The organism is Treponema parvum (assembly GCF_017893945.1).
In the GTDB taxonomy this organism is placed as follows: domain Bacteria; phylum Spirochaetota; class Spirochaetia; order Treponematales; family Treponemataceae; genus Treponema_D; species Treponema_D parvum_A.
The window spans coordinates 1,730,148-1,787,818 of sequence record NZ_CP054257.1; the positions used below are offsets into that span (position 1 = coordinate 1,730,148).

Annotated in this window: 43 protein-coding genes (2 of these 43 cut by a window edge); 14 read left to right on the top strand and 29 right to left on the bottom strand. The window is 45.3% G+C overall.

The window, feature by feature from the left end; all coding sequences use genetic code 11:
• The 7 genes from HRI96_RS07695 to HRI96_RS07725 form a co-directional block, all read right to left on the bottom strand.
• Nucleotides 1-580: the 5' portion of a DegT/DnrJ/EryC1/StrS family aminotransferase gene (locus tag HRI96_RS07695; RefSeq protein WP_210116805.1), read on the bottom strand. Its footprint begins 515 nt before the window's first position; only the first 580 of its 1,095 coding nucleotides appear in the window; it begins with the start codon at nucleotides 578-580; the stop codon falls past the left edge of the window.
• A 120-nt stretch (nucleotides 581-700) separates the two neighbouring features.
• Nucleotides 701-1,186 (bottom strand): chemotaxis protein CheW, encoded by a 486-nt coding sequence (locus tag HRI96_RS07700; protein WP_210116806.1) that lies wholly within the window; start codon nucleotides 1,184-1,186, stop codon nucleotides 701-703.
• A gap of 128 nt (nucleotides 1,187-1,314) precedes the next feature.
• Nucleotides 1,315-2,136: a ComF family protein gene (locus HRI96_RS07705; RefSeq protein ID WP_210116807.1), complete on the bottom strand. Its 822-nt coding sequence runs from the start codon at nucleotides 2,134-2,136 to the stop codon at nucleotides 1,315-1,317.
• A gap of 54 nt (nucleotides 2,137-2,190) precedes the next feature.
• On the bottom strand, nucleotides 2,191-4,809 hold the full coding sequence (gene mutS / locus HRI96_RS07710; RefSeq protein WP_210116808.1) for a DNA mismatch repair protein MutS: 2,619 nt from the start codon (nucleotides 4,807-4,809) through the stop codon (nucleotides 2,191-2,193).
• A gap of 25 nt (nucleotides 4,810-4,834) precedes the next feature.
• Nucleotides 4,835-5,356, bottom strand: coding sequence for an OmpH/Skp family outer membrane protein (locus HRI96_RS07715; RefSeq protein ID WP_210116809.1), 522 nt, complete (start codon nucleotides 5,354-5,356; stop codon nucleotides 4,835-4,837).
• Nucleotides 5,357-5,420: 64 nt separating this feature from the next.
• Nucleotides 5,421-7,853 carry an outer membrane protein assembly factor BamA gene (gene bamA / locus HRI96_RS07720; RefSeq protein ID WP_256729183.1) on the bottom strand — a complete coding sequence of 811 codons (2,433 nt, stop codon included), beginning with the start codon at nucleotides 7,851-7,853 and terminating at the stop codon, nucleotides 5,421-5,423.
• 13 nt (nucleotides 7,854-7,866) lie between these two features.
• Nucleotides 7,867-12,621, bottom strand: coding sequence for a translocation/assembly module TamB domain-containing protein (locus HRI96_RS07725; RefSeq protein WP_210116810.1), 4,755 nt, complete (start codon nucleotides 12,619-12,621; stop codon nucleotides 7,867-7,869).
• Between the two features lie 57 nt (nucleotides 12,622-12,678).
• Between HRI96_RS07725 and tmk the strand changes: the two genes are divergently transcribed.
• Genes tmk through HRI96_RS07745 form a run of 4 tightly spaced genes read left to right on the top strand, consistent with a single transcriptional unit; the run spans nucleotide 12,679 to nucleotide 16,341 of the window.
• Nucleotides 12,679-13,314 carry a dTMP kinase gene (tmk, locus tag HRI96_RS07730; protein WP_210116811.1) on the top strand — a complete coding sequence of 212 codons (636 nt, stop codon included), beginning with the start codon at nucleotides 12,679-12,681 and terminating at the stop codon, nucleotides 13,312-13,314.
• A gap of 29 nt (nucleotides 13,315-13,343) precedes the next feature.
• Complete coding sequence (locus HRI96_RS07735; protein ID WP_210118661.1) at nucleotides 13,344-13,961, top strand: hypothetical protein; 618 nt, start codon at nucleotides 13,344-13,346, stop codon at nucleotides 13,959-13,961.
• Between the two features lie 10 nt (nucleotides 13,962-13,971).
• Nucleotides 13,972-15,132, top strand: coding sequence for a 3-dehydroquinate synthase (locus HRI96_RS07740; RefSeq protein WP_210116812.1), 1,161 nt, complete (start codon nucleotides 13,972-13,974; stop codon nucleotides 15,130-15,132).
• A gap of 27 nt (nucleotides 15,133-15,159) precedes the next feature.
• Nucleotides 15,160-16,341, top strand: coding sequence for a cysteine desulfurase family protein (locus HRI96_RS07745; RefSeq protein WP_210116813.1), 1,182 nt, complete (start codon nucleotides 15,160-15,162; stop codon nucleotides 16,339-16,341).
• 123 nt (nucleotides 16,342-16,464) lie between these two features.
• On the opposite strand, the gene HRI96_RS07750 is transcribed toward HRI96_RS07745, so the two are convergent.
• The 4 genes from HRI96_RS07750 to HRI96_RS07765 all read right to left on the bottom strand — a co-directional run bounded on the left by HRI96_RS07750 (nucleotide 16,465) and on the right by HRI96_RS07765 (nucleotide 24,590).
• Nucleotides 16,465-17,445 (bottom strand): AEC family transporter, encoded by a 981-nt coding sequence (locus tag HRI96_RS07750; RefSeq protein ID WP_210116814.1) that lies wholly within the window; start codon nucleotides 17,443-17,445, stop codon nucleotides 16,465-16,467.
• A gap of 45 nt (nucleotides 17,446-17,490) precedes the next feature.
• Nucleotides 17,491-19,659 (bottom strand): methyl-accepting chemotaxis protein, encoded by a 2,169-nt coding sequence (locus tag HRI96_RS07755; RefSeq protein ID WP_256729184.1) that lies wholly within the window; start codon nucleotides 19,657-19,659, stop codon nucleotides 17,491-17,493.
• A 108-nt stretch (nucleotides 19,660-19,767) separates the two neighbouring features.
• A complete protein-coding gene (locus HRI96_RS07760; protein WP_210116815.1) occupies nucleotides 19,768-23,169 on the bottom strand; it encodes a hypothetical protein in 3,402 nt (1,133 codons plus the stop codon).
• 116 nt (nucleotides 23,170-23,285) lie between these two features.
• Nucleotides 23,286-24,590, bottom strand: a complete 1,305-nt coding sequence (locus HRI96_RS07765; protein WP_210116816.1) for a hexokinase family protein — start codon at nucleotides 24,588-24,590, stop codon at nucleotides 23,286-23,288.
• Between the two features lie 136 nt (nucleotides 24,591-24,726).
• On the opposite strand from HRI96_RS07765, the gene HRI96_RS07770 reads away from it, so the two are divergent.
• Complete coding sequence (locus HRI96_RS07770) at nucleotides 24,727-26,715, top strand: ATP-dependent helicase (RefSeq protein WP_430741170.1); 1,989 nt, start codon at nucleotides 24,727-24,729, stop codon at nucleotides 26,713-26,715.
• A 70-nt stretch (nucleotides 26,716-26,785) separates the two neighbouring features.
• On the opposite strand, the gene HRI96_RS07775 is transcribed toward HRI96_RS07770, so the two are convergent.
• Together HRI96_RS07775 and HRI96_RS07780 are read right to left on the bottom strand one after the other, a co-directional pair.
• Nucleotides 26,786-28,429: an ABC-F family ATP-binding cassette domain-containing protein gene (locus HRI96_RS07775; RefSeq protein WP_210116818.1), complete on the bottom strand. Its 1,644-nt coding sequence runs from the start codon at nucleotides 28,427-28,429 to the stop codon at nucleotides 26,786-26,788.
• A complete protein-coding gene (locus HRI96_RS07780; RefSeq protein WP_210116819.1) occupies nucleotides 28,426-30,057 on the bottom strand; it encodes a DEAD/DEAH box helicase in 1,632 nt (543 codons plus the stop codon). Before HRI96_RS07780 ends, HRI96_RS07775 begins: the two co-directional genes overlap by 4 nt.
• A 49-nt stretch (nucleotides 30,058-30,106) precedes the next feature.
• Here HRI96_RS07780 and HRI96_RS07785 point away from each other — a divergent pair, with 49 nt between their 5' ends.
• Complete coding sequence (locus HRI96_RS07785; RefSeq protein ID WP_256729185.1) at nucleotides 30,107-31,534, top strand: class I SAM-dependent methyltransferase; 1,428 nt, start codon at nucleotides 30,107-30,109, stop codon at nucleotides 31,532-31,534.
• Between the two features lie 360 nt (nucleotides 31,535-31,894).
• Nucleotides 31,895-32,581: a hypothetical protein gene (locus tag HRI96_RS07790; RefSeq protein WP_210116820.1), complete on the top strand. Its 687-nt coding sequence runs from the start codon at nucleotides 31,895-31,897 to the stop codon at nucleotides 32,579-32,581.
• Between the two features lie 69 nt (nucleotides 32,582-32,650).
• Here HRI96_RS07790 and rpmE read toward each other — a convergent pair whose 3' ends face one another.
• The 6 genes from rpmE to rpsT form a co-directional block, all read right to left on the bottom strand.
• Nucleotides 32,651-32,863 (bottom strand): 50S ribosomal protein L31, encoded by a 213-nt coding sequence (rpmE, locus tag HRI96_RS07795; RefSeq protein ID WP_210116821.1) that lies wholly within the window; start codon nucleotides 32,861-32,863, stop codon nucleotides 32,651-32,653.
• Between the two features lie 126 nt (nucleotides 32,864-32,989).
• Nucleotides 32,990-34,783 (bottom strand): transcription termination factor Rho, encoded by a 1,794-nt coding sequence (gene rho, locus HRI96_RS07800; RefSeq protein ID WP_210116822.1) that lies wholly within the window; start codon nucleotides 34,781-34,783, stop codon nucleotides 32,990-32,992.
• A 262-nt stretch (nucleotides 34,784-35,045) separates the two neighbouring features.
• Nucleotides 35,046-35,459 carry a bactofilin family protein gene (locus HRI96_RS07805; RefSeq protein ID WP_256729186.1) on the bottom strand — a complete coding sequence of 138 codons (414 nt, stop codon included), beginning with the start codon at nucleotides 35,457-35,459 and terminating at the stop codon, nucleotides 35,046-35,048.
• Between the two features lie 521 nt (nucleotides 35,460-35,980).
• Complete coding sequence (gene lnt / locus HRI96_RS07810) at nucleotides 35,981-37,720, bottom strand: apolipoprotein N-acyltransferase (RefSeq protein ID WP_210116824.1); 1,740 nt, start codon at nucleotides 37,718-37,720, stop codon at nucleotides 35,981-35,983.
• A gap of 39 nt (nucleotides 37,721-37,759) precedes the next feature.
• Nucleotides 37,760-38,080 carry an HU family DNA-binding protein gene (locus HRI96_RS07815; RefSeq protein ID WP_210116825.1) on the bottom strand — a complete coding sequence of 107 codons (321 nt, stop codon included), beginning with the start codon at nucleotides 38,078-38,080 and terminating at the stop codon, nucleotides 37,760-37,762.
• Between the two features lie 82 nt (nucleotides 38,081-38,162).
• Nucleotides 38,163-38,441 (bottom strand): 30S ribosomal protein S20, encoded by a 279-nt coding sequence (gene rpsT, locus HRI96_RS07820; RefSeq protein ID WP_210116826.1) that lies wholly within the window; start codon nucleotides 38,439-38,441, stop codon nucleotides 38,163-38,165.
• Nucleotides 38,442-38,552: 111 nt separating this feature from the next.
• On the opposite strand from rpsT, the gene HRI96_RS07825 reads away from it, so the two are divergent.
• A complete protein-coding gene (locus tag HRI96_RS07825; protein ID WP_210116827.1) occupies nucleotides 38,553-39,308 on the top strand; it encodes a lysophospholipid acyltransferase family protein in 756 nt (251 codons plus the stop codon).
• Between the two features lie 141 nt (nucleotides 39,309-39,449).
• Here the strand turns inward: HRI96_RS07825 and HRI96_RS07830 are convergent, their stop codons facing one another.
• The 3 genes from HRI96_RS07830 to eda all read right to left on the bottom strand — a co-directional run bounded on the left by HRI96_RS07830 (nucleotide 39,450) and on the right by eda (nucleotide 43,165).
• Nucleotides 39,450-39,626, bottom strand: a complete 177-nt coding sequence (locus tag HRI96_RS07830) for a hypothetical protein (RefSeq protein WP_210116828.1) — start codon at nucleotides 39,624-39,626, stop codon at nucleotides 39,450-39,452.
• A 441-nt stretch (nucleotides 39,627-40,067) separates the two neighbouring features.
• The gene (locus tag HRI96_RS07835) at nucleotides 40,068-42,479 is read right to left on the bottom strand and encodes an ATP-dependent DNA helicase (RefSeq protein WP_256729187.1); all 2,412 of its coding nucleotides are present in this window, start codon (nucleotides 42,477-42,479) and stop codon (nucleotides 40,068-40,070) included.
• 59 nt (nucleotides 42,480-42,538) lie between these two features.
• A complete protein-coding gene (eda, locus tag HRI96_RS07840) occupies nucleotides 42,539-43,165 on the bottom strand; it encodes a bifunctional 4-hydroxy-2-oxoglutarate aldolase/2-dehydro-3-deoxy-phosphogluconate aldolase (RefSeq protein WP_210116830.1) in 627 nt (208 codons plus the stop codon).
• Nucleotides 43,166-43,454: 289 nt separating this feature from the next.
• Here eda and HRI96_RS07845 point away from each other — a divergent pair, with 289 nt between their 5' ends.
• A complete protein-coding gene (locus tag HRI96_RS07845) occupies nucleotides 43,455-45,128 on the top strand; it encodes a DUF3943 domain-containing protein (RefSeq protein ID WP_210116831.1) in 1,674 nt (557 codons plus the stop codon).
• 166 nt (nucleotides 45,129-45,294) lie between these two features.
• Complete coding sequence (locus tag HRI96_RS07850) at nucleotides 45,295-46,290, top strand: alpha/beta hydrolase (protein ID WP_210116832.1); 996 nt, start codon at nucleotides 45,295-45,297, stop codon at nucleotides 46,288-46,290.
• 36 nt (nucleotides 46,291-46,326) lie between these two features.
• Here the strand turns inward: HRI96_RS07850 and mtaB are convergent, their stop codons facing one another.
• From mtaB to HRI96_RS07865, 3 genes are all read right to left on the bottom strand, one after another.
• Entirely contained in the window at nucleotides 46,327-47,949 is a 1,623-nt protein-coding gene (mtaB, locus tag HRI96_RS07855) for a tRNA (N(6)-L-threonylcarbamoyladenosine(37)-C(2))-methylthiotransferase MtaB (protein ID WP_210116833.1), read from the bottom strand.
• Nucleotides 47,949-48,587 carry a tetratricopeptide repeat protein gene (locus tag HRI96_RS07860; protein ID WP_210116834.1) on the bottom strand — a complete coding sequence of 213 codons (639 nt, stop codon included), beginning with the start codon at nucleotides 48,585-48,587 and terminating at the stop codon, nucleotides 47,949-47,951. Before HRI96_RS07860 ends, mtaB begins: the two co-directional genes overlap by 1 nt.
• A gap of 106 nt (nucleotides 48,588-48,693) precedes the next feature.
• Nucleotides 48,694-49,053 (bottom strand): bactofilin family protein, encoded by a 360-nt coding sequence (locus HRI96_RS07865; protein ID WP_210116835.1) that lies wholly within the window; start codon nucleotides 49,051-49,053, stop codon nucleotides 48,694-48,696.
• Nucleotides 49,054-49,333: 280 nt separating this feature from the next.
• Between HRI96_RS07865 and HRI96_RS07870 the strand changes: the two genes are divergently transcribed.
• From HRI96_RS07870 to pta, 3 genes are all read left to right on the top strand, one after another.
• Nucleotides 49,334-49,645, top strand: coding sequence for a type II toxin-antitoxin system RelE/ParE family toxin (locus HRI96_RS07870; RefSeq protein WP_210116836.1), 312 nt, complete (start codon nucleotides 49,334-49,336; stop codon nucleotides 49,643-49,645).
• Nucleotides 49,646-49,728: 83 nt separating this feature from the next.
• Nucleotides 49,729-50,034, top strand: a complete 306-nt coding sequence (gene nadS, locus HRI96_RS07875; RefSeq protein WP_256729188.1) for a NadS family protein — start codon at nucleotides 49,729-49,731, stop codon at nucleotides 50,032-50,034.
• Nucleotides 50,035-50,355: 321 nt separating this feature from the next.
• Nucleotides 50,356-51,381: a phosphate acetyltransferase gene (gene pta, locus HRI96_RS07880; protein WP_210116837.1), complete on the top strand. Its 1,026-nt coding sequence runs from the start codon at nucleotides 50,356-50,358 to the stop codon at nucleotides 51,379-51,381.
• 55 nt (nucleotides 51,382-51,436) lie between these two features.
• Here the strand turns inward: pta and HRI96_RS07885 are convergent, their stop codons facing one another.
• Nucleotides 51,437-51,610: a hypothetical protein gene (locus HRI96_RS07885; RefSeq protein WP_210116838.1), complete on the bottom strand. Its 174-nt coding sequence runs from the start codon at nucleotides 51,608-51,610 to the stop codon at nucleotides 51,437-51,439.
• A 55-nt stretch (nucleotides 51,611-51,665) separates the two neighbouring features.
• On the opposite strand from HRI96_RS07885, the gene HRI96_RS07890 reads away from it, so the two are divergent.
• Nucleotides 51,666-54,284 carry a helicase-related protein gene (locus HRI96_RS07890; protein WP_210116839.1) on the top strand — a complete coding sequence of 873 codons (2,619 nt, stop codon included), beginning with the start codon at nucleotides 51,666-51,668 and terminating at the stop codon, nucleotides 54,282-54,284.
• 45 nt (nucleotides 54,285-54,329) lie between these two features.
• On the opposite strand, the gene HRI96_RS07895 is transcribed toward HRI96_RS07890, so the two are convergent.
• The 3 genes in view from HRI96_RS07895 to HRI96_RS07905 are tightly spaced (at most 56 nt apart) and all read right to left on the bottom strand, a layout consistent with a single transcriptional unit that may run on beyond the window.
• The gene (locus tag HRI96_RS07895) at nucleotides 54,330-56,030 is read right to left on the bottom strand and encodes a HEAT repeat domain-containing protein (RefSeq protein ID WP_210116840.1); all 1,701 of its coding nucleotides are present in this window, start codon (nucleotides 56,028-56,030) and stop codon (nucleotides 54,330-54,332) included.
• A gap of 26 nt (nucleotides 56,031-56,056) precedes the next feature.
• A complete protein-coding gene (tgt, locus tag HRI96_RS07900) occupies nucleotides 56,057-57,199 on the bottom strand; it encodes a tRNA guanosine(34) transglycosylase Tgt (protein WP_210116841.1) in 1,143 nt (380 codons plus the stop codon).
• Between the two features lie 56 nt (nucleotides 57,200-57,255).
• Nucleotides 57,256-57,671: the end of an LptF/LptG family permease gene (locus HRI96_RS07905; protein WP_210116842.1), read on the bottom strand. It continues 661 nt past the right edge of the window; 416 of the gene's 1,077 nt are visible here — the last part of the coding sequence; its start codon lies beyond the right edge, outside the window; its stop codon occupies nucleotides 57,256-57,258.

Below are 57,671 nucleotides of genomic sequence, written 5' to 3' on the forward strand. Positions count from 1 at the left end.
CCATTATCGTAAAAAGACCGAAAGAACCGGCTTTTGACGCGACGGATTCGGGGCCGACTTTATTTTCGCCGCCGAATTCCTGGGGATCCTCCTCAGGAGACGTATCAGGCTTATATACTGCGCCTGCGCTCTGCGAAATATCTTCGATCACAGGGATCCCGAGATCCATAATACCCTGCATGTCGGGCATTATACCCATGGTTTCATGGAGTAAAAGAACTCTTCCGCCCTTTTTTATGCCTTCAAAAACTATATCGGGAGTAACCAGTCCCGTTTTCTCGTCAACGTCAAGCACAAGCAGCTTATATCCAAAGTTCTCAAGGCAAAGAAGCTGCCATGACGGCGCAAGAGCTGAAATCATTACGACGGAATCGGAAGCGAGCTCCATGGCCTTTAGAGCATAGTACAGGGCGATGGAAGGACTGCGGAGAGCTACGGCTCCGGCGCATGAAAAATTATCTTTGACCGATTGGATAAGGCGTGCGTTCAGTTCTCCGGGGCCGATCTTTTCGTCTACCATGCACGTTAACACTGCGTCCATTTCGCGCCGGCGGATTGTAGAGCTGAAAGTCTGTATCATTTTAAATTTCCATCAAATCTATAATTGCAGCTTAAAACGGACAAGTAGCATCCGTTGACTTACGGGAACCGCTAAATATGCGCGGCGCTTTTAACTTCGAGTTTTCTTTCGGAAACTCGTTTATTTAAATTCGATTATCTTTTGCAATTCTTTAGGATCAAACAAGCGGTTTATGTCAAGCACGATAACGTAACCGCTGTCTTCGTTTCTTATGACGCCGCGGATATATTCCGAACCTATGCCTGAAAGCAATTGGGGCGGCGGCTTTATTTCGGCAAGATCCACCATAATCACGCGCGCTATGCGGTCGATAATTATGCCGATATTATTCCCCTCAATGCTGAGAATAATAAAACCGCCTTCGAAATCCGTACCGCTGCCGTCTTTAGCGCCGGACGGCTGCAAGCGAAAACGCTTATGCAGATTGATTATCGGGATAATCTGTTTACGCAGATTTAAGATTCCTTCAACATAATACGGAGCGTTAGGAATGGGACGAATTTCCTGTATCTTTACGATCTCTTTAACGCCCATAATATCTACGCCGTACAGTTCTTCGCCCAGTTGAAAAGTAACCAATTGAATATTTGTATCGCTGTCAGCCATAACGCCTCCGTAAATTCAAATTTATGATACATCGTAAACAAATATTGTGCAAGCGCCGCGCATTCCTTTCGCCGCAAGCGCCGCGCATTCCTTTCGCCGCAAGCGCCGCGTACTTCTCTCGTACCGCGCTATCCGTCTACCGTGAACAACGTAAGAACATGCACTTTGTCTATGCCGATTTCCTGCAAAAGTGCGGCGCATTTTTCAACGGTTGCGCCGGTTGTCATGACGTCGTCCAAAAGAATCACCTCTTCGGGAATTCCTTCGCTCAATAACTTATCAAGAGTTTTTTTAGGCGCACAAGAATACGCGCTTTTTATACTCTCAAAACGCTGAAGCCGTCCCAGCTTTTTCTGCTGCAGCACGGAATTTCTGACTAAAAGCGGCATGATTTTATGAGAATAAAACCCATTTAAAAAACGGCACAATTCGTCAATCTGATCCCATCCCTTCGTCTTTATTTTATTGGGACGCGGCGGAACCGGCACTATCGGGATCGGACTTCCCACTCTTCCCGTTTCAATTTCACATACCGCTTTATGGACGACGGAAGCCAGAAACGGCGAAAGCGCGCGCGCATTCATAGTTTTCCATTCAAATAAAACCGCTTTATTCCATAGGCGGTAAGAAAATAACGGATAAATGCGAAATATATGCGACGCAGTGTTCTTTTCACGGCATGAAAGGCAGGTTTCTTTTTCGGAAACGAGTTCTTTACCGCAGATCCGGCAGCGCAGGCCGCTCGTAAGCGGAACATAGTCGAAAAACCGCGTACGGCACTCACGGCATAAGGGCAGGAGCGCACAGATATTCCCGCAGCAGATACATTGCGTTCCGCCTGCGATATAAGAAAACGCATATCTTAAAGCGGTAATGACAAGGTATTCAATAAAAAAGCAGAGCCGGCTAACAAATGGAATGCAGTAATGCCCTTTTGAAAAATATTTCACACATAATTAATTGTTTTAAAGTGAATAAAACCGCAAATTTTCCAGCCTGAACGCTTAACGGCCGGATAAGGATTTTTTCCAACGGGCGATATTTTGAAGAGCGGACAGAGGCGTCATTTCGTCCGTATTGCAGGAAAGGATTTCATCCAATATCATCTCTTCGTCGCTGAAAAGGCCGGGAGAAAAAGACTTGATTTTTTCTTCTTTTTTTTCAAGTACCGGTATTTCATGAGACGAAGATAGCAACGGGCGGGAAGACGCAACGGACTGAATGTGAGCGAGTATCTCGTTAGCCCTGTCTATCACATCCTGAGGAACACCGGCAAGGCGGGCGACGTGGATTCCGTAAGAATTTTCGGAAGCGCCTTGTTTTATTTTTCTCATAAACACGACGGATCCGCTCCTTTCGGAAACTTCCATACATAAAAGGCTCAGCGCCGGATGCTCCATGCGCGTAAGTTCATGATAATGGGTTGCAAAAAGAGTTTTGCATTTAAGAACATCAAGCAGATATTCCGCGACGGCCCACGCGATGGAAAGCCCGTCTTCGGTGGACGTTCCTCGGCCTACTTCATCCATAATCACAAAGGACTTTAAAGTTGTGGATCTCAATATGTGGGCGGTCTCGGTCATTTCAACGAGAAACGTAGATTCTCCGCGTGCAAGATTGTCGCTGGCGCCTACGCGGCAAAATATGCGGTCGACTACGCCCATATGCGCTTTTTGTGCCGGAACAAACGAACCGATTTGAGCCAAAAGCGCAATGAGTGCGTTTTGACGCAGATATGTGCTCTTTCCCGCCATGTTGGGCCCTGTTATAAGTGCAAAAGAAGTTTCTTTTTCCGTCTGCGCTTCGGTAAAAAGAGCCAAATCGTTGGGAACGAATTCGCCCGTAGGCAGATGCCGCTCTACTACAGGATGCCGCCCGCCCTGCACAAAAAAGGCTACGCTGTCGTCAATTTCAGGCCTAACCCAGTTCTGCAATATCGCCGCGTGAGCCAGCGATGAAGTAACGTCGGTATATGCGATTTCATGCGATGTTTTTAAAAGATACGGAACAAAGTTTTTTAATTTATTTCGGATTTCTATAAACAGATCTCGTTCAAGCTCGTTTATCCTTGTTTCCGCCTGAGTAAGTTCTTTTTCAAGCTCTTGAAGTCTTGTCGTCGTATAACGATCGGCATTTAAAAGCGAGCGCCTCATTATAAAATGCTCTGGAACGGCGCCCAATTTTCCTCTGGTAACTTCAAGACAATATCCGATACTGTTGTTGTATTTTATTTTAAGAGTGGAAATTCCCGTCTGTTCTTTTTCTTCCTCAAGATATTTTTCAAGTATTTCGTTAAAATTTCCGTTTATTCGGCGCCATCGGTCAAGTTCTTCAGACCACCCGTCTTTTATTATTCCGCCTTCGGTTAAAGACGTCGCAGGATCGTCGGCTATGGCATTTTGAACCATATCTATGATCTCCTGCGCCTGTTCGGAAGGGATTTGCGCGAAGTCCTGCTGCAACAAGGATTCCCGCACTAAAAGCCACGACGCAAGGCTCGCCTTCAGCGCCTGCAGATCCTTTGCGTGCGCTCTGTCCATCGCTATTCGTCCGGCAAGGCGCTCTATGTCCAGAACCGAAGAAAGATTTTCTCTTATCTTAGCAAGCAAACCTCTGTTTTTTACAAAAAAATCAATGTGCGTTTGACGGGCGGATATTTTTTTGCAGTCGGTAAGAGGCGACAAAAGCCAAGCTCTCATCATTCTGCCGCCCATAGCAGTTACGGTATAATTTACACATTCCAAAAGCGTATACCGGCTGCTCCCGTCGCGCAAATTCGATACTATTTCAAGATTGCGCCTCGAAGAATCGTCTATAATTACATAATCGCTGTCGTGATAAATTCTTATGGAACTTATGTGAGGTATGCTCGTGTTGGTAGTCTTTCCAAGGTAATCGAGCAAAAAACCCGCAGGCGGAATTTCAGGCGAATTTTCATTCAATGCGAAAGGCTGCAGGTTTGCGGTTTTAAATTGCGAAACAAGCTTTTTATATGAAAGCTCAAAAGAAAAATGCCAGTCCGGATAGTAGGTTACGGATATTCCGGGCATAGCAGCAATGGGCGCTTGAATTTCCTGATTGTTTTTCAGCGACAGCGGAAGAAGAATTTCTCTGGGGTTGCAGCGTCCCAATTCCTTGGAAAAATTGTCGACCGTTACGGAAGAAGGCCAAGAAGTTGCGCAAAAATCCGACGTTGTAACGTCTATGTAGGCGAATCCCACTTTGCCGCGGCTGACGGACAGAGCAGCGAGGTAATTATTGGTGTATCCGTTAAGGTATTCGGATTCTACGGCGGTGCCGGGAGTAATTATCTCCACAACCTTGCGTTCGGTAAGTCCTTTTCCGTGAGAAATTTCACCCACCTGCTCGCATATCACAATTTTTTTTCCGAGCCGCAAAAGCCTTGCTATGTAGATCTTTGCGGCGTGATAAGGAATGCCGCACATAGGAGTGCCTTGCCGGTGCGTAAGCGTGAGATTTAAAAGTCGCGAAATTTCCATCGCGTCTTCAAAAAACATCTCGTAAAAATCGCCCAGCCTGAAAAAGAGAACGTCTTCTTTGTGTTTTTCTTTTATCGAAACATACTGTGCCATTAACGGCGTCATTTGAGAATCCGTTGCCATTTTTCGCCTGCCGCCCGATAAAAAACTAAAGTCCCAGTTCTCTTATCACCTGATCGGTAATGTCTACCGAAGGGCTGTACCAAAGGATGGCGTTAGCCTGCTGAAGACTTAAGATCATGCTGTAGCCTTCCGATTCCGCGATGTGCGAAAGCGTCGCATACAGTTTTTGGTAAAAAGAATCGGATCTTTGAAGGGAATTTTTTATGGTTTCAAGTTCAATATTCTTGGCGTTCGTGTACTCGTTTAAAAAATCGGTTTTTTTTACGATTTCGCTTTCAATGCGGAGCGCCGCCGACTGATTGTCGTTTTTTTCATATTCCAGCTTTTGCGCCTGAAGATTCTGCAGCTCCAGAGTTCTTTTATTGATCTCTTCCTGAAACTGAGCCTTTTTCGATTCGTAATTTCGCACTGCCGTAGAATTCCTAAAATACGATTGATATACGCGAGACGTATCTACGACGCCGAAACGGGTTATCTGCTGCTGGGCAAAGGCATGCGGAAGGATAAAAAACAAACATATAAAAAAATAGCGAATTGTCTTATTCATACGGTAACTCCCAATACCAAATCCGATTAAAAACACGGCCGCCGCGGACAGGCGGCCGTAACTATCACTTATTTATGATGTTAAACGACAGAACAAAGCGCCAGATGTCGTCCCAATAAAAACCTCTTTCATCGTTATGCCTGAATTTGCTAGCAAACAACAGGCGCAGCGGAAATTGCTGAATTGAAAAGCGAAGTCCCGGCCCGGTGCTGAAATAAAAATCGTTTATGTTAAGATCGTTAAACAGCTCATAGGGGCTTTCTTTTACGACGGCCGCATCGAGAAAGCCGTCGACAGCCAAAACTCCGCGAACTACGGGCATGCGCAATTCAAGGTAGCTTGTCCACAAAGCGCGTCCCCGAAGGGAATTATAAATATTCGTCCATCCGCGTCCCGTAAACATACCGTCTATGTAAAGCTGGCTCGTGCGGCTTACAAAAGAATTATACGCGGGCACCTGCATTGTGAGTCCGGAATATCCCGCCAAAACCATTTTCCAGCTCCATGTTTCGGTAACCGGCAGATTCCACAGGGTAAAATAAAATTCGCCTTTAGTAGCGCTCTGTAAGTAAAATTCCGTTTCAAACGGAGTCAATCCGTACCATGAAAATCTTTGGCTAAAAAACCATCCCTTGGAAGGATCCCAGTTTATGTCGCGGTCGTCCAATGAAAAAGCCGCCCAGACTGCGTTTTTCAGTCCCCATTCGTTGGCGTAATTGCTTATCGCGCTGTCAAGCGGTCTGTATAAGTCTTCGTCATAGACATTGTTTATCAATCGGTTGGTAAGTCCTCCCGACAAAGCTATGATAGCCCAGTCCGGCGTCCACCTGCGGCCAAACCCAGTGTTCAAAGAGATATTCCATTGCTCATAGCTTAAATAGTAATCGTTGGTGTTTACCGTTCCGTCGGCCATGACGACGCTTCTGAGCGCATTGAGACTCGCGTGTGAAAACGTCAGAGCTTCGGAAAATGAAATCGGTTTTCCAAAAAGCCAGTTTTCGTCAAAACCTACGGTAACGGACTGCTCGTCGGTAGCGAGCGTAGTGCTGGCGGAAATAGACTTACCGGTTCCGCGTATATTGGAATCCTGCCATTTTAAAAACAGAGCGAACGGAAGATCGTCGGGATCGGTGACGCCTGAAAACGTAAGGCCGAATTCAATGCTTGTGGTGGACTGCTCTTCTACCGAGACGACCAAATTGACAAGATTTTCTTCGGATCCGGGGGTAACGTCGGGCACTACTCCCGAAAAATACTGAAGATTATACAGATTGCGCAATCCCGTCGTCACTTTTGCTTTTGAAAAAACGTCCCCGGACTCTATGGGAATTTCACGCAGGATTATCTCTTCTTTGGTTTTAGTATTTCCGCGCACGATGATGTTTTCAACATGACTCCTAGCATTTTCTTCGATATTAAGCACTACCGAAACTACGCGGGCGTCCGCATCTTGGGTGATTGCCGGATCAAATTTATTAGACGTGTAGCCGTTTTCGTAATACAGATCGGCAACGGCCATAACGCTTTCCTGAAATTTTGTCTGATTGAAAATATCTCCTTTTTTAAGTTTTACAAGACTTTCAATCTGTTCTAAGGGAAAAATAGTATTGCCGACAAACGATATTCCGCCGAACGTGTACTGAGCGCCTTCCTGAATGACAAAGGTCAACGTGAGTTCATCGCATTTTTTTTCTTCGTTTTTCGTTATTTCGCGTATTACGTCGATTACGCTTGCGTTTATGTAGCCCGAATCCTTGTAATATTTAACTATTTCCTGCTTGTCGGTTTCAAGCTGAGATTCTTCAAAAGCGCCCTTTCTGAACAAGCCTTTTTTTTTCATTTTAAGACGGCTAGTAAGCGTTTTTGACGAAATTATCCTGTTGCCGGAAAATTTTATATCAGTAACTACGGTGTTGTACCCTTCTTCGATATAAAAAGTTACGACAATTCCGCCGTCGGTTTCCGTCGTCTTGGAAGTCACTTTTATATCGAGGTAACCTTTTTCCAAATACTTATTGCGTATGGCGCGTTCGTCCACAAGAACCTTGCTCAAGACGAAAATATCGTCGGTTTTAAGAGCGATAGCATCCCGCAATTCTCCGTTCCGGATCTTATTGTTGCCTGAAAAAACTATACGCGAAACCACAGGCTTTTCTTCTACGGTAAAAACAAGCCTTACGCCGTCTTCTTTTTTTGGATCGCGATGCGCGGTAGGAGAAATATCGTCGAAAAAATCGACAGCATATAATCTGTCCAACAGGTTTCCGAAAAGTTCGTCGTTAAAAGGTTTATTTATAAAACTTGAAATGATTCCGTCAAGTTCTACCTTTCTTACATTTTTAAGTCCTTCGAAAGTGATCGAAGTTATGTTTTTACCCAAATACCAATTGTCGGGATCCGGCTGTTCGCCTGAATTTTCCTGCGCCCAAACGCTTAAACACGAACACAAAACGGCGGCAAAAAATATATAGAGCAGCGGACGGCGCATCGAACGCATAAAAATCCCCTTTTTAGAAATTAAATTTCCATGACAATGAAACTGATGTAGTAGGAATCCATCGATTTTCTTTGATCGCGTCTATATCCGGTGCGATTCCCCACCGTATGTTCACGAAAGGACTTGACATTTCCAAACCGAATTCCGGCTGGAACACAAGACCTCCGACCGTATTATTGTCGTCTATGCGGTCTTCGTCGTAAGTCCAGTGAAGCAAAGCGTCCGCATACAATTCACGGCCGAAGTACTTACCCATATAAACAGTCGAATTATCAAAAAAGTTACCGGCCGTTACCCTTCCGTTGTCAATATTAAGGTTCAGTCCCTGCTTCATCGCATTTTGAAGGATCATTGTCCGTATCGAAAATATATCAAAATTAAGCAAATCACGCAATGCGCTCTCTATTTTACGCATTACGGTAACCTGTAACGCGTAATCGCCGGTTGCCACTAAGAGGCTCGCCGCGTCGCTCGAATCGGCCGTAATTATTTGCCCCAACAATTCCATAATTTCTTTTTCGGACTTGGCGGGCGTCGCGGAAAATCTGGGCGAAAACATGCTTAAAAGCTGATTGTTCGCGGAAAGCGTAATCGTAACCTGGTTTCCGTCGTCGTCGCGTTCGCGGGTTTCGGCGCGTATGGTTATCACAGGATCCATAAACAGTTCCTGCCTGTCGGTAAAAACTATGCGTCCTTCACGCATGTAAAAATTGCGGTTAAGGTAAATGAGTTCTCCTCCGCGAAAACTTATGTCGCTGTCAAGGGCTATCCTGTTTTCGGAACTGTCGAAAGTAAAATGCAGCGGAGTGCCGGGGGCTGCTACGCCGCGGACAAGGGGATCTATGAGAACTTGAACGCTTTGCCCCATCATGATGTCAAGAGAAACGGTGAGCGTATAATTAAGCATTAATTCCTGAGAAAAAGCTATGTTTCCTCCAGTGGCGATCGACTGAGCTGCGGAGGCAAGGGCTTTTGCGGCAATGTTGACGCTCGTCTCCTTTGCATATATGGAACCAGTAACGTCCGTCTGTGTCTTTGAAACTGAAATATGCAGATCGGGACTTCCCTTTCCCGTTATGCGTATGTCTCCCAAATTCAAATCCGCAGGAACGAATACGTCGGGCGCCGTTCTTACGTCGATCGAAAGGCCGTCAAAATTCCAACGGTCGAAGCTCAAATCAAGGCTCGTAGTGACGGTGTTTCCGCGTATCTTAAACAGCGTATCGGGCATTGTCATTTCGCTGTTCTCTATCGTAAGGAACATTTTTTCACCGTAAAGGTGCTCAGGTATTATGATCGGAAGATTTATTTCGGGATCGGTGATGGTGAGACTGCCGCTGAAAGCGGGATCCGACGCAAGTCCTTCCATCCGGCAATATCCCTCGACTATTCCGTTGTGAACCGCAATAAAAGGATAAGTTAAAAGCGGCGCGAAGTCCTTTAAATCCGCATAAATTTTATCTATCGCGATGGACATTCCGTCCGAATGCACGTAGCCGCTTATAAATGACCTTATAGGAAAGCCTTCTCCAGTTTCAAAATTAACGCTGCCGTCGTCCAAAACATAGCCTGAAATCTTAATGTCGCCTGAAGAATAAACGTCGTATCTTCCGGGCGTTCTCAAAACGGAAAGTCCTGCGGCAAACGGCGACGTAAAAATAGTCCCTTCTACTTTTTCAGCTGAAACAGTGAGTATATAAGACTTGGGAACGGCCGAATTGCCGCGCTCTGAGGAAGCGCTGCCTGGTCCGGTCGAAGAAACACCGGCTGCTGAAGAAGACCCGGCAGCAGAAGAAGCGACGTCGGCCGCGGGAATACCGCCTGCCGGAGAAACGCTGCCCGGAGAATCGGAACCCGTAAAACTTAAGCTTTTTCCCGCCGGCGAAATATTATCGATTTTCATTTCAAGGGCGGTTGTTATGGATTTTTCAACGACTTTCGCTTCAAAATCGGTATTTATCGAACCCGAGCCGCTTTCAAGCGAATACTGCATGTTCATATTGCCGAAATGAAGCATAATCCAGTTTATGTCGGCGCCGGACAATGTAAAATTTTTATCTTCCAGCACCGCTTTCCCGTTAAAAAGCACCGGAGAGCCCAGCAAAGAAACTGACGACGTGCCTATGTCAAGCTGCAGGTATGGATTTTCCAACGTGCCGCTGCCTGAAAGTAAAAAAGAAACCGTGTCCGTTTGCCCTTGATTTTCGAACAATCTGTAGGCGGGAAAATTCTTTACGTCAAACTGCGCCGAAAAAAAACAATCTTTTTTTAACGTTTCAAAAGAAAAACTTCGTCTCAGCGGATTTGTAATATCGGCGGAAAAATTCCAATTTTCACCGGTTAAGGCGGAATCGGCGTCAAGCTTTAAGGTCAATGAATCAAGAATTCCGTTATTCACGTTCCACAAGACGCTTCCGTTTCCGCTTAGAATCGAAGACGCGTCGGAAATAGCAAACAATTCCATTATAAAGCCGTATCTTGAGATATTTCCGTTCATGCTCAGTTTTGGGGAAGATTTAAGACGCCCAGACGGTTCCTGCATTTCAAAACGCGATATTACTGCCGAAAATCCTTCCGCATCGGAAACGGAAAAACTTGAATCGCAGGAAGAAGTAAACACGTATTTTTTTGTGGAAAAAGGCAAATTTTCAAAATGCAAGGTGCCGCTCAAATACGGTTCAAAAATATTCGAAGGAGTTCTGTTCAATGATATTATGGACTGAAAGCCGTAATCGCCCGTAATATCTATCCAAGAAGAAGAAGCGGTTCCGTTCACGCGATAGGGAATACCGTTATACATCATATCGCTTGAAAAAAACGCTTCGTCAGCCGAACCTGAAAATTCCGCCAGCGCGGTCATATTAAAAGTCCGCTCGCCGTACAAAACGTCGAACCTTGAAATTTGAAGCGAATCGTTGTTGCCGTTTAATGAAAAGATCAGCAATTGCCGGTCTTTTTGAGTGTTTGCAATGATCGAATACGGAACGTTAAAAGAAAATGTTTCAAAATCGTACGAAAGATAGGTTTCTCCGCTGAATATATAAGGAGCCGCGGCACCAGCGTAGTTTTTAAGCGTTTCGGATTTCTGAGAGGGAAGGACAAACGCGACCGCGTTTACAATGCTGTCCATGTATAAGTTTTGGGCCGTGAGGCTCGTCTGCACATAACGGTTTCCGGGCAGATAACTTCCGTCAAAACGCAAAATTCCCGGCTCTTCCGCTTCGGTGTGAGAATAATCCGAAGCTTCAAAATTAAAGTCAAGCGAATCGTCTTCCCGCGGGATAATGGAAAGCTGCAAGGCCGTAAAGGCTTTTTCACCCAAAAATAACTGAGGCGCAAAGACCATAAATCCCTTAGGCAAAGGATCGAAATAAAGCTCGGAAGAAATTATTCCCCCGTTTGAAAGCCGAATTTTTCGAATTTGCGCGGAACCGGACAAATTCGAATTTTTTACCGAATACTCGCCTGAGTAGGAAACGTCGTAATCGCGTCCGTTCAAATCCAAAAAAGGAATCGAAAAGCCTTCGTTATCTCCCGAAACGGAATAGGAGGCCGTCAATCCGCCTGATATGAATTGATGCGGAAAATTTAATTTTCCACCGGAAGCGTATGAAATTTTTTTTGTGTCGATGAGATAGGAACCGCTTAGGTCAAGGTCGGCAGACAATCCCAGCAGTTTCCGCAATTCCTTAGCCCTGCCTGAAAAATATACAAGCTGAAAAGGCATAAGATTTTTACATGAAAACGAAAATGTAATTTCCTTTTTTTTCATATCGGCCGCAGCTTCCGCCGTAAACGGAAAAGCATTTCGCAGCGTCTTTATATAAATCTTTTCGTCGCCTGCATATTCGCACAGTAAATTAATGGAATTTATCCTGAAATCCTTGTTTGAAATGTTCGACAGATATAAGTTTGTAGTAATATTTTTTAAATCCGCAGGAAAAACTGCGTGCGCGGCAAAGCCGAACGAAAGACTTTGTCTGCCGGGTATTTTTGCGTCGGAAAAGCCTTCTGCGTCAAGCGTCAAAGGCGCGCTGCCCTTCGGTCTTGAAAACTGAAGTTTTTTTAAACGGCATAAAATATCTATTCCGGCGCCGGCGTAATGAAGCGAAATGTTTCTTACGCGCACGGAGGCCGGTAAAAAAGCCGTAAATTTTTCATAAGGCAGGTTTAAAATTTCGGATATGACTTCGGATGCTGTTTTCCGCGCGGCGGGGTTTAGGGTGTCGGCGGAATTTGTTGCATCGGCGGTTTTCCGCGCGCCGGCGGGATTTGGCGTCGCACCGGAAGGTTCGCTCACGCCCGAATCATAGGCGCCGCCTGTAAAAAGCGGATCGCGCACATTGCTTTTGCCTGCAAAAAGCGCACGGAGTCTTTCGATTGCTTTCGCGTCCGTAACGGCATTGTATTCAAGCGTCAGCCCGTTTATCACAAGGCCGGTAAGAGCTTGTTCGTATCTTCCGGTGAGCAGCTTTCTTATATCATAAGATAAAACGGCTTTTTTTACCGATAAAAGTTTATTTTTATTTTCAGGATCCGAAACTACTATACCTTTTATCCTTATTGCTGATAAAATGGAAGGCGAAAGAGACGCATACGAAAATTTAAGGCCGGTAGTTTTTTCCAATCCTGCAAAGGTTTTTACAACATAGTTACGGCTCCATTCCGACAGCCTTACAAAAGAAGGACGGATCGCTGCGAAAGCCGCAAATATGAGAAAAATAAAAATCGTACCGCCGGCGCCGGTTTTTAAAACATGCCCTTTCATAAACTATACGGATTTTCTTATTTTATTATATTGTCGAAAAAAAAACAGGTATATTTTATGGTATTAAAAAATTTTATAGCATTAGAGGGCATTGACGGTTCCGGAACGTCCACGCAGCTTAAAATTTTATCGGAAAGGCCTGAGCGTGAAAAATTTTTTATAACTGCGGAACCCACGTCGTCGCCGACAGGCGTTTTTTTGCGCCGCGTACTCAAGGGCGAACTCACGGTGGAACCGCGCACAGCCGCGTTTCTATTTGCCGCAGACAGAAACGAGCACATAAACGGCGCTAAAGGAATTCGAGAACAGATCGCGCAAGGCAAAATTGCGATAAGCGACAGATATACGTTTTCAAGCCTCGCCTATCAGTCTGTAAGCTGCGGCTGGGAACTTCCTTATAAACTGAATGAAGATTTTCCGCTTCCACAAATACTTTTCTTTTTTGAAATCCCACCGGACGTCGCGTTAAAACGCATAAAAAACCGGAATTTTACGGAAATATACGAAAAACGCGAATATCTTGAAAAGACGGCGGCGGCATACAAAAAAACTGTGTCCTTTTACGAAAAAAAAGGCGAATGCGGTAAAAACGGACGCATGAAAATCGTCCGTTTGAATGCCGAAGACTCAGTTGAAAAAACGGCCGAAATAATCTGGAGTTACGTCAAAGATCTTCCGATATTTAAAGAGTGAAATTCCATACTTTTTTTTTAAATAAATCGCTGCCGCGTTTTTTTAAAATCGCAGCGCTCGCAGCTTTTTTTTACATTTTGAATGCCGCGCAGCTTTCAGCCTACATGGTCAAATACAAAGAAGACTTTTACAGGCTTTACCACATACATTACCGCCAGGATCCAGACGACTGTATCGAAAACATCTACTGGCTTGAAAAAGCCGTTCAGGCGGACTTCGCAAACCCGCAATACGCCGACGCAAAGATCACAAACAAAAAAGAATGGGAAAAATACCGTTATCTTTACATGATGCATTTAAATCTCAAACTCATAGAACAGCATTTAAGGCTCGGAAGAATTTACGACAAAAAAGTCGCATATTTTTACGACGCGCCGTGGAAAGAAGAATATCTTAACGATTTGGACAAGGCGAAATCCTGTTACGCTGCCGGAAAATATTACTGGCAGGAAGCAAAACTTTGGGCTGAAAAAGCGAACGGCGCAAGCTTTAACTTTATGTTCATAGCCGACCTTCAAAACTGGGAAGACGAAAGGGAGCGCATAGGAACCGGCGAACTCGATTATTCTAAAATCCTTGACAGAGAACTGGAGCGCGTCCAAAACGTGATGGACGAGTTTGTTGCAATGGACGATAAAACATATTAAACTTTCACACATGCTGTCAGAATTTACAATAAAATATCCTGCGATAAATCCCGGAACCGATAAAATGACAATCAAATTTTACGAAGGACAAGCGGATCTTGCATCGCTTTTCAAAAAGCGGCTCAACGGCGAAAAAATGGACGAATCCCGCGGCGAAAGCCTTGTCGAACGCCGACGCATATTCGTAACGGACAAAACCGTTTCATCTCTAAAAAACGTTCTTCCTTTTATAAACTCATTTAAAAACGGCACTTCCGGAGGCGACGTTCTTTTAGTTCTGGAGGCCGGAGAAAAATACAAAACGATGGAAAGCGTGCTTAAGATAATAAAGACGGCGCTTGATCACAGGTTTGTAAGACACGACGTTTTTGTCGGGATAGGCGGCGGCGTCATAACCGATGTAACGGCCTTAGCCGCATCCCTTTTTAAACGCGGAGCGGTCGTAGAATTCGTTCCGACTACGCTTTTGGCGATGGTAGACGCCGCCGTCGGCGGAAAGACAGGCTGCGACTTTGAAAACTATAAAAACATGATCGGTTCCTTTTATCCTGCAAAAACTCTTTACGTTTTTCCGCATTTTGTACAAACCTTGAGCCCAAACGAATTTCGGTCGGGCTTCGCAGAGGCTCTAAAGACGGCGCTTTTATACTCCCCTTCAATGTACGAACTCATAAAAAAAAGCAAGAGCGACATTCTAAGCCGTAAAGAAGACGTGCTTTTTACGATCATCACGGAATGCGTAAAGGCAAAGGCTTCCGTCGTAGAGAGCGACTTTACGGAAAAAAACGTCCGTATGCAGCTGAATTTCGGGCATACGTTCGGACACGCGCTTGAAACCGTCGCCGGATTGGGAAAAGTTACGCACGGCGACGCCGTAGCGTGGGGAATCGGCAGAGCCGCGTGTTTGAGCTGTAATCTAAAGCTCTGCACTTCTGCATATAAAGACGAAATACTCGAACTGTTAAGTTCTTTCGGCTGGGAAACTTCGGCCTTACACAGTTCCGTTAAAAACTTACAGGATCCCGCACAAAAACTGATAGACGCAATGAAAAACGACAAAAAAAACGATTCAAGCAGCGTGCGCCTCATACTGCAAAGGGGCATAGCGGATACCGTAATTACGGAAGTTCAAGACGGCGACATTCTAAAAGTTCTGTCGTCCGGCAAATGAAAAAAATACGCAAATACGGATTAAAACATGAGCAGACCTGAAATATCGCATTATTTTGATTGGGCCGCCACATCTCCTGCCGATGAAGACATAGTTAAAAACGCTCTGGAAGAATCCATTCGCATTTGGGGAAATCCTTCGAGCGTTCATCCGGCAGGAACTCAGGCAAACTTTTTTTTAAATGCCGCAAGAGAAAAGGCCGCGGCGGCTTTGGAAGTACCGCCTTCTTCGCTTTATTTTACTTCAGGAGGAACGGAAGGCAATCACATACCCATGCTTTCCATGCTGACCCGCCCGGCACCGGCGACGATTTTGATAAGCGCCCTGGAACACCCCGCCGTCCGCGAGCAGGCTTCCGCGCTCAAAAACCTCGGTTGGAAGATTATAACGATCCCTGCGGATTCAAACGGGATAATCACTCCTGAAGCGGTTGAAAGCTGCCTTACCGACGACACGGTTTTGGTTTGCGTGATGGCGGTAAACAACGAAACGGGAGCCGTGCAGCCGGTCGTTGAAATCGCTCAAAAACTTTCAGAATTTTACAAGGGGAAACGCCGCCCCAAATTCCACGTCGACTGCGTGCAAGCCGCATGCAAGATCCGGCTTCCGCCTTTGGGCGGCGGTATAGACAGCGCAGCTTTCAGCGCTCATAAAATCTGCGGCCCCAGAGGAATAGGAATACTGTATTCGGCAAGCGAATTTACGCCTTTTTTGCGCGGAGGCGGACAAGAAAAAAATATCCGTCCCGGCACGGAAAACCTATTCGGGGCAAAAGCTGCGGCGGATTGTCTTGAACGCTACTGTATTTCCGATAAAAACCCGAAAACGCAAGAACGGCTCGAAGTCCAAATAAAACGGACAAGAGCCCTGATTCAAAATCTTTTGACGCTGAAAAACTGTATGATACTGCCACATTCCAGACAAGAAGCGCAAAATGAAAAGAATTTTTCTCCGTGGATATTACAGGCGGCATTTAAAGGGATTCCCGGACAGGTGATGGTGAGAGCTCTCGGCGCAAAGGGATTTTACATTTCTACGGGCAGCGCGTGTTCGGCAAAAAAGCGATCGCGTCCCGTATTGGAAGCGATGCACGTTAGCGCGGAAGAAAGAGAATCCGCCGTCCGTTTCAGCTTCGGCTTTTCCACTACGGAAAAAGCGATGCGGGAACTCTTTGAAGAAGTAAAAAACATATGCGGGGAATTCAGCTGATCTGCGCGCCTGTATGGAAAACTGCAAAAGCGGCGCCATGATTGCTTTGTGCTGGCGCGGCGCCCGTCCGAGCGGATCGTGTTTGCCGTATCAATGCCGAAGCCGTGCGCGTTTTTTCGTGTTTTAAAAAATTCCTTTAAATCGGAAAAAGCTTATAAAGCAAAAAAGCGTGAGCCCTGAAAAAAACGTAGTCCAAACAAGAATTTGGCCTGCCAGTTCCCCGTCGTTATTCATCTGATTGGCCATTATGGCGCTTGCAACCGCAATCGGACTGCCGAAAAGCGCGAGCAGCGCTGCATATTCAGGGCCTTTAAAATCCGTAAAGATAAGATGAGCCGCAAAAAGCCCCGCAACCGGAACCGCAACAAGGCGCACAAAAACCGCGAATGCGATCTTTGAAAAAAGCCTTTTTACGGCCGAAATTTGAAATTGGCCGCCCAAAATCACAAGAGAAAACGGGGAAGCCGCCTTTGCAAGCTCTTCTATGACCCTATATACAAAACGGATTTCTCCGTCTTTAAGCGTCCATCCGTTCACATACGGTCTTAGCGCTACCATGAGTCCGCCGAAAAAGATTCCGTCTATGAGCGGATTTTTCAGTATTTTATAAAGAATCGATCTTACGGAAATTCTTTTTTGACCTTCTTTTAAAAAGACGGTAAGCAAAAACACTGAAGAAATGTTGAAAAGCGGAATGGAGCAAGCAAGGATCACAGCTCCCATAGCCCCGCCTTCGTCGCCGAAAATAGAACGGGCAAGCGGAATTCCTATGATCGCAAAATTGGAGCGGAAAAAGGCCTGGGCCATGACGCCTTTTTGCTTGGGATCCCGCACAAAAAACACGCAAAACAAGGTTCCGATCGCGATAAGGGCAAGCATGGAAACCGACGCAAAGAGCATCACCTTATAGTAAGAGGAACTCATTTTTTTAATGTTATAAATATTTACGAACATCAAGCACGGAAGGCATACTGAAAATACGAATTTATTGCCCGCTTTTATAAAATCATCGTTAAAAAAATTGCTTTGCCGCAACGCATACCCTAAAGCGGTAAGGCACACGAGCGGCAAAACCGCATTCATCGAAAAAACAAAGGATTCCATAACCGGCGCTTATAATTTCCCTTAAATCCGAGCTTACGTTAAAAATCAAACTTTGAATTTATTTATTTCAATGATAAGATTTTCAATGCTGTCTTTGTTTTTCTTAGTGACCATGTGAACATCCTGAACGGCGTCGTTTATTTGGACGGTGCCTATGGCCATTTCATCCATACTGTCGGTTATCATGCGGGTAAGATCGTTAAGCCGATGCATTTCCTTGGATATTTCTTCTCCGCCGGTAACGATTTCCGAAGAACCGTCTCTTACCGTCATCGTAACTTCGTTTATTTCCTTCATAGCCTGCAAAACGTCGGCGCTGGCATTCTGCTGTTCTTTCATAGCCTGCACGACGGACTGTTCCTGCTCCGCAACCTTTTCGGCCAAATCGTACACCGCGGTAAAGGCTTTTTCCGCGCCATGGCCGGAAACGGTGAGCTGCTCGACTATTTCGGCGGTTTCATTCAAAACCGTTTCTATGTGTTTTCCCTGCCTGTTGGACTCTTCGGCGAGCTTTCGAATTTCATCTGCGACGACGGCAAAGCCCTTACCCGATTCGCCCGCGTGAGCGGCTTCGATAGCGGCGTTCATCGCGAGCAGGTTTGTCTGGCTGGCGATGCGCTGTATCACTTCACTGGCTTCGGCAAGCAATGCGGACTGTTCCACAACCTTTGAAACTATGCTGTTGGCTTTCATTGCGCCCTCTTTTCCTTCGAGAGACTGTTTATACAAATCCTGAATAGTTGCGTTGTTCTCTTCAAAAACCTTTCCTATGGAATTTATGTTGGCAATCATCTGCTCTACTGCGGCAGAAGATGTTTCGACGCATTTTACCTGCGCGTCCACGCTCGAATCCACATTTTTTATTATGCGGATTATGGATTCTATAGTAGAAGAAGTTTCGGTTACGCTTGCGGCCTGTGTCTGAACCTGCTGCTTTACGCCTTCGATATTCGACGTGATCTCATTTATCGCGCTTGCGCTCTGAGACATATTGGCCGACAGGCTTTCGCCCACTTCCTGCATGGTTTCGGATTCGGTCATAAGAGTGCGGATCATATGGGCTACGTTGTCCATTGTCCGGTTAAAATACTGCAAAAGCAAACTGACTTCGTCTTTGCCCTTAACCGCAATTCTGCCGGTGATGTCGCCGGAAGCGATTTTGGAAAACAAATTCTGCAATCTGCCGAAGAAAACAAGCAATCTGCCCGAAAGCAAAAATATAAGCACGAAAAACACTATGCACATTCCGGCGCCGATAAAGATCACATTGCGCACAAAATTATACACCGGCGCCAATATCTCTTCGAGTTCTACAAATGCAATGAGCTTCCAGCCGAGCCCGTCCATAGAAACAACCTGCGTCTGCCACTTTTTCCCGTCAAACGACACTTCCGTTTCACCGGACTGAATGTCGTTAAGTTCTCCAAAGGCAGGTATTCCGCTTTCGGAAAGTTTTTTAAAATTCAATTCCTTATGCTTGGGATCGGTTAAAATAGTACCGTCGTTTTGCACAAGCATCACATAACCGCCCTTGCCCACTTTTATGTTTTCTATAAAAGAAGTGAGATTTCCAAGCCCCACTTCAATGCTCATGCATCCTATAAAATTCCCGCTTTGTGAAAAAACTTTTTGAGAAAAGCATACCACGGCCTCTCCGACTGTAGACGCATAGGCGGGCGTCATTATCGTTTTTCCGTCGGCCGCGGAAGCTTGAAGGTACCATCCGCGTTTTCTGGGATCGTAGCCGGCTTTCATAACGCCGTCGAAAGAAGTCGCATAACCGCCCCATTCGGTTCCTATATACACTTCGGCAAATTCGCTCCATTGATCCTGAACATGCTTAAACAGATTCACCAAGGCCTGTTCCGTTCTGCTCATCTTTGTGTCTTTAACAGCGATATCTGATTTTGCAACGGAATAATTGTTTAAAGTGTCGTCGACGGACATTACCAAGCTGTCGGTCGCAAGCATCTGCACCATGCGCATGTTATTGCGCGTAAACGTATGCACATCCTGTTCGATCAGCGAAAGCTCCTGATCCATAAACTGCGCGTATTGCTTCATAGTCATATTGCGTATTGAATAGCCGACTATCAGGCATGCGCATAAAACAAGAACGCTCACGATGAGCATAACGGCAACGACCAATTTCGTGCGTATCGACGAAAAAAAGCCCGTTTTATTTTTTACGATTTCATTATTCAAGTCAGACATATGCACCTCGTTTACGTATTTTATTTAGCCACTTCAATTTAAAATAATCTCACATAAACTGCAAAATGTCAATTTTGTAAAATTTTGTAAAAATTTTGCACCGCAAATCTACATTAAAATCTTTGTTCGTATCCCAAAGGCAAACCTGTTTTCCTCAGCTTCTTTTCTGATCGCATATTCGCCTAAAAATCTCATGCGGATCGGAACCTGAGTAAAACTTCCCGAATTAAAGGCAAAGTAAAGATCCAAAGCGAGCCCCGCGCGGTCGTAGTAATCCGCACCGCCGTCAAAACAATTTCGTGTAAGCTCTGCGGCTCTCTTTATGTCCCAAGATCCGTAATCGCGATACTTGCATTTTCCGTTATACGACCCGACAAATGAAAAACGCTGCATGTAAAAAGGCAAGAGCATTGAAAAACCGCGCTGAACTTCATATGAGAATAAAACCAGATCTGCCGTAAGAGAAGCGAAAGTTCCCGCCGAAGGAAGGAACGAGACTGATGCGGAGTGAGGAACATTCAGCGTTGCGCCGTTTCCGTCCGGCCTTAAATTCAAAAACGGCAATATGTAAGGCAGTTTATATCCTATTTTAAAGCCTAAATTTGCATAATATGAATTGAAGTCAAGATCGGCGCAGTTATAATATTCGTTTTTTAAGGTGGGACCGGCAAAAAGTCCGCCCGCTGAATAATAAGACCTGCCGGTTTTGCGCACGGTAGAAAACATTATTTCAGAAAGATTATTCGCCGAAAACCAATCAAGCGAATTGTTTTTGCCGCTGTCGGCGTCAAAAGAATGTCCCTTCATTGCGGCGGCAGTATCGTAAAAAACAACATCGAATAGAGCGCCCGCCGGTATTGAAGACGTCAAAGCCAGCTTTCCTGCAGTTTGAAAAAGTCCCGCATCGTCAAAGACCGCAGAAGATGAAATCTCGTATTTAAAAGCGCCGGTAGAAGTTCCGCCTGAAACCGCCGCTCCGATGCCGCCCAATTTTTCGGCAATGTCGTAACCGCCGGTAAAGCTTAACATGGTTCCCATCCACGGATCCGACGTAATCCATAAAAGCCCGAGCGGAGCGCCGGCGGTTTCATTCAAAGCGGCGTCATAAAAAGGCAAGACGCTTATCGGAAGAAAAAGTCCGTCCGCAAAGTATTTAAACGGAAAATAGGGCTTTGCTCCCTGAATGCCGGGACTTTCAATTTCAGATGCGGCGGCTTTTCCATGCGTAAAATCCTTCGAATCTTCTGCAATGGTTTGCTCCGCCGGCAGCACCGAAGGCTTTTCCTCTTCAGCTAAAAAACGCTCGAATTCCACGTCGTCGCCTGAAAAAGAGCGGATCTTTTTTGAATCAAAAAACCGTGCGATATAAAGCGAATCGGGGAATTTGACGCCCTGAGAAAGGGGCTTTGCCACAGGGTAATACACTCCGCCTGAAACGTCGCGTTTTTGAAAGAACCAAAAAGCATTTCCTTTCTTATTCGCCGTGTTTTTTTTATCGAGATCGAGCGCAAAATAGCCTAGGCGCGGCAAGGAATTTTCGACCGTATATGAAAACACAAGCAAAACTCCCTTCTGCCCTGCAAGAAATCCGTCGGGCACTATCCCCGAAAGAAATTTTATGCTCACGCCGCCCGGTTCCTTAGGCAATTCGTATGTGCGGATATTTTTTGTATTTATTTCGCATAGACTGATTTTGTTTTTCATTCCGTCTTTTACGATCCAAGAAAGCATTCCGTTGCCGGCGTCCGTCAAACTGAACGGCATAAGCGTATCGTCGGCTTGATCCTGTAAAACATCATTTGTTCTTCGGCCGCTTTGAGGCGTCTGCGAGGGCGGCGTTGGCTGCGGCGTTGTGAGCGGAAGCGCCGCGGGCGACACTTGTGCGGCAGGCGACAAAGTTATAAGCGGCAATCGCGTCGTGCCGAGCGGCTGCGCCTGTGTCGAAGCCGGCATCTGCATGGCGAGCGGGTGCGACAACGCAGTGTGCGGTGCTTGCGACAACGTTGCCTGCGCAGGCACGGCAAGAGGTGTTAGGGAAAGCGGCAATCGCGACACACGGTCAAAATCCACGTACATAAACACGTCGCTTGAAATTTCCGTCTTAACGGAGGATTCCTTTATTTTATAAAGCCGTATCTGAGATCGCTGAGATTTTACGTAAACGGCGGAAAAGTATTTCTCTCCATCCGCACCGCATATTACGGCGGCGTCACGAAGGCCTGACTGCCGTGCGAACTTTAGTTTTTTTGTCTTTACGTCGTAAATGCCAGAGTAGTTTTTGCCGTCCGCAGGATTAGTTCGGCTCACGGCAAGGTATCTTCCGTCGGAAGAAAATTTTATGCGGGAAATTCCCGGCAGGGTAAAAAGTTTTTTAGGTTCGCCTTCTTCGTTAAAATGCTTTATCCAAACCGAATCGGTAGAGGAGTCTATCCACGCGATCCTTCTGCCTGCGGAAAGAACGCTGCTCGTAAGCGATGTAAAAAGTTGGGATTCAGAAGCTCGCTCTCCGTAAAACGTAACGCCGCCTCCTTTCTTTTCTGAAGCATCCGAGCCGGAAACGCTCTCCGCCGTATCCTTACCCTCGCCTGTAAGATCAGCGGGAATTTCAATAGATTCGTACCAATCGCGCCAGACATTATCCAACGGAGCGCCGAAAACTTTTTTGAACATTCCTTCGTAAAATTTCAGATCGAACCCGTTTACAAGCTTTCGCCAAAACTCGGCGTATTTTTTGTCGCCGAAGGTCTGCCTCACATAGGTGTAAAACATTCCGCCGAAAATATAGGGCATTTCACCTACGGGGAAAATATCTCTGGCTCCTGTGATTTCACGCCAACCAGGAAATTTACCGTCGATCTTTGCCTGCCGCACTACGTGAGTACTGAAAGGAGAATTCATCCGCCCTCCGGCTCTTTCGCTTTTTGCCGTTCGGCCTTCGGGACTTTCAGCCTTTACGTTACGCTTCTTGTCCACGCCTCCGGCGGAAAGTTTTTCGGCCGATCCCCCGCCACCAGCAGAAATGTTTTCGCCCATGGATTTTTTATCCGACAGGCTTTGGTCTGCAAGGCTTTCCATTAAAACGGCCGCGCCTTCCGAAACCGACGCAGGGACGTTCACAAAAGCGGGATTTAAGGCATCGCCGAAAATTTTGCCTAAGATCTTAAATCCCTTGTTTTTCATATTGAACGTAACGGCATGAACAAGTTCGTGATACAAAACGCTGAGCGCCGTGTTTGAAAAAACCGAAAATTCTTCACTAGGCAAAGTATCGTATAAAACTATCCTGTTATACGGATAAGGAGTGTAATAAGCGTTTAGATCGTCAACGGAATTCGTTATTGTGACGGGAAAGCGCCTCATCCACGGAGTTTCATAAAATTCAGCGCATATGGATTCATAGATCGCATCTATGTTTGAAGCGACTAACGAAGCTGTTTTTTCGGATCCTGAAGCGTAGATTATTTCAAAATACTTAGTCGCAACCGTGCGCTTATTGCGTTGTCCGCTCATCACGCCGCCGGCGAAGATAGGCGAAATAAGGCAAAAAACAATTACAGCGCAGAATATTTTTTTACTCATTTGCCACATTTACAGCTCGAATTCCCGAAAACGGCGCATTTATCATGCTACACTATGCGATCGGTAAGCCCCGCGACTGCAGAGCCGTACGTTATGTCGTTTTCTTTGGAAACAAGTTCGTAGGACAGACCGCGCTGATAAAATAAAAACTCTTCAAGGTAGGCGGCGCATCTTGAAGACACCTTATGGGTTTTATGAAAAGTCGTTCCGTTGCACATAATGCAAACCGGACGCGACGGATCCTTGCCTTCGCCGCTTTGTATAACAGCCGCGCAAAGCAGAGCCGCCGCATATCTTGCCGAGCGCTCTACTACGGAATCCAAAAGCTCGTATAAAATTTCAAGGTCTTTATCACAGGAGAGCGCGCATAAAGCGCCTATCTTATGATTTTTAGAATGAGGCGAATGCAAAAAAGAGTCCACTTCGATAAGCGAAAGATCTTTGAAAGCCGAAATTTCTTTACACACGGAAGGCGAAAAAAGATTTTCTTCGGCGGCGCATCTTATAACTTCAAGGGCAAGAGAGCCCAGGTATGCTCCCGAGCACTGTTTTTCAAGCAAGAACGAGCCGGGACGTATGGTTTTTTTGTCAAGCGCCTTGTCAAAATCGGACAGGTAAATCTTTGCGAACCCGCCGGATTCGCACACGACGATCTGTTTTATAAATTTTTTGCCGCCGTCCAAAGCCGTTTCAGGCTGTATATACGCGCTGTTCATTCCGGTTCCCAAAATAAAACCTACGTATGAAGAATACGATTTTCCTTTATCGGCCAAGGCGGCTCCGCCTAAAAGAGCGGCTACGGTATCGTTTAGAAGCGTGATTTTTTTCGGCCGTTTCCAGCCTCTTTTTACAAGGGCGGCGCACAGTTCTTTTCCGACGGCGGAACCGACTACTTCAGGCGCATTTATTTCTTTTGAAAAGTTTAAAAGAATTCCGTCGCCGTCAGGCGTTATCTCTATCGGATAAGAAAAGCAAAAACCTATCTTATCCGCCTTATTTTTAACGTGATCGAGGTTTTCAGCCATTCTGTCAAAAAATTCCGCCCTGCCGAGCATTTGGCCGACGCCCGGCATGGCCGTTTTTTCAAATTCGCAAACGGAAGGATTTCCTTCAGTGTCAAAGACTACAAGACCCGAGCGAAAATTCGTTCCGCCGGCGTCTATGACTATCGTACTCTCGTTTTTTATATGTTTTTCAGGCGGAACACACCACGTTTTAAGCATGGCCAAATCGGAAGGCAGGCCTTTAATACCGTTATCCATATCGTACAAAAGCGATGCGACAACCGCATTTATATCAATACGGCGAACAAAATTATGTTTTAAAAGGAAGGCACAGACATCGTGTCTCATTTCAGGCAACCGTCCTCGGCAATGTAATTATTTTAGGGAGCCTCAAAAAACTGCAGTTTTTAGAGACAGCTTTTATTATCAGTAAATATTGCAAAAAATTCAATAGAGTGTTACAGTCCGTTCCATGCCATTCGATCTGCAAAGCCTTAAGCATGAACTAAATCCGGAACAATACAGAGCGGTAACTACTACGGAAGGTCCCATCCTTATTATAGCCGGAGCCGGTTCGGGTAAAACCCGTGTGATAACTTATAGAATCGCCCACATGCTGAACATCGGCATTCCGCAGAGCCAGATCCTTGCGCTCACATTTACGAACAAGGCCGCAAAAGAAATGGAAACACGCATAAAGGAACTTACAGGCAAAAAACTGCAAAATCTTACGGTTTCCACCTTTCACGCTTTCGGCGTCCGCATATTAAGGAAACATATAGAAAAACTCGGCTGGCGGGAAAATTTTTCAATCTATGACGAAACGGATCGATCTTCGCTGATAAAAGAAACCGGGCGAGAACTTCATTTTACTCAGGATTCGCTTGACGTTTACAAGATAGGCGGCCTTTTTTCAAACATAAAGACCGGCAGAAAAAACTGGGAAAGCGCGAACGACATGTATAAAAGCCTTTACGAATCCTATCAGGAAGGTCTTAAGCTGTTTAATGCGGTGGACTTCGACGATCTTATAGTGCTGCCCATAAAACTGTTCCGCTCACATCCTGAAGTCCTTGAAGAATACAAAAACACGTACAAGTACATAATGGTAGACGAATTTCAGGATACAAGTCATCAACAATATGAGATGATGCGTCTTTTAGCCGACAAAAACGTAGCCGTAGTAGGAGACGACGATCAGTCCATATACAGCTGGAGAGGCGCCGATTACCGAAACATAATCCAATTTGAAAAAGATTTTCCGAACGTTACTGAAATCAGGCTCGAACAAAACTACCGGTCGACAACGACAATATTGGCGGCGGCTAACGGCGTAATATCGCACAACACAAACAGAAAAGACAAAAAACTCTGGAGCGAAAAGCGGGGCGGAAAACCCATAGAAATATTCATGCCCGAAAACGAAACGGCGGAAGCTGATTTTATTGCGGAGATGATACAGGGAGTTGCCGCGGAAGAACGAATAAAATACGACAATTTCGGCGTTCTGATAAGGGCGAACACACAAAGCCGCCCCATCGAAGAAGCGTTTTTGGAAGCCAACATCCCCTACACTATGAGCGGAGGAACAAGCTTTTTTCAGCGAAAAGAAATCAAAGACATTATAAGCTACTTGCGGGTGATAGCGAACCGCAACGACGACGTAAATCTTTTACGCATAATAAACGTACCCAGACGCGGCATAGGACGGACTACGATAGAAACCCTGAACAATTGTGCTAAAGCTATGGAATGTTCCATTTGGACTGCGATGGAAACAATACTGAAAACGGAAAACGCGCCCGTAAGCGAAAACGTAAAAAACGATCTGAGATCCTTTGTTTCAATAATCGAAAACAATTCTTCAATGATAAGCGGCAAAAATCTTGCAAAAAAAGCAAGGGCGCTTGTAGACCAAATAAATTACCGAGATCACCTTATAACCGAATATTCTAAAAACGAAAAGGCCGCTCGATTTAAGCTTTTAAACATTGAAAGTTTTATCGACTCTATGGAGATATGGGAAAACGACGCCGACAACTATGACGGCAATCTGTATACATATCTTAACAGGATCACGCTTTTAAGCCGCGACGATTTGGAAGACGAAGATCAGGGCAAAGTAAATCTTATGACTATCCATGCCTCAAAGGGGCTTGAATTTCCTGTAGTGTTTATAGCGGGAGCCGAAGAAGGTCTTATTCCGCATGCGCGCTCGGTCGAAGAAAACGGCGGCAGCGTAGAAGAAGAAAGGCGCCTTTTTTACGTGGCGATAACGAGAGCCAGAAACAAACTTTTTATTTCCGCCTGCCGAAAGCGCCGCCGCCAGCAAAGCATTGTCGAGTGCGAACCGTCTTGTTTTTTGGATGAAATTCCGCAAAACCTTATCGAATATCATCAACCGCCTAAAGCTCCGGACGACAAAACTGCGCTTGAATTTTTAAAACAGATGAAAAGGAACTTAAACGCCTGAACAGACGAGCCTGATTGAAAAATGCGCCGGTGCAAAAAACGCCGCCGCTCAAAAACCGGCCGTCGAAAAACTAAACTCTGTACTTGAGCTTTTTCCCCGTTCCTTCGTAAAGTTTTTGACGAAGCTCCGCTACCTGATCGTCTTTTAAATAATCGTCAAAATTCATCATTCGGTCAATAATGCCGTTAGGGGTAATTTCTACGATTCTGTTGGCGATAGACTGTATGAATTCGTGATCGTGGCTGTTAAACAAAACCACGCCGGGAAAATTTATTATTCCTTCATTCAAACTTTCAATGGCTTCAAGATCCAGATGGTTCGTGGGATCGTCAAATATGAGAGTGTTGGCTCCGCTCAGCATCAGTTTTGAAAGCATGCATCTTACCTTTTCGCCGCCGCTTAAGACTTTTACAGGCTTAAGCGATTCGTCCCCTGAAAAAAGCACGCGCCCTAAAAAACCGCGCACATATGCGTCGTCTTGTTCCGGAGAATATTGGCGGAGCCAGTCCGTTATGCTGCAGTCGGTATTAAAATAAGCGGCGTTGTCGCGCGGCATGTAATCGTATTTTATGGTCTGTCCCCAAAAAAACTCGCCGGAAGACGGTTTTTTATTTCCGGTTATTATATCGTAAAAAGCGGAAACGGAGTTATGTTCGATTCCGACAAAGGCGATTTTATCGGTACGGTTTACGATCAGCGAAAAATCTTTTAAAAGAACATTTCCGTCTTCCTCATAATTCAATTTACGAATTTCAAGGACATTGTTTCCGATTTCCCGATCCGGTTTAAAACTCACGTAAGGAAATTTACGGCTTGTGACGGGTAATTCTTCAAGCGCCAGTTTGTCATACACTTTTTTGCGGCTCGTAGCCTGTCTGCTTTTAGACGCGTTGGACGCAAAGCGAAGTATGAATTCTTTGAGATCCTTCATCTTTTCTTCGCGCTTTTTTGCCTGATCCTTCGCCTGTCTTTGCAGGATCTGACTCATCTGATACCAAAAATCATAATTTCCGGTAAACTGACTTATCTTTCCGTAGTCTATGTCGCAGATGTAAGTGCAAACGCTGTTCAAAAAATGGCGGTCGTGGCTCACAACGATTACGGTGTTCGGAAAATCGATCAAAAAATCTTCAAGCCAAGTGATCGATTCGATATCAAGACCGTTCGTGGGTTCGTCGAGAAGAAGTATGTCGGGATTGCCGAACAAAGACTGAGCAAGCAAAACACGAACCTTCTGCCCCTCGTCAAGTTCGCTCATGTTCTTATCATGAAATTCTTCTTCCAGTCCGAGTCCCGAAAGCATCTGTTCTATCTGGTTTTCAGCTTCCCATCCTCCGAGTTCCCCGAATTCCGCTTCAAGTTCGCTGGCTTTTATTCCGTCTTCTTCGGTAAAATCGCTCTTTTCATAAATTTCAGTGCGAGCCTTGCTGCATTCGTATAATTTTGGGAATCCCATCATAACCGTGTCTTTTACCGAGTACTTATCGAAGGCAAAATGGTCCTGCTGCAACACGGCAATCCGCTCTCCTGGCGACAAAGAAATGGTGCCGGAATTATGGTCGTGCTCGCCGGAAAGAACTTTTAAAAAAGTCGATTTTCCCGCTCCGTTCGCGCCTATGATGCCGTAACAGTTTCCCGGCGTAAATTTCAAATTTACGTCTTTGAATAAGGGTTTTTCACTGAATTTTACGCTTACATCGGAAACTGTTATCACTTTGTTTTCCCCTGTTTGTTTTTTTTGTCAAAGCCTAGAGCGCTCATTATTTTTGATAAAAATCCGGACTTTTTAGGCGGAATAACTTTTCCGGTATTCTTTTTACTGCCGGTCGAACGCACGGCGCTCTTTTGCTTGGCCGCCTTAGGCGCAAAAGAATTTTCAGACGCATATTTTTGTCTGTAAAGCTTCATGCGCTCGTCAAAAGAAAGATTTTCCAATTTTTCAAGATCTTTGGAAGTTTGAAATCCCTTAGACCTTTCCCTTTGTCCGTATTTTTTAGAGCCTTCTCTGCCGCTGTCCTGCCGTCTTTCTTCTCCTGAGAATTTATTTTTGTCTTTTTTAAACCTTACGCCGTTTTCAGTTTTCTTTCCGGAAGGACGGCCTCTGCGCGATGATTCTTCGGAACGCGGCCTTCGGGTGCGGGAAGCGCTTCTGTCGAAATCTCCGCCTCCCCGCCTTTCAGTCCGTATGTAAACACCCTCGCTCTTATCCTCGGCAAACAAAGATTCGTCCGCAACCCTTGACGGAATTTTCATTTCGATAAAACGCTCGATAGCCGGAAGGTTATAGACGTCCTGCTCGCTGCAAAAAGTGTAAGCCTTGCCAGATTTTCCGGCACGGGCGGTGCGTCCTATGCGATGAACATAGTTTTCAGCTTCGTTAGGCAGGTCATAGTTTACAACCATTGCCAGGTCGCTTACGTCGATACCTCTGGCGGCGACGTCAGTCGCTACCAAAACGGGAATTCTCGAAGCTTTAAAGTCTTCAAGAACCTTAAGCCGCTTGGACTGAATCATATCGCCGATCAAAAAATCGCTTCGGATACCGTTAATTTTCAGCTTCTTACCCAAAACTTCGCATCCGCGCTTTGTGTTGCAGAAAATTATGGCGCTGGAAGGTTTTTCCTTTTGCAAAATTCCAAGCAAAAGCTTTACCTTTTCATCGCTTGAAACATGCAAAAGTTCCTGTGCGATTTCGCTTACGACAATATTTTCAGATTCTATCTGAATTTCTTCGGCGTCAAGCGTATATTCCCATGCAAGATTTTTTACATAGGAATTGAGCGTGGCGCTGAAAAGCATTGTCTGTCTGTTTTCGGCGGAAGGAAGATGCTTTATAAGAGTCCGCAAGTCGGGATAAAATCCCATGTCGAACATCCTGTCGGCTTCGTCCACAACCAAAAAACCTACGTCGCTAAGAGCCATGCGTTTGCTTTCCACAAGGTCAATCACGCGCCCCGGCGTGCCGATTAAAATTTCAACGTTTTTTTTGAGAGCGGCCACTTGGGCTTCGTAACCTACTCCGCCGTAAAAGCTGAACGGTCTTAAAGATGTGTATTTTAAAAGTTTTTTCGCTTCGTCTTCAACTTGAACGGCAAGTTCCCTAGTGGGAACGAGTACTAAAGCCTTCTTTCCTTTTATTTCAGGACGCACAAGAAGTTCTTGCGCTATCGCTATTAAATAAGCGGCTGTTTTTCCCGTTCCGGTTTGAGACTGAACGTACAGATCCGCTGCACCGGTTGCACTTTTTAAAACCCGCTCTTGTACAGGGGTGCAGGAAACGTATCCGGCTTCCTTTATTCCTTTTTGCAGATCGTCATGCAAAGAAAATTCCAAAAAATCCATATAAATAATAAGTATATACTTTTTACATGTTTATGTATAGTATAAAATCATGAATGATAATGAATTATATCAGGCAGAGATTTTTTCGAACCGGCTTGAAAAAAAATACAGAACGCTCAGAAAATGGGCGCGAAAAAACGGAATAACCTGTTACCGATTATACGATCGCGACATTCCGGAAATTCCATTATCATGCGACCTTTACGAGTTTTTGCCAGAAGAAATTCTTGAGCGTGAAGCGGCATCGGTTTTTATGCAAAAAGAATATGAAACGCAGGTTTTAAATGACCGCGACGCAATGCAAAAAACCGCTGAAAGGCGATACCTTAACATGTTTTTATATGAGCGTCCGTATGAAAAATCTTATCATGAAGAAAAAAGCTGGCTTACCGCCATGGCAAAAGCCGCTTCGAAAATTCTGCAAATCGATCTTACGCATATCATCATAAAAATGCGCCGTCACTCAAAAGGCGGAAGCCAGTATGCAAATTATGCGGATAGTGTGTTAAGTGAAGTGTTTAGCGGCGAAAATGTGCAAAACATGACAGCCGCAATTTGCGCACCCGGCGCTGACAGCAAAATAAATTTAATCAACACAAAAGAAGCTCCGGATATTTTTACCGTATCGAATAAACGCGCTTCGGCGGCGGGAATCGTTCAAGAGCACGGGCTCCTTTTTACCGTGGACTTATTAAAACATCTTGACTCGGGGCTGTTTCTTGATCACAGACCTCTGCGCCGCATAATCCGCGAAACTTCAAAAGAAAAATCCGTCTTAAATCTTTTTTGCTATACGGGTTCGTTTTCTGTATACGCGGCGGCGGGAGAAGCTCGAATGGTGGAATCAGTAGACTTATCGAACGCATATCTGTCGCTCGCAAAGAAAAATATGAAATTAAACGGCTTCCGCTCTGACGACAAATATGTTTTTACGCGTTCGGATGTGATAAAATTCTTAGAACAAAAAGCGGCCTTAATGCATTCACCCGGATCGCAAGGCTTTGACATAATAATTTTAGACCCGCCGACTTTCAGCAACTCTAAAAGTTCTCAGTCGGTTCTGGACATAAATCGCGACTGGCCTTACATGGTCAATATGTGCGTTTCTCTGTTGAATCGCGGCGGAGTTTTGTATTTTTCAACAAACAGCAGGCGTCTCGTATTCGACATATCAAAAATATACTGCAGCAGCGTGGAGCGCAATTTTAAAGAAAAAGGCAATATCGGATGCAGCCTGCGGGCCGGCAGCCCGAGTGCCCGCGGCCTGCTTACGCACAGTCCGAGCGCCAAAAGTCCTATTGCCGGCGAGCCGCATAACCGAGACAGTCGCGATAGCCTACTCTCCCGCGGCCTGCTTGCTCGCGACACGATTGCCCGCGACAGCCGCGCTATTGAAGTGGAAGACATAAGCCTAAAAACCGTCCCCGAAGACTTTAGAAACGTAAAAATCCACCGCTGCTGGAAGATCACGGTTTAATCTCGCCAGCTAAAATAGTATAAGCCGACGTACTTCCGTGTACATCGGCTTATGGCGAATTTTGGCAAAGCCAAAATATCGCTTTTACATATTTTGCCGCCATCCATGGCGGTACTTAAACGACGAGTTTGCTGCGCAAACGTCGCTAATCATATGTGCGCTTTCCGCACACGAATTGCATTCGGCCGAAAATTGATATTTTCTCTTCCTGCAATTTTAATAACGGTTTAATGCGGCCGCTGAAATACCGCTGCCGTGCCGTTTTACAAGCTAAGTCTATCATGTTATATTTGATTTAAGTCAGTTTTTTCAAATATTTCGACATATTTTAAAAAAAAGTAAAAACCGTGGAGGATTTTTATGAAAAAGATTATCGAAAAAACTGCAGTAATTTTATCAATTGCTGCAGTTTCACTTTCAACTCTTATAAGCTGTGCTTCATTGCCGGATTTTTCTGAAAAACAGATTAAAAAATTTCAGGATGCAAAAGGCAGCCCAAATGACAGCGTTGTTTTTTACGGCTTTCTTCCGATGAATAATATTGTAAAATTCAAACAAATCGACAAAAAATATTCGAACGATGAGCAAGACGGAATTAAACTTTCTTTTAACGATGCGTCAGGGTTTTGGCTCTCTACCCCGGTAGAGCCGGGATCAACCTACATGATTTCATATATACAGGGTTCTGTCCAAGGAGGAACAACATCTTCCACGGTAACAACCGCATTCGGTTCCGCAACAACAATTACATTCCATGATTATGTTTGGGATCAGTCTTTCTCTGAAGAACAACAGTATTTCGTAATTAAAATTCCCCAAAAGCCCGGATTCTATTGTTTCGGGCAATACACGGGAAGAGAAATCATGGTCGCAGCGCAAGCCGGTAAACCAACTAAAATTTTCGATCAAGAAAATATAAAAGAAAAATGGGGAAAAAATGCAAACCAAATTATGGTTAACGGTCTTAAACAAATAATAAAAGCTTACAAAGGAACTGAATGGGAAAACGCCGCTTTAAAAGAACTTAATAAATATTCAGCAAAATAAACAAACACCCCGGGACAGGATTAAAATCTCCGATCCCGGGGTGCATTCTACAAGCCTTTTATATTCAGCTTAGTTTTCCGATTTAATTCCGTAACGTTTATTAAAGCGATCGATACGTCCGGCCGTGTCTACCAATTTCTGCTTACCGGTAAAAAATGGATGACAAGCGGAACAAATTTCAACATGAATGTCATTTTTCGCCGTTGACCGTGTTTCAATAACATTTCCGCAGACACAGACGACTTTTCGCGCCTTGTAGTCCGGATGAATACCCTTTTTCATTTGAACCTCCAAATATATCTACAGGTTTTGCCCTGCGGCGCGGAATGAAAACCAATCAAAACGCCGCCACAAAACCGGCAAATTCAAATCTTGTAAAATTAAGTATATACAATTTTCACACTAAAATCAAGAAACCGCAGCGGCTCCAGTGTTCATAGAAGCTAGGAAGGCGTTATTGTCCTTGGTTTTTTTCATTCGGTCAATGAGAAGTTCCATAATTTCCGCGTCTTCCATAGGATTGAGAACCTTACGCAGCACCCACAATTTCTGAAGTTCGTTTTCCGTAAGCAAAAGCTCTTCTTTTCGCGTTCCGGATTTTTTGATGTTTATAGCCGGGAAAAGCCTGCGTTCGGCCAATTTACGGTCAAGATCGATTTCACTGTTGCCGGTTCCTTTGAATTCTTCAAAAATAACTTCGTCCATGCGGCTGCCGGTTTCTATCAAAGCGGTTGAAATGATGGTAAGGCTTCCGCCTTCTTCCACGTTACGCGCGGCGCCGAAAAATCTTTTAGGCTTGTGCAGAGCGTTGCTGTCTACGCCGCCTGAAAGCACTTTTCCGGAAGTGGGAACCGTTTGGTTATAGGCGCGCGCAAGGCGGGTAATGGAATCCAAAAAGATAACCACGTCGCGCTTATGTTCGACAAGACGCTTAGCCTTTTCAAGAACCATTTCCGCAACCTGTACGTGCCGCGTAGCCTGCTCGTCAAAGGTTGAAGAGATAACTTCCGCTTTTATCGACCTTTCCATTTCGGTAACTTCTTCCGGCCGCTCGTCTATGAGAAGCACGATCAAATATACTTCAGGATGATTTGTAGTGATCGCATTGGCGATCTTCTGCATAAGAATGGTTTTGCCGGCCTTAGGCGGAGCGACGATCAAAAGGCGCTGCCCCTTTCCGATAGGACTGAACAAGTCGACTATACGCGAAGACATTTCCGTAGAAACCGTCTCCAAGTGGAATTTTTCATCGGGATAGAGAGGCGTCAAATTTTCAAAGGGAATGCGCGTCTGCGCGATACGCGGTTCGTCAAAATTGACGGATTCTATGCGGAGCAAGGCAAAAAATCTTTCTCCTTCCTTAGGAGATCTTGTCTGCCCGTAAACCGTGTCTCCGGTCTTAAGATTGAAAAGACGTATTTGGCTGGGAGAGATATAGATATCGTCAGGGCCAGGCAAATAACTGTTCTGCGGAGAACGCAAAAACCCGTATCCGTCGGGAAGTATTTCAAGAGAACCTGAGGCAAAAATAATTCCGCCGTGTTCCGTATGCGCCTTTAGTATTACAAAGATAAGTTCCTGTTTTTTCATAGGAGCAAGATCGTCGCTTGAAAAGCCGTACTGGATAGCAAGGTCTCTAAGCTCGTGCATGCCCATCTTTGTAAGATCGTTTATCAAAAGACGCGGTTTTGATTCATATTCTTCAGGATTTTCGATTGTCTGCGCAGCTTTTACGGCTTCATCCCTTGCGCTGCTTGAATGCCGCTGATATCCGCCGTTACGCACAAATTTGCGCCCGCCGCTGAATTTCGGCATTGCGCCGCCCCATCTGTTTTTTTCACCGTGAGAAGGCGTTTGACCGTCTTCTTCAGCAGGATTTTCAGCGATATCCGAAGCGGAAAAAGAAGTCGGATTTTCTTCGGTCTGCAAAGAAACTTCCGTAGAAGAATCGCCTGCCGTTTCTTTTTTTGCTTTTACAATACGGCGCCGCTTCGGACGAACCGTCACCTTTGCAACATCTTCATTTCGATCGGATTCGGTTTCATCGGAGGAATCAGTCTCCGAATCCGCATTTCCGGACTCCGGTTCGGTCGATCCGTTTACGGATTGACCATCAAGATCAAGCTGCGTTTGTCCGTCTTCATTCAACTGCAGCCGGTCTTCAGACGCATCGCTGGAACGACGTCTTTGGAATGGTGTCATTAAAAAAACTCCTGGCAATTAGTAAAATAAATATATAAAACATTGTAAAAAAATAAAAATGTATTGGAATTTGCTCTCAACAGGAAAAGAAATAAACACTTATTGATTATATCATATACACGTACATGAATTTTGTCAATCGCATTTCAAGTGTCCTATAAAATGGCCGCAGTAAGACTGCAAAATGCCCCGCAAACTGCGACTGCCAAACTGCCAAAGTGCGGCTAAAAAACTGCGGCGTTAAAGTACGGCGGATCGGAAATCAGCCTACAAAATCCGACTTTAGAACGAGAGCCTGTTTATATTCCTTTGAGGCGACGGAAAACAGATCTATGTCGGGAACATCGTCAAGCATGGTCACCTGTCCGTCAAAGCTGACGTTTTCGGCAATACGTAAGTGTGCTGTAGAAACGTTTCCGCTGACCTTGCTGCCGTTGCACATTTCGATGCGCTCGGAGGCTTCTATATCGCCCGTGACGGTTCCGAATATGACTACCGACTGCACGGAAATTTTTCCCACATTGCAGACCGCAGTTTTGGCTATTTCCAAAGATCCTTTCGATCTTATGTTCCCGTGAAATTTTCCGGTTATCACAAGATCGTCGGTGTATTCAAGCTCTCCGTCAAAATCCGTTTCAGCTCCGAACACGGTCAAATTTCGCTTTTCATTATCCATATTCATACCCTTCAAAATTGCAATTGCACAAAGGAGAAAATTTAAATTTTCGACCGAGTGCAACTCATGCGCATCTTGCGCACAGTTAATAAGCGATGTTTGCGCAGCAAACTCGCCGTTTTAGTACCGCCATGGATGGCGGCAAAATATGTAAAAGCGATATTTTGGCTTTGCCAAAATTCGCCATAAACCGATGTACACGGAAGTACGTCGGCTTATACTATTTCATAGGCCGAAATTAAACTTTCCTTAAAATGCGGCATTGCAGAAAATATCAATTTTCGATGATGCCGCATTAGTGCGCATCTTGCGCACAGCTAATAAACGATGTTTCGGCCTTGTCCGAAATTCGCAGTTAAATTGAACGGCGATATTTCAGACGTTCAATTTAAACATTCCTTAAAATTCAACAGTCGAACAAAATATCAATTTTGGAGACTGTTGAATTAGTGCTCTCTTTGCGCACAGTTAATAAGCGATGTTTGCACAGCAAACTCGCCGTTTAATGAGGCCTCGCTATTTCAGAGGCCGAAATTAAACTTTCTTCTCAATACATATAATATAATTCCCGCCGCCAAAACGCAAAACGCGGCTAAAGCAAATGCGACGCCTATAAGATCGCCTATGCGGCAGTACAACGTCGGCGGCGCGTCGTCGGGAATAACGGGTATATCGCCTATCACATAAGTTTTTTCAAACGGCGGCGCCATCACCCGTATTATTCCGTTGGGATCGATAATACAAGTTTGTCCCGAAGCCGTGCTTCGCACCGCAGGGATGCGGTTTTCAATGCAGCGGAAACGGGCCATAGCCAGATGCTGATTTTGGCACGAAAGGCTTTTCGACCAGGCGTCGTTTGAAAGGTTTACAAGCGCACGTGCGCCGGCGTTGAACATCTTTCTGCCCGTTTCACCGAACGTATCTTCAAAGCATACGGGAGTGGAAAATGCCAGCCCCGCTTCACGGAATACCGTGTATTCCTCGCCCCTAGACCACAGATGCGTGTCGCCGGCCAGCAAAGCTTCATACAAGCGCGGAAACTGCTTGGGCCACGGAAAATTTTCCGTAAACGGCACGAGCCGGATTTTCCGGTAAATTTCAGGATTCGGCGGCAAAGTGTTTTTCCTTGGAACAAAAACCAAAACGGAATTATAATCGTCTGGATCGTCTTCGTATATATCGTCTTGGTGATCGTTTCCCACAACAAAGACGGAGTTCTGACCTTCCACAAATTCAAGAAAATTTTTTACGATATTAAAGCGGCTTCTGTCCGGCCGAAGCTTATAGTGTTTTATTACGGGCGGGATAACGGAAGTTTCAGGCCACACTACAAGCTTTATACCGGCATCCTGCGAGAGCGCCTTTTTGGAAAGATCTATCAAATTATTAACATCCAGTGCGTAATCGTCCGAGTCGTTGCTGAGCCACGGATCGGTGTTATGCTGGATCGCGGCGACCTTTACCGACGGCAGCTCAGAATAATTCTTCCGTGAAAAACATCCGTATAATACGGCCGCCGAAAAAAAACAAAGCCACACGCAGGCGGAAATTTCGTGCGATCGAACGGAACGTAAAAAAGATTTTACGCAGCGATCATCGTTCACGCGGCCGGAACCATCTACGGCAGCATCGCGCCCGGCGTTTTCATTTTCGGCTCTTTCGGTTGCGGCATTTTCGATTTTAACGCTTCCGGAATTTTCGGACACGGCGCTTCCTGTAAATCCCAATATTACGGAAGAAAACCATGCAGATGGAAACACCACTAAGGCCGAAAGAGGCCACACGCCTGCCAATTCCGCGCATTGCATTAAAACGAGATTTTTCCATTGAGTATATGCCGTAACGCCGTAACTGAATCCTGCAAAGCCTACGGTTTTTAGATATTCGTAGGCGCAAAAGATTACAAAAGATGCGATCCATCCCTTTTTAGGGAAAAACATCATACACAGTTTCATACAGGTAAACACTGCAAGAAGCATGAGCCCGTATTGTATTTCGATGGCCAAGGAACCGGCCGGGCTGAAAGTTACCAGCCACGAAACGTAAAGCATGTATGAAATAACGCCGTACACAAATCCGTACAGCCAAACGATTTTCAAAGAAGTGCGATAAGTTAAAACAAAAACGGGAACATAGGCAAACCACGCAAAAAACGATATTCCCTCAGGAAAAATAAAACCGGGATTTGAAAGAGCGAATAAAAAAGCTCCCGAAATCAAAAGCAGAATATTAATCAAAAACGATCGTATTTTTTTTTTCAAAGATAAAGATTTTTTTTCAACGGAGGCCATGAGGCAATGCTAGTCCTTTTTGTCCTCTTTGACGGGAAGATCCCACAGAGCTTTTTTCAGCTCCTGCCCCGAGCGGAAAGCCGCTACATAATGAGGAGCTACCGATAGCTGCTCTCCCGTCTTGGGATTGCGGGCTCTTGAGCGACCTTTTCGCAAACGAGGTTCAAACGTACCGAATCCTCTGAGCTCTATAGTGGCGCCGTCTTTTAAAACAGTTTTAAGTTCTACCAATAAATTTTCTACAATGTCCTGCACAACACGTTTTTCATGTTTTGTGTTTTGATACACGGATTCAACCAGATCATATTTGGTAATTTTTTTAGCGGACATTGAAGAACCTCAACAAAAAAATTCGTATGTTTCGGGATCAAAAAAATCTCAAAACATACGTCATGTTGCCAGTAAATTTAAATTACTTAGACTGTAAAAATGAAACGTTGTAAAGTTTCATCATACGAGACTTTTTTCTGGAAACGGCATTCGGTTTTAAAACGCCCTTTCCGCGCGCCGAGTCAAGTTCTTTTACAAGGATTTTTAATGCATCTTCCGAAGCTTTTTGATCTTTTTTCTGGACGGCTTCTACAAACCGCCTGACGCATGTATGACACTTGCTCTTAATCGATTTATTGCGCAACCGACGCACTTCACTCTGTGCGAACCGTTTTTCTGCAGATGTTTTTTTTACAGACAAAGGATGACCCCCAAAACAAAAAACTAATAATATAATATATTAACAGAGCGAAACAGCTTTAGTCAAGCATACAAATTGACAGTAAAAATAATTGAAGTTACAATTCTCCGTATGATAAATTTTATTACGATGTCCTGCCTGCTTGTAGCCTTAGCGTGGGTTGCAATATTGAATATCTTTGCCTACCCTGTTTCTAAAAAACTTTGCATAAGAATTTCAAATTACATTGTAAAAGTCTGCGCGCACCGCGTGTTTGCAATTTTGAACCTTTATAAGAATTTTCATTTTGACGACGATGCCGCAAGTAAAAAACTTCTTCCCGAACAGTTTTTAGTGATATCAAATCACCAAAGTCTGATGGATATTCCCCTTTACATGGTGTTCTTGCCGGAAAAAGACCTCCGCTTTGTCGCAAAAGACTCTTTAGGACGGCACGTACCGCTTGTTTCGGAAATGCTGAGAGCACACGAACACTGTATAATTCCCAGAAAAGGAAATCCTTCGGTTGCGATGCGTGAATTGGACAAATTTGCCTTACGCGTAAAGGAGCGGGATCAGATTCCCGTATTGTTTCCCGAAGGAACGCGAAGCAAAGACGGAAGTTTGGGGCAATTTTATGCTGCAGGGTTCAGAAGACTCACCGACGCAGTGCACCTGCCGGTTGCCGTCTGCGCCCTTGAAGGCGGCTGGAAAATCAACAACCTTAAAAACATATTTACAAACCTTAAAGACGGTTCGTATCGAGTAAAGGTTTTAAAAGTCTTTCCGCCTCCCAACGGAAAAGAAGAACAGAATGCGGTTTTAAACGAAGCAAAGGCTCTCATCGGCGCACAACTTGATAAATGGCGAACTGAAGAAAAAGCCTAGCATAAAATGAAATAGACCGCTGCGCCGATTAATGCCGCCCGCACCGATCGATGCCGCAGGCTCAGGCAAATTAAATGAAATATTAAGTTTAGAGCAAAAAAAAGCCTGCATAAAGGTGCAGGTCTTTTGTAACTAAAACAATTATTTAAGAAAATCCTTCGGTCGTCTTTCCGTGCGCTGTGTTTTTTCACATACCGCTACATTTCTGAGCTTACCGTTTTTAAGTATTGTTTTCATGACTATTTCGCCGCCGGATTCCGGATCAATAAATGTCTGTTTTGCAACAGTAGTACGAGAGTTTTTACTGGCTCCAGCCATAACACACCTCCATGCCAAATTATGATTTGATTTTCGTCTATAATATCAATTACGGCCGCTCAGGTCAAGACAAAAAAAATGAAAGGCGCTGTGCAGAATCTGTCGGCGAATGTTTTCGGTGCGACGGCGGGGAAAGAACTGCGTAAATGTATTAGCGTATGGAAATGCCTACGTTAAAAGGAAAAAAGGCGAAACGCGAGGCAGCGATAACTGACGCCGAGCCGCTCTGACCGTTGGCAAGCGAGCTTTCCAGAAGAAAGCGAGCGCAGTCCGATACCTATTACGGTCAGCCGCGGCGAACGGCAGGACGCTGCCGGGAGTGTAGCCGTTTTTTTTAATGCTGCAAATTAAAGACGCTGTGCAGGAACTGTCTCCGAATGTTTTCGGTGCGGCTCTAAACTACGGTCGCCGGCGGCTGTCGACGCGCCTTGCACAAAATTTTTACGCGTCCAAAAAACGCTCCACACGTTCGGCGCTTTCTTCAAGCGGCGCATAAATACACTTCGCTTCGGGGATGCTTGAAATAAAAAGCCGCCCGTACGGTTTTTCCATTATGCGGCGGTCAAAGACAACTATGCATCCGCGGTCGTCGCTTCGCCTTATAAGCCTTCCTATTCCCTGGCGAAATTTTATTATCGCTTCAGGAACGCTTAGATCCATAAAAGAGCTTCCGCCCCTCTGTTCTATCAGTTCGGAACGCGCGGCAAAAACCGGATCGTTTGGAACGCTGAACGGAAGTTTTACGATTATAACTTGGGAAAGGGACTCGCCCGGCACGTCGATGCCTTGCCTGAATGAATCCGTGGCAAAAAGAACGCTGGAAGTGTCTTTTTTAAAGTTCTCAAGAAGTCTGAAACGGTCGTCTTCTCCTTGTTTAAAGACTGTGATCCCGGAAGATCTGAGGGCTGAGCGCGCATATTCGCATGATTTTTTCAGAGAATCGTAAGACGTAAACAATACCAGAGTTCTTCCGCCTGCAGCCTTGATCATGCGGACGATGGCCTTTTCCACAAAATTTTGATAACCCATGCTGTCGGGAAACGGAGCGTCCGAAATGACGGAAAAGAGCATATTAGTCCTATAAGGAAACGGCGACGGGAATTCTCCCGTTAAAAGCCTTTCATCATCAATGCGGTTGACGCCCGTACGGCGGTTCCAAAAATCAAATTTTTTTCCTACGGAAAGCGTAGCCGAAGTGCACACAACCGTTTTCATCGGCTCGAAAACACCCGACGCCATGCGGGAAGATATGTCGAGCGGCGTCTGCACAAATTGTATGTACTGGGAACTTTCGTCGCTCTTGGAGGAAGGCGCGCTTATACGAAGTCTTTGCAGCCAAAATACGGTATCGCTTTGTTCCTCCCATGCGCTGAAATTCTTACAAAACACCGTAATATCGTCCAAGCGCCTCAAGATATTCCTTGTTTCCCAATATTGGGAATTTTCTTTCCCGTCATCGTCGATCCCTTCCATAATGCCCCGAACGAACGCACAGACGGCGGCTACGTTGTCACCCAGATTTGTGATAAGCGCGATCACGGGGCCGAAAGAACGTGCGGAAGAAGAATTTAAGCGCAGCGTATGTTCGTTTAAAAGAAGATCGAACGAAACTTTTTCAAGATCGGCTATATTGTTTTTTACACTTTCAATCGACTCAATCACATGAGCCGTCTCGTCGGGAGCGGATGAAAGCGCCTGAAGTGTAAAAAGATAACCCGTTAAAGAATTGCGTTTTTTGCGATAAAGGCGGTTCAAAAGGCGCATAAGGCGGAAGCGCGTAAGACTTGCACTAAAAAAACTTGTGGCGGAGCTTTCAATGTCGTGCGCTTCGTCAAATATCAGTCTTCTATACGGCGGCAATACGGCCGCATCGTCATACCCTATTCCGCTCATGCGCGATTCAATGTCGGCGAACAGAAGGTGATGGTTTACTATAAGGAGATTTGCGCCGGCGGCTTCTTTTCTTACGCGCATGACAAAACACTTTTCGCGGTGAACGCAGCGCATTCCCATGCAGGCGTCGCTTTCGGAACACAGGCGGCTCCACACATTTTCCGGCGGCATAAACGGAAGGTCGCTCCTGCTGCCCGTAGGAGAAGATTTTGCCCATTCCGCAATTTTATCGATGGTTTCAGTGTCTTCGCTGAACATATCCCTGTCGTTCGCTATGTCCTCCAAGCGCCTCAGACAGATAAAATTCTGCCGGCCTTTTACCAAAACGGTTTTGATTTTTTTTCCTATTATTTTTTCTGCGGCGGGGATGTCTTTTTCGGATAGCTGCTGCTGCAAATTTATAGTGCCTGTGGAAATCACAACCCTCTCATTGTTTTCAGCAGCCCAAAGTATCGAAGGAATAAGATAGGCATAGGACTTTCCTACTCCCGTTCCGGCTTCAAATACGCCTATGGAATTTTCGTTAAAGGCGTAAACTATCTTTTTTAAAAGTTCGATCTGAACAAGGCGTTCTTCAAATGATTCCGATTGGAAAGACAGGGGGCCGCCGTCCGACAGATAAAAAGCTGCGTCTTCAACGTCAAGTTTTTTTATTACCTTGGGTTTTACGGGCTCCATGACGACATACACGCTGTTTACGTCGTTGTTTACTATGTAGAACCCTTGAGCGTTTTCGGAAGCGTGCGAAGCGACTTCAAGATCCGCCTCCGAAGGTAAAAGAATTCCGTTCGGATGATTGTGAATCAAAACGGAACATTCACGCATTTCATTTAAATTTACGGGAACGGAGCGCTCGTTGCCCCGGGCGGCGGCCGTTACCGAAACGACAAGCCCTTTGGAATCGATCGCGCCGGTAAAAAAAACTTCATTGCCGCCCGCGTTCAAAATCGCTTTACGCATGACGACAATGACAGAATCTGAAAATCGCTCAGTAATATCCATTTATTACTGTTTTCTATTTATTTTACAAGCGACATGGCTTCTTTTGTAAGGCGCGTGATTTCGTCGAATTTGCCTTCATTTATAAGATCCGCTTTTACCATCCACGAACCGCCGCAGCAAAGCACATTCTTGAGAGCAAGATAATCCTTAATGTTTTTTTGAGTGACGCCGCCGGTAGGCATAAATTTAAGAGGATAAACGGCTCCCACGGCCTTTATAAAGTCCGCGCCGCCGGACTGTTCCGCCGGAAAGAATTTTACAACTTCCAAGCCGTTTCGCAGAGCGAGCTCCATCTGCGACGGGCTGTTCACTCCGGGGCAGTACGGAATGCCTTTCTTAGCGCACCATTCTCCAAGTTCGGGATAGTATCCGGGAGCGACTATCGCGCTTGCGCCGGAATTTACGGCCTTTTCGGCCTGTTCCAAAGTAAGGACGGTGCCCGCAAGGGTCAGGACGTCCGGCCTTTCTTTTGCAACTATCTTGATAGCCTCGGCGGCTACGGGAGAACGGAACGTTATTTCAGCGATCGGAAGACCGCCTGCGACGAGGGCATCAATAAGAGGCAAGGTATTTTTCAGATCGTCAATCTTTATTACGGGAACAACCTTTACCTTAGCCATTGTTTCAAAAACATCTTTTTTCATAACAACTCCTAAATAAAACGGCATATGAGGAAATTTAGATTTCAGAGAATGCCGTTTTCGCGCATTTTTTGCGCACAATTTAATGCAACGCCGCCTCGCATCTGTTTGCAACGCAAGGCGAAAATCGTTATATTAGTAATACGATAAATTGCGTTTTGATACAAGACCGTACGCCAAAGTAAAACGTGAAATTTTAAATAAAATACAATTTGCGGCATTTCGTCCGTAAACTTATCAGCCCGCAATTTTTTTACGCATCTTTACAAAACACATAGGGAATGTTTCTGATATGAATAAGAGTAATATCTATAAAAAAGTCGTCTCTGCGGCCGCCTTTGTCTTTGCCCTGTCCTTTATCTCTGCAAAACAAAGCGCGCAAATCGATACGGATCCGCAGAGGAGTTTCAAGCGAAGCCGGGATACCGTTTACAGCGGCGAAGGCCCCGCTAAGCGCGATGAAACGGCCGCACAGGATAAGCAGGATAAGACGATCGCTTTAAATTTTGCGGCAAACTTAGACACGGAAAGGGCTCCTGCAGAAATACGATTTTCACCTTTGGAGATAGGTTTTGCAGCAGGTTCCGCTTCGGGTTCCTCTGCGGACTTTACCGCGGACAGTCTCGAGAGCGGCGGCGAAACTGCGCCTAAAAAGCATTATCTTACGGCTCTGTCAGTCATGATGCTGGACAATTTTGTAATAAGCGGATGGAACCGTTTTGTCGGCAACAGGTCGTGGGCAAAGGTAAACTGGGAAAGCACAAGATATTTTTACGAACATGAAATTTCTTGGGACACGGACTGGTATTGGACAAATTTCGTGCTTCACCCTTATCAGGGCGGACTTTACTACATGGCTTCGCGCGCTTCAAACTTAAATCAACTTGAATCGTTCGGCGTTACCGTATTGGGCTCCGCGATATGGGAATGGTTTTTTGAGCGCAATTCGCCTTCGATCAACGACATGGTATACACTACCGTAGGCGCCTTTGCCGTCGGAGAAATGCTTTACAGACTTTCTGTAGAAGCGGATGAAATATCGCGGCTTTTATCCGCGGCTTTAAACCCGAACAGGCTTTTGACCGACATTATGAACGGCGAAAAACAGCGGGGATCGACGGGAAACATACGCGAACTTTCATTTAAATTAGGAGCCGGCACTGCTCGCACATATACGAATTTTTCTTCGGATTTCGGCGACGACACGGAAATTTTTCCCGCGTTTTTTTCACCTGAAATTCACGTCGTCTACAACGACCCTTACGGCTGGGATTCCAACGTTCCTTTCGGACAATTCGAATTGGACATAGGAGGAGCCGTAGGCGTCGGGAGCGGGAAAGGGGCGAGCAGCGTTGAAGAAAAACTCATGTACGACATTCATATTACAAGCAGCGGAATGATGTTTTCACGTTTTATCGATCTGGGCGAAAACAAAGATACTTCGGTCGGAATGATATTCGACTATGATTTTATATGGCATTCGTTTACGGAGCTTTCATCTTTGGCGCTGGGAGCCGCATTCAAGCAAAGAATAAGAAATCCCGGCGGAAGCAAGATAGAGTGGCAGCTGCATGCGGACGCGCTTATTCTTGGTACCACCGACTATTATTATTACAGGCGCGAAAAGGTGCCGCCGCCGGACGAAACCTTTAGGGATTACAACTACACCGTAGGGAACGAAACCGTACTGAAATTCAAATATACAAGCAAAAACGGGTTTATTTTGGACACCGACTTTCACGGCTATGCCATGTATGTGTTTAACCACCAGCTTCAGGATAACATGTTTACAGGATGGGAAATGATCGGTATAGGAACCGTAAATTATGAAATTCCCGTGTCGCCCAAACTCAACATAGGAATCGGCAACCAAATTTACGCAAAAAAAACTTTTTACAGCGACATTCCTGAGATTTTTCAGGCGGTCTATACCGGAAGCCTTTTTGCACGCCTAAAATTAAAATAAGGCCGGATCGACCGGACGGGCTGCAAGGTTGCGGAGCGTCTTAAAGGCCGGATCTACCGGTCGGCGGGACTGCGGGACGGTCTAAAAAGAGTTTACTTTTTCGGCGGCTAATTTTGACAGATCATTTAGGCCGCCAATTTCGGAAGCCCGCCGAGTTTATATGCGATTGGATAAGGGTAACATGAAGGGAATAATCATACTCGCATTTGTTTACATCGCCTTAGGAACCGTTATAACATCGGTCATGATTAATCGTTATTTTAAGCGGCCTCAAAAAGGCTGGGACGATCCTTCTCTTGATTCGGCAGGGAGCAGAAGTCCATACATAGATGAAATAAAAAAATCGCAAGAGTGGCTTTCACGGCAAGACTGTGAGCAAGTGCGCATAAAATCCTTCGACGGCTTAACCTTGGCGGCAACGCTGCTTACAAATCCTCAACAAAATAAAAAAGAAACAGTGATCCTCATGCACGGATACAAAAGCCTCGCCTCGTTTGACTTTGCAGGCATTTACGAATACTTTTACGGCGAAGGCTACAACGTACTTTTGTGCGATCAAAGAACGCACGGGAACAGCGAAGGAACTTACATCACGCTGGGCATAAAAGAGCGTTACGACTGCCTAAGCTGGATAGACTGCGTCAATACGCGCTTCGGCACGGACGATTCTGTTTGGCTTTTCGGAGTTTCCATGGGAGCCGCTACGGTTTTGATGGCGGCGGGACACGAACTTCCTCCGAACGTCAAAGGAATAATTGCGGACTGCGGTTTTACAAGCCCCGGAAAGATTCTGGAACTGGGGCTTAAAAACCAATATCATTTGCCCGCCGCGCTTTTTATGCCGTTTATAAATTTGGAAATAAGAATTTTCTGCGGCTACGATCCGTATTCATATTCAACTTTGGCAGCCCTTTCGCCGCATGAAAAAAAATCGCAAACTCCCCTTGCAGGCGGCCTAAATAAAAACACGGGCACGAACAACGTCAAGATTTTGTTTGTTCACGGAACAAAAGACAATTTTGTTCCCTTAACGATGAGCGAAGAAAATTTTGCAGCGTTTACAGGGCATAAGGTATTTTTAAAAACGGGGGCGGAACACGCGGCGAGTTTTCTTTGCGACAGAGAACTTTACGTTAAGGCTTTAAAAGACTTTATGCAGTGATAAAACTTTTGCCGCAAAAAACGGCACAAGCCTCCGCTAAAAAACCCGCACAAGTTTCGCGCGCGCTTCTTCTTCTTTTCCCGCTCTTATTTCGTCTTCAAGAGGGGACACTATCTTTATCTTTACGGAAGTTCCCGGACGCGGAACCGTTTTTTCACCGCAATCCCCGCAATCAACTATGCAGTGCAAAAAATTTTCGGTTAAGGCGCTAAAACATGATGTGTTTTTGAACCGCCCGCCTTGAGGTCGTTTTTCACCGGCGTTTTTTACCTCACCGTGATCCGCTTTAAATGCTTTTTCCGCGACGGCCGTAAGAGCTTTTCCTTTCATCGCTAAGATATAATCGGTTTTGTTTTTGCACGCCAAAGAAAAAATCTCAGAAACTCTTTTCCCCGTAACGGACTGTGCCACCTTGGGTTTCATAGAATACGCTTTTGTTCCCGGACGCGGCGAAAAAGGAAACACGTGAATCCACGTAAAATTCGCTTTACGGCATAATTCCAGCGTTTTATCAAAATCCTCGTCGGTTTCTCCGGGGAATCCAGCTATGATGTCGCACGCCAAAAACGGATCTTTTTTTGCCGCTTTTAAAAGCTCTACCGCCTTGTACACCTGTTCAATCCTGTACGGCCGATTCATCGCCTTAAGGATCTTATCGCTGCCGCTCTGTACCGAAAGATGAAAATGCGGCCGAATCCTGTCATCGCTCGCCAAGGCGCAAAACTTTTCATCCACCACTTCAGGATACAAGCTTGAAAGCCTAAACGCAATGCCGTCAGTTTTATCCAGTAAAATTTGAAGCAGATCGGTAAAACCGATTTTACGCCCGCCGTATTCGCTTGCATACTGAGCTATATTCACGCTTGTTATGACAACTTCGCTCTGCCCCGCCCTCTGCAGCGCCTGAACGCGGGAAAGCACGGACTCGGCGTCGAGCGAAACAGAATTTCCACGCGCTATGCGGATGCGGCAGTACGTACATGAGCAGTTACAACCGTCCTGAATTTTTATAGAAGAACGCGAATGAGCTAAAAAAGTGTCCGTCGAAAGGCGAAACGGATCTTCCGAAAAACCTATGAACGAAGTGTTTTTTGCCGAAGCAGGGATTTGAGCTGTAGGAACCGCTTTAAAAACGGCCGGCTTGAGCGGCTGCTTCCGAGGCGGAGACAGAACGCCGCCGCCCGAAACCGAAAAAAGTTTTTCCGAAAGACGATGAACAAAACCGCACGCGTCAAAATCATATTCTGCATCATATTCTGCGCAGTTCGATTTCGGCCTTTCATGAATAAAAGAGCTTAAAATCGGGGGAATGTCCGCCAAGCGGTTTTTTTTCATTCCCGGCAAAACCGCAATGCGCTCGTCCATCGCCGAAATTCCGTCAGGCGCCACCTGTGCGTAACAGCCCGTAACGACTACGGCCGCAGCCGGATATTTTTTCAGCAAAAGCCTTATAACTCTGCGGGCTTTTTGTTCGGCCTTAGTAGTCACCGTACATGTGTTTACAACGCACAGCACGGTGCGCTCGGCGGGAACGGCCGAAGCGCTCATGTTCTCAAGATCGACCGAAAACCCCGAATCCGAAAAAAAACGCGCGGCGCTTTCGCTTTCTATTTGATTAAGGCGGCAGCCGAGCGTTTCAAAATGAACATGATATCGCATTAAAGCGCGGGAGCCTGACTTAAAATATTTGAGATCCTGCTCTTCCCTGCGACGGCGTCATCCTGCGACGGATTCAATTCCAAGGCTTTGTCGTAAGCAGCTGCGGCGCCGACGTAGTTTTTAGCCCTTTCCCGCGCATAGCCGAGCCGCGTCCACCATCTTTCCATAAGGGGATCTTTTTTGACGGCGGCGGTAAATGAAATGTCGGCATGCTGATACTTCGCCTGCCTGATGTAAATTTCACCCATAAAATAATAGGCGGCGCCTACGCGGCTTCCGGAATCGGGAATACCGGCCAAATATCTTTCAAACAGCTCAAGCGCTTCCCTGTTTTTTCCTTGGTAATACTTCGCTTCGCCTAAAACTTCAACAAGGCGAAGATCGTATGGGCTTAAGGCCAATCCGTCGGAAGCGCGCTGTTCCGCAACCGCATACTGTTTGTTCGCCACAAGGCTCCAGCATAGGACGACAAACGAATCCGCGTGAACCGGTTCCGAAGCGATTTCGCCTTCACAGATCTTTATCGCTTCAAGGTAGTTGCCCTGAATATACATTCTGAGCGCGTCGGGTTTTTCCTGCGGATACGCAAAAAAAATGCACAAAAAAAGCCAGGGAATTAAACTAATTCTTTTCATCATATAAATATCCTATAAATTGCGTCACATCGAAAAGACTTTATCTTTCGAAAATGCCGCGGCTGCGCGCATCTTGCGCACGTTACTTCTTTGCCTGCCGCATAACTCTTTATTTTATCATTGTGCAGCGTCCGGTAAAATCGCTGCCGGCTTCAAGGACTACCTGTGCGGAAGTTATGTCGCCGCTCACGGAACCGGTAGAAGTAACAAACACAACTCTCTTGCCTTTTACGTTGCCGGTAATTTTTCCGCGGACTAAAATTCTGTCCGCCGAAATATCCGCATTTATCACAGCCCCCGAATCGACGACCAGATCGCTGGAAGCTTCTATGTTGCCTGAAATTTGCCCTTTTACTATAAAGGGCCTTTCAAAGCGTATATTGCCCGAAAATTTCAAATCCGGAGCGATATATGTGTCATAATCGTCGTCTTCCCTGTCAAACAGGTCATTATTGCTAGAATCAACCATGTCAATAATTTACAAGGAAATAAAAGCTAGGTCAATGCGTGGATTTTAACGGAAAAAGGGCGTTCCCTGCGCGGGGAGAGGCGTGTTCGATCCTTTTTTATGAGATTTTTATGAAAACACTTGACAAATGTACGCCAATGACGCACATTATATATGTTAAAGAAATATTAATCTGAAGGTGCATTTGGTCGCTTTGGCGCGTGTTTCGGTTTTAATCATTAACAAAATATGCTTATGGGTATACGAAAAGTTTTTTCAAAAGTTATATCGAGAATAAGTTATGGAGCTAATTGAAACATCTATTTTTAAAAAGCGGATAGATCAATTATTAGATGGCATAACTTATGCCCAATTTCGAGAATACTTAGTATGCAATCCATTAAGAGGAAAGTTAATTAAACACGGTGGTGGGATAAGAAAAATACGATGGAAAACGAAATACTCCGGTAAAAGCAGTGGAATTAGAATTATTTATTTTATAAAATCAAATACGAAAATATATTTGTTGTATTGCTACGCCAAAAATCAGGCAGGAGATCTTACGAGGGAACAAATCAAAGATTTGGCTCTTTTGGTTAAAGATCTTCAATGATAGAAGATTTTGATTAAATGTTTTGGGATAGCCTTATGATAAAGCTGTCTCAAAGCGGCTAAAACATTTAAGAAGGGTCTATTATGTTAAAGAAAAGAATGCCTAATGAAATGTTTGACGAACTCAAACAAAGTGTAAAAGAGGCGATTTCGATTGAAGAAGGAAAAATGAAGCCTTCACGGGTTTTTCACATTGAGCCTTTAGACATCAGTGAAATACGTAATAAAACAAACAAAACACAAGAAGAATTTGCGGCAATGCTTAATGTCAGCGTCGGAACGCTGCGTAACTGGGAGCAAGGAAGAAGAAAACCTGCGGGAGCAGCTTTATCGCTTTTGAAAATCGTTTCAGCTGATCCGCAATATGTAAAGAATGTGCTTGTTACATAAAAATATTTTTACTTTTTCTTGAAAGTTAACGGCTTTTCAAAAGCCCTTTTGCATAAATAAAATACAAAAGAGCTTTCTTTATAAAAAAAGGAATTCAATCATTCTTCTTAGCTGCCGGAAACAAAGGGTTTTATTGCTTTTATATTATTAATTTTTTTAATACTGCAAAACAATTTTCCTGTGCGGTTGCAAAAAGAGCTCACAGACATTATTATAAAGTCAGCACTGATTATCCGAACGTGAATAAAGCGGCGTTTCCCGCTGGGCGACGGCAATCCGTCCGATTGCTTGCAAATAAAAGTTATTTTTCGAGGGTTTGTTATGAATTTTGTTGAAGAGATGAAAAAGAAGGCGCGCGAATACAAGAATTTTTTGGTATTGCCGGAAGGAACGGAACCCCGCACCGTTGTTGCAGCTGCAAAAATCGTTGAAGAAAAACTTGCGGGAAAACTCACCCTGCTCGGTAAAAAAGCAGACGTTGAAAAAGTTGCAAAAGACAAGGGCGTTTCTTTGGAAGGAATTACGATAGTGGATCCTTCGTCTTCTGAATGGATCGATGATTTTGCCCAAGAGTATTTTGATCTCAGAAAGAAGAAGGTTGACGAAAAAGGCAATCCGCTTATGCCGCTTGAAAAGGCTCGCATTGAAATTCAGGATCCTATGCGTTTCGGCGCGATGATGGTAAGAAAAGGATTTGCGGACACTATGGTTTCGGGAGCGCTTTCTTCCACCGCAGACATGCTCCGCGCAGGGCTTACGATCATTAAAACCGCCCCAGGAACAAAGACGGCGTCTTCCTGCTTTGTGATAGACACGCACGACAAAAAATGGGGACATGAAGGCCTTATGATCTTCGGCGATTGCGCGGTAAATCCCGATCCCGATGCGGAGCAGCTTGCCGATATTGCAATTTCTTCGGCAAAATCCTGCAAAGATCTGCTCGGCGTCGAGCCGGCTGTCGCAATGCTCTCTTTTTCGACAAAGGGTTCGGCAAAAAGCCCTTCCGTGGAAAAAGTTCAGAACGCTCTGAAAACCGTAAAAGAAAAGGCGCCTTCGCTTTTGGTTGACGGGGAACTGCAGGCGGATGCGGCTCTTATCCCTTCGGTTACGGCGCAAAAGGCTCCCGGATCTCCGATTGAAGGAAAAGTAAACACTATGATCTTTCCCGATCTAAACGCAGGAAACATAGGCTATAAACTCGTGCAGCGGCTGGCGCACGCAGACGCTTACGGCCCCGTCCTTCAGGGCTTTGCAAAACCTATTTCAGACCTTTCACGCGGATGTTCTTCCGAAGATATCGTAGTCACCTGTGCGATCACGATGGTACAGGCGGGTAAAAAGAATTAAAGGTTCCTTAAAATGCGGAGTATCGAAAAGACTTCATATTCTATTCGGCCAAATATCAAGTTTTGAAAATATCTGCTAGTAATACAATGCTTTCGGCGAGAACGTCGTTCGCTACGCTCACGGTAAATGCCGCGGTCGAGCTTTTTGAGAGAAATTCTTTAAGCATAACGCTCGAAGCGTCACGCAGCCGGAATCTCGCCTTGAGCATATCGTTTTCAAAACTCGCCATTCAGTTAACACACTAAAAGCGGCATAAACGAGTAAACGACTTAAGGAAAAACAATATGGCGGTAAATATCAGGCAAGATTATACAAAACTTCCCGTCTATGCGCAAAAGCAGCGCATATTGGACACTCTCGCGCAAAATCAGGTGATCGTAGTTCAAAGTCCAACAGGTTCCGGTAAAACCACGCAGATTCCCGTAATACTGCACGAAGCGGGTTATTCTTCAAACGGAATGATAGCCGTAACTCAGCCGCGCCGCATAGCCGCCCTTTCGGTAAGCGAATTTATTGCCAAACAGCTCAACACCAAATTCCCCGGGCTTGTGGGTTACAAAATGCGCTTTGAGGACAAGACGGACAATACCACCCTCATAAAGATCATGACCGACGGAATTCTCTTGCAGGAAATGAAACTGGATCCGTGGCTAAGCAAGTATTCGGTGATCATGGTAGACGAAGCGCACGAAAGAAGTCTTAACATAGACTTTGTTCTGGGACTTTTAAAACGCATATTGACCGAACGGAAAGATTTTAAAGTCGTAGTGTCTTCGGCGACAATGAACGCGGAAGCGTTTTCAAATTATTTTGACGGATGTCCTATCGTGACTATAGACACGATTACATATCCCGTTACGATCGTGTATGATCCGCCGGCAATTCCCGCAAGCACTCTTACGCTCACCGCGACGGAAGCGCTTCTTGAAAAGATTTCCGTGATAATAGACAGGATCCTGGCCAATCGCAGCGGCGGCGACATCCTTATCTTTTTGCCCGGCGAAAAGGTAATAAAAGACTGCATGCAAAAACTTTATCACTCGCCATTCAGAAATAAAATTCACATCATTCCGTTATACGGGAGGCTTCCTAAAGAAGATCAGGAAAAAGTCTTTGAAAACGCTCCGTTCGGCAAAAAAAAGGTGGTAATTTCCACAAACATTGCGGAAACTTCCGTCACAATCGCAGGAATAACGTCCGTGATAGACTCAGGACTTGCGAAACTGAACTATTACAGCCCCAAGACCTTCACTTCGAGCTTGCAGGAAACGCCCGTTTCAAAAGCGTCATGCAATCAGCGGCGGGGACGCGCAGGCCGTACAGGGGAAGGAACGTGCTACCGACTTTATCCGCGCAAGGATTTCGATACGAGGGAAACATACACCCTTGAAGAAATTTATCGCACCGATTTGAGCGAAGTCGTACTCAGAATGGCTGAACTCGGAATCACCGATTTTGAATCTTTCGATTTTATATCTCCGCCGGGAAAAGAAGGAATAATAGGCGCAGTAGAAACCCTCAACATGCTTAAAGCCCTTGACGGCGACAATACCCTTTCTCCCGTAGGCAAGCTTATGGTCCAATTTCCGCTAGAACCGAGGATCAGCCGCATAATAGTGGAATCGCTTATGTACTATCCCGACGTAACGGAACAGGTTCTTGTCGCGGCGGCTTTTTTGTCCGCTCAGTCTCCCTTTGTCCTTCCGCCGGGACAAGAGATGGACGCACGGCAGGCCCACCACGCCTTTCGCGATATACAGGGAGATTTTGTGACATATTTAAAAGTCTATTCTCTTTATATCGCGCAGAATAAGAACGACCGAGAAAAATTTTGCGAAAAACACTTTCTTGACGCAAAGGTGATGGCTGAAATAGAAAACATTGACCTTCAGCTTACCCAGATCGTAAGCGACATGGGCTTTCCCGTCTCTTCGTCCGGATCCCTTGACGATTATCTATGCTGCATAGGAGCGGGAATGATCCAATTTATATGCATACGCGACGGAAAAGAAAACTACAGAAGCCTTACGGCGGAACACATCACAATACACCCCGGATCGTGTATGTTCAGAAAGGATCCTCTTTACATAGTCGCCGGAGAGATTGTGCGAACAAGCAGAATGTTCGCAATGAGCGTGTCGCCTCTTACATCCGCTCTTTTAAAACGAATAGGTCAAGACCTTGAAGAAAAACTCATCGGAATACGAAAGAGACGCGTCAGAGGCGAAGATCGCGAAGCGGCGAAGGGAAAAAGCTTTGAAGTTATGCAAAGTGCAATTGCAGGAAGCGCAAACTCCCGGCGGCACAATAAAACCGAAAAAGACGAGGACATCGTCCGCTTCGGAGGCAAATCCTTTTCGCTTCAGAAGATCAAAGGCAAAAAAACATTGTTTCTTCCGTGGGACGTATTCAAATTTGCCGCAAAGGCCGAACAGGACAAAAATCTTTTAAAACAGATATACGGCCTGCGCGGTAAGATCGTTTTCGGCAACGGATATGAACTGCTTTCAGGCGAAAAAATGGAATTGATTTTTAAACTTGCAAAGGCGCTTGACCTTACGCCCGTAGACGAAGGACGTCAATGGAACAGAAAATTCAACATCAATATCAACGAAGACGGCGGAATCACAAAACTGACACAGACTCTTGACTATGTGCTTAAAGTAACTGCCGCAAAAACAAAAAGCAAGGAGATGGGATTCATAGGCCTTTTTACGGACGGGAACGGCACTTACTGGTTTAAAGTTTCGCGCGGATTTTCAACAGCCTTGAACGAAAGTCTTTCTTCGCTCGAAGTCCTCATAGATGAAATAAACAGCGGCGGCGATGTTTTAAAACTCTCGGATTCGCAAAAAGAAAAGATAAACATGCTTTACAGAAGCCTTAGCGATCTTTACGATTAGAATCTTTAAGCAAGCGCGCGGTCTTTTTATATCGCGGCAGCCGCTCTAGTCATCCAAATTTAATATCTTTCTCGCCTTTGTTTTAACGGCGGATTTTTTTTCGCTTTCGGCGATCGTTCGGACGATCTCATCCGAGCCGGAGTAGCGGCCTATCGCATACAGGTCAAGCCCTATTCCGCGTGTTAAAACGTCGTCGGATTCCAAGTATAACTTGCAGATTTCGGCAAATTGCGGGCGGAGGTTCTCTTCGGCTGCGTACTTTACGAATTGCTTTCCGAGCGAATAACGAAGCTGCTTACGCGTATTGTCTTTTATTACGCTCTTCGCCAGATCTAAAATCTCGTTTGCGACGCTTTTTTTGTGCTTCATAAGGGCGTCGGAAGCCAAAGCCTTAGTGCCGTCGCCTGTTTTTTTGTCGGTCAGAAGTTCCGTTAAAAATTTGTTGCCTTCAGAGGTTTCAAGCTTCGCGATGACAGGGTAAGAAGCCTTTTTTACCGCAGCTTCAGGATCGTTTTTTGCGCGGTATATGAGAGAAGGAGAAGCTTCCGTTATATCCAATTTTTCGATTCCGGCGATCGCTTCAAGGCGCACCTTATAATACGGATCGCGCAAGGCTTCGAGGAATACGTCTTTTACCTTGTCTTTTTTATAATTGGAAAGTCCTTTTAAAGCGTAGATGCGCAGGTTCGGATCCCTGTCTTCGAAAAGTTCCTTTAGAATGGGAAGAGATTCTTCTTTTTGCATGGCGCCTATGGATTCTGCGGCATAACAGCGCACAAATACGTTTTCATCTTCATTTTCAACTATGTCCGCAAGTGTCTGCCATGTTTCTACGGCTCTTATGCTCCCCAACACCTTCATAAGAGTTTGACGCTGAGCCACGCTTAAGTCTTCCCGTTCAAGATACTGCGCCAAAACAGCGGCTTCTTCATTTCCGCCTATCGCGCCGATTGTCGTAAGCGCATTGTTAAAATAGGTTTCGTTGTCGTTTTCAAGGACTGCCATAACTGCGGGGATCGCAGCCTTGGACTTTACGGCGGCCGCATATTTAAAGACCGACGAAACGAGATCGGAATTTTCATCATAGGGATCGTTTAAAATATCGACGGCGTAATCTTCAAGGCAAGGATCTTCAAGACCTGCAAAATAATCAAGAATCGCGATCCTTATTCTGTCGCTCTTTGTGGTATAAAACAGGTCATACAGATCGTCTGTAAAACGCGGATCGTCGTTTGACGAAAGTTCTTCTACGAGCTTTACTATATCGGTTTCGATTCCGTACTTTATTGTGTCTTTCTTATCGTTTACAGCGTCTTTTCCTACGTCTTTTTGCTGTGCAATTTTAACTTTTTCGCCGTCCGGCTTTCGAGGACGTTTTTTTGCGGGGATTTTTGAAGGGCCGCCTGAAACGGAATTTTCAGATTCGGGCGTATCGGTGGAAAGCGCCGCGCTGTCGGCCGCACTACCGGAAGACGTACTCTCGGATACTGCGCTGCCGGAAGGCATGCCGGATGACACATCGCCGGAAGTCTCGCTGCCGGCAGGCGACACACTATTTTGATCCGCACCTTGATCTGCGGGCTCGGCGCCGGCGGAAGCTGCATTCCCAGACGTTGCGCTGTTTGAAGGCGGCGCGTTGTCCGGAGCCAATGCACTGTCAGACACCGCGCTGCCGGAATCCTGAGAAAACGCAAACCAAACCGATAAAAGCGCCGAAACCGCCGCTATGATTCTTTTATTTAACATAATTCAATTTCTTTTTATAAAATCCATTATAGGACATTACCGCTTCCGAATCCAGCAAGAAAATCCTTACGATACTGGTCAAAGCGGTTTTCGCTGATAGCGTCCCGTATTTCATTCATCATATTATTTAAAAAATAAAGATTATGATAAGTTGCCAGCATGGAACCCAGTATTTCCTTTGTTTTAAAAAGATGGCGCAAATAGGCGCGGCTGTAATTGCGGCATACCTTGCATTTACATTTACCGTCCAACGGCGAAAAATCGCGGGCGTATCTTTCCTGCTTTATCGAAAGCATTCCTTCGTGCGTAAAGTAGGAACCGTTACGCGCGTTGCGGGTGGGAAGAACACAATCGAACATATCGACTCCGTCGGCTACGGCTTCAAGTATGTATTCGGGCGTTCCGATTCCCATAACGTATTTAGGCTTAGATTGAGGCAAAAAGCGAACCGTATGCTGCAAAAAATGCGCAAACTGCTCAGACGGCTCGCCGACGGAAAGCCCTCCGATAGCGATTCCCTGCAAATCTTCAAAATTCGAAACGAATTCTGCGCTTCTTTTGCGTAAATCTTCAAAAAAATTCCCTTGAACTATGGGGAATAAAATTCCCTCATAACCTGACTCGCGTTTTTTTATCCATTCGCTTCTCGCCCTTTCAAGCCAGCGGGAAGTTATTTCAAGCGCTTTTTCGGATTCTTCTCTGCCGGCGTCCCAGCCCGTGCAAACGTCAAGCTGCATTTGAATGTCGCTGTTATACTGTGTTTGAATGTCGACTACACTTTCAGGCGTAAAAAACTTTTTTGAACCGTCTATGTGGCTTGAAAACGTCACTCCTTCCGATGAAATTTTTCTGATCTTGGAAAGCGAAAAAACTTGAAATCCCCCCGAATCCGTCAAAAAATTTCGCCGCCAGCCTGAAAAACCGTGCAGTCCTCCCGCGCTTTCGATCAAATCCGGCCCAGGCCGCAAAAAAAGATGGTAGGTATTAGCCAAGATCAAGTCAAAACCTATTTCTTCAAGATCGTCTTTAGAAATCGCTTTTACGGTAGCGTTGGTTCCCACTGGCATAAAGACGGGAGTTTTGACGGTTCCGTGAGGAAGATTTAAAACGCCGCAGCGTTCATTTCCGTTCGATACGGAGGCGGAGGACGTTATTTCAAAAAAAGCCATATAAACTCCTAAAGCCGGCCGATCCAAAAAATCAAATATACCGGCGGAACGTCAATTTAAGTCCGCGAATATTTCAGCAAAACGGCGCTTAAAATCACAAATAAAAACACGGGAAACCACGCTCCCAAAAGAGGAGGTATGTAACCGAATTTTGCAAGCAGCATGGTGATCATCTGCGTTACATAGAACAGAACCGCAGCGCCTATGCACAAAAACAGACTTACAAGAAGAACGTTTTTTCGTGTTTTTCCGGAAAGTCCTACGGACAAAAATACTACGATAAATACGATAAAAGGAAACGCAAATTTTTTATAATAAACAGACCTCGCCTCCGCCGACGGCAGGCCTGTCCGTTTAAGATGCGCCAGATATTGGCGGGCTTCGCGTGTGTTTACTTCTTCCATAGAAACGGTATTGTTTCTGAACGTTTCTGGAGGTTCGGTAAGGCGCCTTTCAATTCCTTCTTCTATAG

Excerpts from the sequence above, each read along its gene's own strand:
- HRI96_RS07760 (WP_210116815.1), bottom strand. The coding sequence starts at position 23,169 with ATGAGCGGACAACGCAATAAGCGCACGGTTGCGACTAAGTATTTTGAA.
- HRI96_RS07870 (WP_210116836.1), top strand. The coding sequence starts at position 49,334 with ATGGAGCTAATTGAAACATCTATTTTTAAAAAGCGGATAGATCAATTA.
- HRI96_RS07780 (WP_210116819.1), bottom strand. The coding sequence starts at position 30,057 with ATGGATTTTTTGGAATTTTCTTTGCATGACGATCTGCAAAAAGGAATA.
- HRI96_RS07725 (WP_210116810.1), bottom strand. The coding sequence starts at position 12,621 with ATGAAAGGGCATGTTTTAAAAACCGGCGCCGGCGGTACGATTTTTATT.
- pta (WP_210116837.1), top strand. The coding sequence starts at position 50,356 with ATGAATTTTGTTGAAGAGATGAAAAAGAAGGCGCGCGAATACAAGAAT.
- eda (WP_210116830.1), bottom strand. The coding sequence starts at position 43,165 with ATGAAAAAAGATGTTTTTGAAACAATGGCTAAGGTAAAGGTTGTTCCC.
- HRI96_RS07765 (WP_210116816.1), bottom strand. The coding sequence starts at position 24,590 with ATGAGACACGATGTCTGTGCCTTCCTTTTAAAACATAATTTTGTTCGC.
- HRI96_RS07740 (WP_210116812.1), top strand. The coding sequence starts at position 13,972 with ATGCTGTCAGAATTTACAATAAAATATCCTGCGATAAATCCCGGAACC.
- HRI96_RS07845 (WP_210116831.1), top strand. The coding sequence starts at position 43,455 with ATGAATAAGAGTAATATCTATAAAAAAGTCGTCTCTGCGGCCGCCTTT.
- HRI96_RS07860 (WP_210116834.1), bottom strand. The coding sequence starts at position 48,587 with ATGATGAAAAGAATTAGTTTAATTCCCTGGCTTTTTTTGTGCATTTTT.
- rpmE (WP_210116821.1), bottom strand. The coding sequence starts at position 32,863 with ATGAAAAAGGGTATTCATCCGGACTACAAGGCGCGAAAAGTCGTCTGT.
- HRI96_RS07825 (WP_210116827.1), top strand. The coding sequence starts at position 38,553 with ATGATAAATTTTATTACGATGTCCTGCCTGCTTGTAGCCTTAGCGTGG.
- mutS (WP_210116808.1), bottom strand. The coding sequence starts at position 4,809 with ATGGCAACGGATTCTCAAATGACGCCGTTAATGGCACAGTATGTTTCG.
- mtaB (WP_210116833.1), bottom strand. The coding sequence starts at position 47,949 with ATGCGATATCATGTTCATTTTGAAACGCTCGGCTGCCGCCTTAATCAA.
- tgt (WP_210116841.1), bottom strand. The coding sequence starts at position 57,199 with ATGGCTTTTTTTGAAATAACGTCCTCCGCCTCCGTATCGAACGGAAAT.
- HRI96_RS07835 (WP_256729187.1), bottom strand. The coding sequence starts at position 42,479 with ATGCGTAAAGCGATTTTGAACGCGGGCGGCAATGAAGTTTTTTTTACC.
- HRI96_RS07785 (WP_256729185.1), top strand. The coding sequence starts at position 30,107 with ATGAATGATAATGAATTATATCAGGCAGAGATTTTTTCGAACCGGCTT.
- HRI96_RS07700 (WP_210116806.1), bottom strand. The coding sequence starts at position 1,186 with ATGGCTGACAGCGATACAAATATTCAATTGGTTACTTTTCAACTGGGC.
- HRI96_RS07895 (WP_210116840.1), bottom strand. The coding sequence starts at position 56,030 with ATGTTAAATAAAAGAATCATAGCGGCGGTTTCGGCGCTTTTATCGGTT.
- HRI96_RS07805 (WP_256729186.1), bottom strand. The coding sequence starts at position 35,459 with ATGGATAATGAAAAGCGAAATTTGACCGTGTTCGGAGCTGAAACGGAT.
- HRI96_RS07890 (WP_210116839.1), top strand. The coding sequence starts at position 51,666 with ATGGCGGTAAATATCAGGCAAGATTATACAAAACTTCCCGTCTATGCG.
- bamA (WP_256729183.1), bottom strand. The coding sequence starts at position 7,853 with ATGCGTTCGATGCGCCGTCCGCTGCTCTATATATTTTTTGCCGCCGTT.
- HRI96_RS07790 (WP_210116820.1), top strand. The coding sequence starts at position 31,895 with ATGAAAAAGATTATCGAAAAAACTGCAGTAATTTTATCAATTGCTGCA.
- HRI96_RS07830 (WP_210116828.1), bottom strand. The coding sequence starts at position 39,626 with ATGGCTGGAGCCAGTAAAAACTCTCGTACTACTGTTGCAAAACAGACA.
- tmk (WP_210116811.1), top strand. The coding sequence starts at position 12,679 with ATGGTATTAAAAAATTTTATAGCATTAGAGGGCATTGACGGTTCCGGA.
- HRI96_RS07865 (WP_210116835.1), bottom strand. The coding sequence starts at position 49,053 with ATGGTTGATTCTAGCAATAATGACCTGTTTGACAGGGAAGACGACGAT.
- HRI96_RS07750 (WP_210116814.1), bottom strand. The coding sequence starts at position 17,445 with ATGGAATCCTTTGTTTTTTCGATGAATGCGGTTTTGCCGCTCGTGTGC.
- nadS (WP_256729188.1), top strand. The coding sequence starts at position 49,729 with ATGTTAAAGAAAAGAATGCCTAATGAAATGTTTGACGAACTCAAACAA.
- HRI96_RS07815 (WP_210116825.1), bottom strand. The coding sequence starts at position 38,080 with ATGTCCGCTAAAAAAATTACCAAATATGATCTGGTTGAATCCGTGTAT.
- HRI96_RS07885 (WP_210116838.1), bottom strand. The coding sequence starts at position 51,610 with ATGGCGAGTTTTGAAAACGATATGCTCAAGGCGAGATTCCGGCTGCGT.
- HRI96_RS07715 (WP_210116809.1), bottom strand. The coding sequence starts at position 5,356 with ATGAATAAGACAATTCGCTATTTTTTTATATGTTTGTTTTTTATCCTT.
- rho (WP_210116822.1), bottom strand. The coding sequence starts at position 34,783 with ATGACACCATTCCAAAGACGTCGTTCCAGCGATGCGTCTGAAGACCGG.
- HRI96_RS07745 (WP_210116813.1), top strand. The coding sequence starts at position 15,160 with ATGAGCAGACCTGAAATATCGCATTATTTTGATTGGGCCGCCACATCT.
- HRI96_RS07755 (WP_256729184.1), bottom strand. The coding sequence starts at position 19,659 with ATGTCTGACTTGAATAATGAAATCGTAAAAAATAAAACGGGCTTTTTT.